The sequence below is a fragment of the Labilibaculum sp. K2S genome (assembly GCF_030372765.1).
Taxonomy (GTDB): Bacteria; Bacteroidota; Bacteroidia; order Bacteroidales; family Marinifilaceae; genus Labilibaculum.
In genome coordinates this window covers 49,747-107,417 of the sequence record NZ_JAUCMW010000008.1, presented here as the reverse complement: position 1 = coordinate 107,417, position 57,671 = coordinate 49,747, and the positions used below count along the sequence as shown (strand labels likewise).

At 34.8% G+C, this 57,671-nt stretch carries 46 protein-coding genes and 2 tRNA genes (1 of these 48 running past the window's edge); 10 read left to right on the top strand and 38 right to left on the bottom strand.

The window, feature by feature from the left end; translation table 11 throughout:
* Window positions 1-286: the 5' portion of an ArsR/SmtB family transcription factor gene (locus QUH73_RS11230; RefSeq protein WP_289530533.1), read on the bottom strand. It extends 14 nt beyond the left edge of the window; only the first 286 of its 300 coding nucleotides appear in the window; the start codon lies at window positions 284-286; its stop codon lies beyond the left edge, outside the window.
* Window positions 287-489: 203 nt separating this feature from the next.
* On the opposite strand from QUH73_RS11230, the gene QUH73_RS11225 reads away from it, so the two are divergent.
* The gene (locus QUH73_RS11225; protein ID WP_289530532.1) at window positions 490-1,476 is read left to right on the top strand and encodes a polyprenyl synthetase family protein; all 987 of its coding nucleotides are present in this window, start codon (window positions 490-492) and stop codon (window positions 1,474-1,476) included.
* On the opposite strand, the gene QUH73_RS11220 is transcribed toward QUH73_RS11225, so the two are convergent.
* The 7 genes from QUH73_RS11220 to dtd form a co-directional block, all read right to left on the bottom strand.
* Complete coding sequence (locus tag QUH73_RS11220; protein WP_289530531.1) at window positions 1,473-3,389, bottom strand: PAS domain-containing protein; 1,917 nt, start codon at window positions 3,387-3,389, stop codon at window positions 1,473-1,475. The two genes, QUH73_RS11225 and QUH73_RS11220, sit on opposite strands and share 4 nt — an antisense overlap.
* Before the next feature lie 99 nt (window positions 3,390-3,488).
* Window positions 3,489-4,388: a deoxyribose-phosphate aldolase gene (gene deoC, locus QUH73_RS11215; RefSeq protein ID WP_289530530.1), complete on the bottom strand. Its 900-nt coding sequence runs from the start codon at window positions 4,386-4,388 to the stop codon at window positions 3,489-3,491.
* Between the two features lie 234 nt (window positions 4,389-4,622).
* Entirely contained in the window at window positions 4,623-11,783 is a 7,161-nt protein-coding gene (locus QUH73_RS11210; protein ID WP_289530529.1) for a cadherin domain-containing protein, read from the bottom strand.
* Window positions 11,784-11,823: 40 nt separating this feature from the next.
* On the bottom strand, window positions 11,824-12,984 hold the full coding sequence (locus QUH73_RS11205; RefSeq protein WP_289530528.1) for an ABC transporter substrate-binding protein: 1,161 nt from the start codon (window positions 12,982-12,984) through the stop codon (window positions 11,824-11,826).
* 63 nt (window positions 12,985-13,047) lie between these two features.
* A complete protein-coding gene (locus QUH73_RS11200) occupies window positions 13,048-13,638 on the bottom strand; it encodes a phage tail protein (protein ID WP_289530527.1) in 591 nt (196 codons plus the stop codon).
* A gap of 225 nt (window positions 13,639-13,863) precedes the next feature.
* Window positions 13,864-14,196, bottom strand: a complete 333-nt coding sequence (locus QUH73_RS11195) for a nucleotide pyrophosphohydrolase (protein ID WP_289530526.1) — start codon at window positions 14,194-14,196, stop codon at window positions 13,864-13,866.
* A gap of 3 nt (window positions 14,197-14,199) precedes the next feature.
* Window positions 14,200-14,652, bottom strand: a complete 453-nt coding sequence (gene dtd / locus QUH73_RS11190) for a D-aminoacyl-tRNA deacylase (RefSeq protein ID WP_289530525.1) — start codon at window positions 14,650-14,652, stop codon at window positions 14,200-14,202.
* 183 nt (window positions 14,653-14,835) lie between these two features.
* Between dtd and QUH73_RS11185 the strand changes: the two genes are divergently transcribed.
* A complete protein-coding gene (locus QUH73_RS11185; RefSeq protein ID WP_289530524.1) occupies window positions 14,836-15,819 on the top strand; it encodes a lipoate--protein ligase in 984 nt (327 codons plus the stop codon).
* A gap of 69 nt (window positions 15,820-15,888) precedes the next feature.
* Here the strand turns inward: QUH73_RS11185 and uvrC are convergent, their stop codons facing one another.
* From uvrC to QUH73_RS11070, 23 genes are all read right to left on the bottom strand, one after another.
* Window positions 15,889-17,691: an excinuclease ABC subunit UvrC gene (gene uvrC / locus QUH73_RS11180; RefSeq protein ID WP_289530523.1), complete on the bottom strand. Its 1,803-nt coding sequence runs from the start codon at window positions 17,689-17,691 to the stop codon at window positions 15,889-15,891.
* 26 nt (window positions 17,692-17,717) lie between these two features.
* Window positions 17,718-19,361: an adenine deaminase gene (ade, locus tag QUH73_RS11175; protein WP_289530522.1), complete on the bottom strand. Its 1,644-nt coding sequence runs from the start codon at window positions 19,359-19,361 to the stop codon at window positions 17,718-17,720.
* Between the two features lie 167 nt (window positions 19,362-19,528).
* Window positions 19,529-21,406 carry a tRNA uridine-5-carboxymethylaminomethyl(34) synthesis enzyme MnmG gene (mnmG, locus tag QUH73_RS11170; RefSeq protein WP_289530521.1) on the bottom strand — a complete coding sequence of 626 codons (1,878 nt, stop codon included), beginning with the start codon at window positions 21,404-21,406 and terminating at the stop codon, window positions 19,529-19,531.
* 146 nt (window positions 21,407-21,552) lie between these two features.
* Complete coding sequence (ybeY, locus tag QUH73_RS11165) at window positions 21,553-21,978, bottom strand: rRNA maturation RNase YbeY (RefSeq protein ID WP_289530520.1); 426 nt, start codon at window positions 21,976-21,978, stop codon at window positions 21,553-21,555.
* Between the two features lie 3 nt (window positions 21,979-21,981).
* Window positions 21,982-22,389, bottom strand: a complete 408-nt coding sequence (locus tag QUH73_RS11160) for an ATP-binding protein (protein WP_289530519.1) — start codon at window positions 22,387-22,389, stop codon at window positions 21,982-21,984.
* Complete coding sequence (locus tag QUH73_RS11155) at window positions 22,382-25,468, bottom strand: DUF4175 family protein (RefSeq protein WP_289530518.1); 3,087 nt, start codon at window positions 25,466-25,468, stop codon at window positions 22,382-22,384. The genes QUH73_RS11160 and QUH73_RS11155 overlap by 8 nt, the downstream gene beginning before the upstream one ends.
* 228 nt (window positions 25,469-25,696) lie before the next feature.
* Complete coding sequence (locus QUH73_RS11150) at window positions 25,697-26,923, bottom strand: murein hydrolase activator EnvC family protein (protein ID WP_289530517.1); 1,227 nt, start codon at window positions 26,921-26,923, stop codon at window positions 25,697-25,699.
* A 7-nt stretch (window positions 26,924-26,930) separates the two neighbouring features.
* Window positions 26,931-27,794 (bottom strand): DUF4292 domain-containing protein, encoded by an 864-nt coding sequence (locus QUH73_RS11145; protein ID WP_289530516.1) that lies wholly within the window; start codon window positions 27,792-27,794, stop codon window positions 26,931-26,933.
* Window positions 27,784-29,562, bottom strand: coding sequence for a tetratricopeptide repeat protein (locus QUH73_RS11140; RefSeq protein WP_289530515.1), 1,779 nt, complete (start codon window positions 29,560-29,562; stop codon window positions 27,784-27,786). The genes QUH73_RS11145 and QUH73_RS11140 overlap by 11 nt, the downstream gene beginning before the upstream one ends.
* A gap of 6 nt (window positions 29,563-29,568) precedes the next feature.
* Window positions 29,569-30,573, bottom strand: a complete 1,005-nt coding sequence (locus tag QUH73_RS11135) for a sugar phosphate nucleotidyltransferase (RefSeq protein ID WP_289530514.1) — start codon at window positions 30,571-30,573, stop codon at window positions 29,569-29,571.
* A 103-nt stretch (window positions 30,574-30,676) separates the two neighbouring features.
* Window positions 30,677-31,111: a dUTP diphosphatase gene (dut, locus tag QUH73_RS11130; protein WP_289530513.1), complete on the bottom strand. Its 435-nt coding sequence runs from the start codon at window positions 31,109-31,111 to the stop codon at window positions 30,677-30,679.
* 185 nt (window positions 31,112-31,296) lie between these two features.
* Entirely contained in the window at window positions 31,297-32,790 is a 1,494-nt protein-coding gene (locus QUH73_RS11125; RefSeq protein ID WP_289530512.1) for a lipopolysaccharide biosynthesis protein, read from the bottom strand.
* 370 nt (window positions 32,791-33,160) lie between these two features.
* Window positions 33,161-33,529 (bottom strand): YccF domain-containing protein, encoded by a 369-nt coding sequence (locus QUH73_RS11120; RefSeq protein ID WP_289530511.1) that lies wholly within the window; start codon window positions 33,527-33,529, stop codon window positions 33,161-33,163.
* A 19-nt stretch (window positions 33,530-33,548) separates the two neighbouring features.
* Entirely contained in the window at window positions 33,549-34,538 is a 990-nt protein-coding gene (locus QUH73_RS11115; RefSeq protein ID WP_289530510.1) for a DUF3187 family protein, read from the bottom strand.
* Window positions 34,539-34,586: 48 nt separating this feature from the next.
* A complete protein-coding gene (locus QUH73_RS11110) occupies window positions 34,587-35,534 on the bottom strand; it encodes an ROK family protein (RefSeq protein ID WP_289530509.1) in 948 nt (315 codons plus the stop codon).
* 75 nt (window positions 35,535-35,609) lie between these two features.
* Window positions 35,610-36,908, bottom strand: coding sequence for an HlyD family secretion protein (locus QUH73_RS11105; protein WP_289530508.1), 1,299 nt, complete (start codon window positions 36,906-36,908; stop codon window positions 35,610-35,612).
* A gap of 121 nt (window positions 36,909-37,029) precedes the next feature.
* Complete coding sequence (locus tag QUH73_RS11100; RefSeq protein ID WP_289530507.1) at window positions 37,030-39,237, bottom strand: peptidase domain-containing ABC transporter; 2,208 nt, start codon at window positions 39,235-39,237, stop codon at window positions 37,030-37,032.
* An 83-nt stretch (window positions 39,238-39,320) separates the two neighbouring features.
* Entirely contained in the window at window positions 39,321-40,199 is an 879-nt protein-coding gene (locus QUH73_RS11095) for a thiopeptide-type bacteriocin biosynthesis protein (RefSeq protein ID WP_289530506.1), read from the bottom strand.
* Window positions 40,180-42,345 (bottom strand): lantibiotic dehydratase family protein, encoded by a 2,166-nt coding sequence (locus tag QUH73_RS11090; RefSeq protein ID WP_289530505.1) that lies wholly within the window; start codon window positions 42,343-42,345, stop codon window positions 40,180-40,182. Before QUH73_RS11090 ends, QUH73_RS11095 begins: the two co-directional genes overlap by 20 nt.
* Before the next feature lie 5 nt (window positions 42,346-42,350).
* The gene (locus QUH73_RS11085) at window positions 42,351-43,505 is read right to left on the bottom strand and encodes a lanthionine synthetase LanC family protein (RefSeq protein WP_289530504.1); all 1,155 of its coding nucleotides are present in this window, start codon (window positions 43,503-43,505) and stop codon (window positions 42,351-42,353) included.
* Between the two features lie 81 nt (window positions 43,506-43,586).
* The gene (locus QUH73_RS11080) at window positions 43,587-43,748 is read right to left on the bottom strand and encodes a TIGR04149 family rSAM-modified RiPP (RefSeq protein ID WP_289530503.1); all 162 of its coding nucleotides are present in this window, start codon (window positions 43,746-43,748) and stop codon (window positions 43,587-43,589) included.
* A gap of 271 nt (window positions 43,749-44,019) precedes the next feature.
* On the bottom strand, window positions 44,020-44,217 hold the full coding sequence (locus QUH73_RS11075) for a hypothetical protein (protein WP_289530502.1): 198 nt from the start codon (window positions 44,215-44,217) through the stop codon (window positions 44,020-44,022).
* A gap of 134 nt (window positions 44,218-44,351) precedes the next feature.
* Entirely contained in the window at window positions 44,352-45,698 is a 1,347-nt protein-coding gene (locus QUH73_RS11070) for a S41 family peptidase (RefSeq protein WP_289530501.1), read from the bottom strand.
* Window positions 45,699-45,714: 16 nt separating this feature from the next.
* Here QUH73_RS11070 and QUH73_RS11065 point away from each other — a divergent pair, with 16 nt between their 5' ends.
* The gene (locus tag QUH73_RS11065; RefSeq protein WP_289530500.1) at window positions 45,715-46,080 is read left to right on the top strand and encodes a hypothetical protein; all 366 of its coding nucleotides are present in this window, start codon (window positions 45,715-45,717) and stop codon (window positions 46,078-46,080) included.
* 251 nt (window positions 46,081-46,331) lie between these two features.
* On the opposite strand, the gene QUH73_RS11060 is transcribed toward QUH73_RS11065, so the two are convergent.
* Window positions 46,332-47,075 (bottom strand): hypothetical protein, encoded by a 744-nt coding sequence (locus tag QUH73_RS11060; protein ID WP_289530499.1) that lies wholly within the window; start codon window positions 47,073-47,075, stop codon window positions 46,332-46,334.
* A 242-nt stretch (window positions 47,076-47,317) separates the two neighbouring features.
* Entirely contained in the window at window positions 47,318-48,022 is a 705-nt protein-coding gene (locus tag QUH73_RS11055) for a Crp/Fnr family transcriptional regulator (protein WP_289530498.1), read from the bottom strand.
* Between the two features lie 300 nt (window positions 48,023-48,322).
* Between QUH73_RS11055 and QUH73_RS11050 the strand changes: the two genes are divergently transcribed.
* Entirely contained in the window at window positions 48,323-48,742 is a 420-nt protein-coding gene (locus tag QUH73_RS11050) for an OsmC family protein (protein WP_289530497.1), read from the top strand.
* Between the two features lie 225 nt (window positions 48,743-48,967).
* Here QUH73_RS11050 and pheS read toward each other — a convergent pair whose 3' ends face one another.
* The 4 genes from pheS to QUH73_RS11030 all read right to left on the bottom strand — a co-directional run bounded on the left by pheS (window position 48,968) and on the right by QUH73_RS11030 (window position 52,251).
* Window positions 48,968-49,990 (bottom strand): phenylalanine--tRNA ligase subunit alpha, encoded by a 1,023-nt coding sequence (gene pheS, locus QUH73_RS11045; protein ID WP_289530496.1) that lies wholly within the window; start codon window positions 49,988-49,990, stop codon window positions 48,968-48,970.
* Between the two features lie 120 nt (window positions 49,991-50,110).
* The gene (locus QUH73_RS11040) at window positions 50,111-50,935 is read right to left on the bottom strand and encodes a peptidylprolyl isomerase (protein WP_289530495.1); all 825 of its coding nucleotides are present in this window, start codon (window positions 50,933-50,935) and stop codon (window positions 50,111-50,113) included.
* A gap of 109 nt (window positions 50,936-51,044) precedes the next feature.
* Window positions 51,045-51,857: a peptidylprolyl isomerase gene (locus QUH73_RS11035; RefSeq protein WP_289530494.1), complete on the bottom strand. Its 813-nt coding sequence runs from the start codon at window positions 51,855-51,857 to the stop codon at window positions 51,045-51,047.
* Window positions 51,858-51,894: 37 nt separating this feature from the next.
* Window positions 51,895-52,251 carry a hypothetical protein gene (locus QUH73_RS11030; protein WP_289530493.1) on the bottom strand — a complete coding sequence of 119 codons (357 nt, stop codon included), beginning with the start codon at window positions 52,249-52,251 and terminating at the stop codon, window positions 51,895-51,897.
* A gap of 141 nt (window positions 52,252-52,392) precedes the next feature.
* Between QUH73_RS11030 and QUH73_RS11025 the strand changes: the two genes are divergently transcribed.
* From QUH73_RS11025 to QUH73_RS11010, 4 genes are all read left to right on the top strand, one after another.
* Window positions 52,393-52,467 (top strand) — tRNA-Val (locus QUH73_RS11025).
* 29 nt (window positions 52,468-52,496) lie between these two features.
* Window positions 52,497-52,571: transfer RNA gene (locus tag QUH73_RS11020), tRNA-Val, on the top strand.
* A 326-nt stretch (window positions 52,572-52,897) separates the two neighbouring features.
* Window positions 52,898-53,464 (top strand): RNA polymerase sigma factor, encoded by a 567-nt coding sequence (locus tag QUH73_RS11015; RefSeq protein ID WP_289530492.1) that lies wholly within the window; start codon window positions 52,898-52,900, stop codon window positions 53,462-53,464.
* Window positions 53,436-54,206 (top strand): hypothetical protein, encoded by a 771-nt coding sequence (locus QUH73_RS11010; protein ID WP_289530491.1) that lies wholly within the window; start codon window positions 53,436-53,438, stop codon window positions 54,204-54,206. The genes QUH73_RS11015 and QUH73_RS11010 overlap by 29 nt, the downstream gene beginning before the upstream one ends.
* Window positions 54,207-54,344: 138 nt before the next feature.
* On the opposite strand, the gene QUH73_RS11005 is transcribed toward QUH73_RS11010, so the two are convergent.
* Window positions 54,345-57,194 (bottom strand): CHAT domain-containing protein, encoded by a 2,850-nt coding sequence (locus tag QUH73_RS11005; protein ID WP_289530490.1) that lies wholly within the window; start codon window positions 57,192-57,194, stop codon window positions 54,345-54,347.
* Window positions 57,195-57,398: 204 nt separating this feature from the next.
* Between QUH73_RS11005 and QUH73_RS11000 the strand changes: the two genes are divergently transcribed.
* Both QUH73_RS11000 and QUH73_RS10995 read left to right on the top strand, forming a co-directional pair.
* Window positions 57,399-57,500, top strand: a complete 102-nt coding sequence (locus QUH73_RS11000) for a bacteriocin (RefSeq protein WP_289530489.1) — start codon at window positions 57,399-57,401, stop codon at window positions 57,498-57,500.
* A gap of 67 nt (window positions 57,501-57,567) precedes the next feature.
* Window positions 57,568-57,669 carry a bacteriocin gene (locus QUH73_RS10995; protein ID WP_289530489.1) on the top strand — a complete coding sequence of 34 codons (102 nt, stop codon included), beginning with the start codon at window positions 57,568-57,570 and terminating at the stop codon, window positions 57,667-57,669.
* Window positions 57,670-57,671: the final 2 nt, after the last annotated feature.

Sequence of the window (57,671 nt, the reverse complement as noted above, 5' to 3'; positions counted from 1 at the left end):
AATTGCTGATACAATCAACAATATTACTTAGACTACAGTGCTTAAGGTAATAATATGTATTCTTTCCTTCTCTGCTTGAAGAAAGAACTCCTTTATCTTTTAATATGCCCAAATGATGAGAAGTAGTTGACTGCTCAATTTTTAATAATTCATGAATCTCAGTCACTGTGAGCTTTTTTCCATCCTCCAGATATCCTAAAATTGCAATTCTCATTGGATGAGCAATTGCCTTAAGCATGTTCGCCGCTTGCTCCAGCTTTGCAGGTTCTAATTCTTTAATTTTCATACACAACTATTATTCACGTAAAGTATCAAATGCAAATATATGAATATATTCTCTAATAGGCTATATTATACATATTGAAATAGTTAAATTTCTTGTTTTGTATATAATTTAGTTAAAGTCTTAATAAATACTAGAGTTTTAAATCCGATTATTTGAATTAGGAACGGTTTTATGAGAAAGATAAATTATTAACTTTGGTTGCTATGAATTCGAGAAAAGCCAATATCAACGATATAAAAGCTCCCGTTAAGAACGAAATGGAGAAATTTGAATCCTTTTTTAAGGATTCAATGAAAACAAAAATTCGTTTGCTTGATATTATTAACAGATACATTATCAAACGAAAAGGCAAAGAAATCAGACCCATCCTTGTTTTTCTAAGTGCAAAACTTACCGGTGAAATTAACGATTCCACCTATACTGCCGCTGCACTTACTCAACTACTGCACACAGCCACATTAATACACGATGATGTTGTTGATGAAGCTTACGAAAGAAGAGGATTTTTCTCGATTAATGCTTTGTGGAAAACCAAAGCGGCCGTACTGGTTGGAGATTTTCTTCTGTCGAAAGGCCTTTTAATTGCTCTCGACAACAATGAATTTGGACAGCTGAAAGTTCTTTCGGAAGCTGTCAGAGAAATGAGCGAGGGGGAATTGCTTCAGTTGGAGAAATCAAGAAAATTAAACATTACAGAAGAGGTCTATTTTGATATTATCTATAAAAAAACGGCAAGTTTAATCGCTTCATGTACTCAATTGGGAGCAATTTCGGCCAAAGCAAATGATGCAGATCAGCAAAGGCTTAAAAAATTCGGAGAATACCTTGGAATTGCTTTTCAAATGAAAGATGATTTATTTGATTACGAAAAACAAGGAAGTATTGGAAAACCAACGGGTAATGATATTAAAGAAAAAAAGTTAACTCTTCCCTTGATCTATGTTTTAGGAGGAATTTCGGAAAAAGAACGTCGCTGGGCTCTGAAGATAATTCGCAAACACAATAAAAACTCTGAAAAAGTGAACGAACTAATCTCTTTCGTTAAAGAAAAGGGAGGCCTTGATTACACTCGTGACAAAATGATCGAATTCAGACAAAAATCCTTGGATATTTTAAATGAGTTTCCTTCATCGGAAGCGAGAGAAGCCTTAATCAACTTAGTAGATTACACAATTAACAGAAATGTTTAGGCTTGCTGGTTTATTGGCAATTGAACGGTAAAAACGCTTCCTTTTCCGGGTGTACTTTCAAGCGATATTGAACCATTATTCAGAGTAACAAACTCATGGCAAAGTATTAAACCTAAACCCGTTCCAGATTCTTCACAGGTTCCTACTCTAGTATAATTTGTATCAATGCGAAACAATCTTTTCTGATTCTCTTCACTAATTCCCAATCCGTCGTCTTCAATGGAAATTGTTGATTTAGAATCATTTTGTGCAATTCTTATTTGAATATTGCCGCCAGGTCTGGTAAATTTTATGGCATTCGAGTATAAATTTCGAATAACCGTATCAAGCATGTACTCATCGGCGAAAGCCATAGTTTGTTCTCCCTTAATTACCCTTACAAATATATTTTTCCGATCGGCTTTGGTTTGATGGAGTTGAATATTTGACTCTATCAATTTTGATAAATCAATTTGTTTGGGGGCGTGTTTTATTTTTCCCATCTGGGATCTGGCCCACTCGAGGAGATTATTCAATAAATTATACTCCAGATTAGCTGCAGAATGAATAATTGACGAAGCTTCAAATATTTGATCCTTTGACATTTCCCTGCAATTTTGATGCAGGTTTTTAGCTATTGGCAGTAAGGCATTAAATGGATTTTTTAAATCATGTGCGATAATTGAGAAAAATTTATCTTTCGCATTAATAGCTTCATTTAAAGCCTCTTCACCTCTTTTCCTCGCAGTTATATCACGAGCAATTGCCATTAATGTTTTGCACTCCCCTGTCCTATTAAATTCAGGTATTAATTGCCATTCAAAATGAAGAACCTTACCTTCAATAACAATACTAAAATCAACACAATGCTGCTTCTTTGTTTTAAATGCGATATCTATTTCCCGTTCCCAAAACTCACACTTATCTTTTGGAAATCCTATTTCCTGATGCGTTTTACCAATAAATTCCTCTGGTTTAATTTTTAATATTTGTAAAGAAGCCGAATTCACAAATATATGTTTGTGATTTATATCAAACCGCATGATCAAGTCGGAGGCATTCTCCACTAAAGTTCGGAAACGCTCCTCACTCTCCTGCAACTTATTTTCCGCAATTTTTCTTTTTTCGATATTTCTGATGGCTACAAAATAGATATTTGTATTCGAAAAACGGATGAGATTTGCACTCACTTCAACTGCAATTCTTTTGCCTGATTTACTGATCAAGCAAGTCTCAAATAACGCAAAACCACTTGCCTCCATCTCTTTAATACGAAGATCTAAATCCATCGAGCAACTGGCATCATCAATATTAGTGATATTTAATTGACTCAGTTCCTCTTCAGTATACTCCAATAAGTCATTTAAACGCGAGCTAAATTCAATTAAATTTCCTTTTCCATCATGAACTAGAAAAGCATCACCTGCGGATTCAAAGATGTTTTTGTAGAATTCTTCTCTCTGCCCTATTCGATCTACCAGATGATAGTAACTTGAAATGTCTTTGCTTTGAATAATAATTCTTTCAACATTTCTTTTTTTATTTAAAATCGGTGAAAGATATTTTTCTTCAAATCGAATCTTATTATTTTCCAAATTCGACTTTAGAAAACTATTTGGCTCTCGACTTTCCAGAATCTGCGGAACAACACATTCTTCACAAGGTTTATCTAACCCATAAAAAATATTATAACATTTCGTACCAATTAATTCAGATCGTTTTAAATCTGTTCCTTTTAAGAGTTTTTCATTCACCTCAATTAAAGTGAAATTTGTATCAATTACCGAAACTGCATCTTTACCATTGATTAAAGATTTAGAATGATCGTATTCCTCTGTAATGTATTCCTGAGGAATTAGCTCACGCAATCGTTCAATTTCATTTTCCAGCTCTTGAACTCTAATTTTCAAAGGATCATAGGATTCATTGTACATGTACAAATAAACATTTAAATGGTGATGTTAAATAAATTTATTGCAAATAAATAAAAAAAGTCGGAAATAATCCGACTTATAAGTTAATAAATAAGCATTTTAAAAATACTTTATTTCTTTTAGATCACCGGTTTCCAGTTTATGAATCTCTGTTAATAATGCGTTTGCCAAACTGGATGCTCCTATTCTTGACCATTTGTTATTCAACCATTCCTCTCCTAAATTATTCTTTGAAACCGCATAAAATTCAATGGCATCCTTAGCTGTAGATATTCCTCCTGCAGGTTTAAAACCAATCATCTTTCCTGTCCTGTTAAAATACTCTTTAATTGCCTGAGTCATGACATAAGCAGCTTCTAACGTTGCGTTAACAGGAACCTTCCCTGTAGACGTTTTAATGAAATCAGCTCCTGCTTCCATTGCTATAATAGATGCAGTACGAATATTTTCTGCCGTTTTAAGTTCTCCTGTTTCCAGAATAACTTTTAAATGTGCTTTACCGCAAGCCTCTTTCTGAATTGCAATTTCATCAAACACTGTTTGATAATGTCCTTCTAAAAAGGCTCCAATCGATATCACGATATCGATATCATCAGCTCCCTTTTCAACAGCCATTTTACATTCTAATGCTTTAACTTCTATAAATGATTGAGAAGATGGGAAAACACCTGCTACAGAAGCAATTCTAACGCCCTCAGCTTTTAAGTTTTCATTCAATGTTGACACCTGATACGGATATACGCAGATAGCTGCCACATTTGGCATGTCAAAATCATTCTGGAAGTTATTTACATTGTCAGCAAAACGTTTAGCCTTTGCGTGCGTGTCTGTAGAGTTCAGTGTTGTTAAATCTATAAAAGAAAAATTCTTCTTCAGATTTTCAATTGTATACAAAGTTTCATAGTCTCTGTCCAAAATTGATTTGACATTTGCTTTTACTTCTGCATCGCTAATCTTAAGATCGTATGATTTTAAGATTTCTAAAATGTCTTTCTCCATAATGTATGTAAATAATTAGTAACCAGTTGCGAATCTTTATTCGCTGATTTTTCCATCAATAATCTAAACTTCTAAAAGTCAGAATATTGTCTTTAAGGTTACGAAATTAAGATATTTTTCACTCATCCCCTATTTCTACTATGTTAATTTATTAGAACTTAGCCAGCCTAAAACAAAAAAACCAAAGTCATCATTGAGATGACTTTGGCTAACTACTTAAAAAAATGTACTTCTTTATTGCTTAACAATCTTGTAGCTTTTTCGGTATCCTTCCGATTCAATAACCAAAAAATAAGCGCCACTTCGTAATTGCTGAACTGATTTAATAATTCTAACTTCTCCACCAATATTTTTATACTCTTCCCTAAATATCAAGCTTCCTGTCATGCTGAACAATGAAATTGTAGTCTCATCATTTCTAAAATCAGATAGATCGATATGCAATTCATGAATAACAGGATTTGGATAGATATGAACGCTTAGTTTTCCTGTAATATCATCAATTCCTGTAACTGTTTCAACTGTAATTTCAAATTCTTGTTTTACCGAAAATTCATCATCTGAAGCTTCTAGTATTACATTAAAATTACCGATTTCAGTCGGTATTCCACTTAATGTAAAAGATCCATTTCCATGATCCTCCACACTTAACCAATCTGGTTTTTCAATAACTGATATACTACATCCATCCTCATCAACATCCTCATACTCCATATTATAAACATACATATCTCCCACTGTTGCTTGAACAACTGGCTCTGATAAAAATTCCGGAGTCTCGTTTTGATTCTCAATATGAATAGTAAACCTGTCGTCATAACTTAATCCACCTCGATCAGTAACTGTTACTTTTAATGAATAGCTAATATAATCTTCATAATTAAATATCTCTTTCGAAATAATCCTATCTCCATCCAGTTCGAAATACTCGTTCTCTGCCAAATTAAATGTGAATGTCTCATCAACATCAGCGTCGCTAGCTGTTAATATTCCCACTTCAGTTCCAATAGCAGAATTCTCGGCAATTGTAGTATTTGACAATTGGATAGCTGTTGGAGCATTTTCGTTACGATCATTGATATTAATTATTACTATTTCAACAGAACTGGTATGTATTCCATCGCTTACAGTAATTGTTAACGAGTAACTTGTTGTTGTCTCGTAATCCAAATTCGTATTATCTGTCACTGTAATCTCTCCTGTGGTTGAATTAACAGAAAATATGCCGTCTGCATTTCCGCCAGTAATTGTCCATGAGCTATATGTTGTTAATGATGCATCACCATCGGTTGCAAGTACTGTTCCTACTGAAGTTGTATTTGAAGCATCTTCATTTACGCTAAAACTCTGTGAAGCTGTAATAACAGGAATGACATCATTTATATCTGTGATATTAATGGTAATAATCTCTGCTGCGGAAGTATTGATTCCATCAGAAACAGTTACGGTGTATGAGTATGATGTTGTTGTTTCATAATCTATACCTGAGTTATCCGTTACGGTAATTGCACCAGTTGAAGCATTAATTTCAAAGATGGATGCGCCGGTTCCTCCTGTTTCTGTCCAGGATGAAAAAGATGTTCCTGCATCTCCATCAGTAGCCAGAACTGTTCCTACTATTCCTGAGTTTGCAATATCCTCTGCGATACTAAAACTCTGAGTAGATGTTACAACTGGAGTGTTATCATTTATATCTATGATATTAATGGTAATCGTCTCTGCTGCTGAATTATTGAGTCCATCAGAAACTGTTACGGTGTATGTGTATGATGTTGTTGTTTCATAATCTATACCTGAATTATCGGTTACGGTAATTGCACCGGTTGATGCATTGATCTCAAAAATAGATGCGCCGGTTCCTCCTGTTTCTGTCCAGGCTGAGAAAGATGTTCCTGCATCTCCATCAGTAGCCAGAACTGTTCCTACTGCTCCTGAGTTTGCGATATTTTCAGTAATATCAAAACTCTGAGAGGCCGTTACAATTGGATCGTTGTCGTTTATTGCGTTCACATCAACCGTTACAGCTTCTGTTGCTGAAGTGTTTATACCGTCTGAAACTGTGATGCTCAAACTGTAACTTGTGATTGATTCGTAATCCAATTCATTCGCATCATTAACTGTAATTTCACCCGTCGATGAGTTGATGGCAAATACGCTGTTTGTATTGCCTGCTGTGATTGTCCAACTGCTAAATGTTGTTGCGGTTACATCAGCATCGGTTGCCAAAACTGTTCCTACTGATGTTGCGTTTGAAGCATCTTCATCAATATTAAATGTTTGTGAAGCTGTCACTATCGGTACTGCATCATTAACATCTGTGATATTAATGGTAATCGTCTCTGCTGCTGAAGTATTGGTTCCATCAGAAACAGTTACGGTGTATGTGTAACTTGCTGTTGACTCTCGGTCTATTGTACTATTGTCAGTTACTGTAATTGCACCGCTTGATGCATTGATTTCAAAAATGGATGCGCCGGTTCCTCCTGTTTCTGTCCAATCTGAGAAAGATGTTCCTACATCTCCATCAGTAGCCAGAACTGTTCCTACTGCTCCTGAGTTTGCAATATTTTCAGCAATACTAAAACTCTGAGAGGCTGTAGTTACAGGAGCTATATCATTTATATCTGTGATATTAATCGTTATCGTCTCTGCTGCTGAAGTGTTGGTTCCGTCAGAAACTGTTATACTTAAGTTGTAACTTGTAGTTGTTTCATAATCTAAAGCTGTATTGTCTGTTACTATTATCTCTCCAGTTGAGGAATTTATAGCAAAAACTCCTGCACCATTTCCTGCTGTAATTGTCCAGTTGCTAAAAATTGTTGCAGTTACATCTCCATCGGTAGCCACAACTGTTCCTACTGAAGTTGTATTTGCAACATTTTCATCTACACTAAAACTCTGAGAGGCTGTAATAACAGGAGTAACATCATTGATATCGGTAATTGTAACTGTAATTGTTTGATCATCTGTTGCTCCACCATCTCCGGTAACTCTAACAATAACTTCATATGAATTGTTGCCACCTGCATCTTGTGCCGATTCGTAATCCGGTGCAGACACTAAAGTTAAAACTCCTGAAGTTGGGTGAATATTAAATTTGGCTTGATCAGCCCCTCCAACTAATGAGTACGCCGGAATATCAACACCCTCATTTACTGATATTACCGTAGCTATTGAAGTGTTGTTTTCTGGAATTGAAATGCCGGCTGTTGCTCCACCGCCATTTGAAGTAATAGTTATCCCTGTTACGTCATCAACCGAAACAGTGATCGTCTGAGTACTGGAATTTAATCCATCTGAAACAGATACTTGAACTATATAATCATTATCAGCATTTATATCTAATGGGGTTTCATAATCTGGAGCGGAGGTGAAAGCTAACGCTCCTGTTGATGAATTAACAGTAAATAGAGCTTGATCTGCTCCTCCAATTTTACTAAATGTAAACGTTGTTCCTGCATCACCATCTGTTGCAGTTAACGTAATAACATCTGTAGTATTCTCATCAATATTTATTGTAGATGCAGATGTAAATACTGGAGTTTCATCATTAATAGCTTCTAAATCTACAACTACAGTTTCTGCAGTAGAAGTGTTAATTCCATCTGAAACTGTGATGCTCAAGCTGTAACTTGTGATTGATTCGTAATCCAGTTCATTCGCATCATTAACTGTAATTTCACCCGTCGATGAATTGATGTCAAATACGCTGTTTGTGTTACCATCTGTAATTGTCCAGCTGCTAAAAGTTGTTGCTGTTACATCTCCATCGGTGGCTAGTACTGTTCCAACCGAAGTTGTATTTGAAGCATCTTCATCAATATTGAATGTTTGTGAAGCTGTCACTATCGGAACTACATCATTAACATCTGTGATATTAATGGTAATCGTCTCTGCTGCTGAAGTATTGGTTCCATCGGAAACTGTTACAGTGTATGTGTATGATGTTGTTGTTTCATAATCTATACCTGAGTTATCGGTTACGGTAATTGCACCGGTTGATGCATTGATTTCAAAAATGGATGCGCCGGTTCCTCCTGTTTCTGTCCAATCTGAGAAAGATGTTCCTGCATCTCCATCAGTAGCCAGAACTGTTCCTACCGCTCCTGAGTTTACAATATTTTCAGCAATACTAAAACTCTGAGAGGCTGTAATAACTGGAGTATTATCATCATCTGTTAAAGTACAGGTAACCTGCTGTGTACCCGATTCAGTGCCATTTGTTACAGACGAAATATCAATAATTACAGTTTCATTATCTTCATCCAAATCATCATTCACTCCGGTTATTGTAGCAGTACCTGTAGTATTTCCGGTAGTTATAGATATGGATGTAGAAGACAAGGAATAATCCGTCCCTGATGTAGTCCCTGATTTTAATAAATTTACACTTACAGTCTTATTAAATGTATTTGAAAGAGTGGCTTTAACAGAAGTACTTCCTGCATTCTCAGAAATTGAAGAAGAAGGATCCAAGCTTAATGTAACTGTTGGCTCTGGAGTAACTGTTAAAGTTGCTGTATATGTCGAAGCACTATAATCGGTTCCATCGTTTACATCAAAAGTAAAACTTGAAAAAGTGCCATTTGTATTCAAATATTGCAAGTTTCCGTTATCTAAATTAGCCTTGCTTACATAAGCTCCATCTGCGAGTTCCTCTCCTGCATCATAATCATCTCCATTGTCAGCATCGAGATATAAAATACCATTAGAAGGTGTCGAATTAACAGTGATCTTAACCATATCATCCCCATCTACATCCGTATAGCCAAAATTTCCGGCAGCAAATGCATAAGGTGTATTTTGATAAATGGATAGAGCCGTAAAATTGGACGCTGTTGGCTTATCGTTAACTGCAGAAATATCAACATTCACTGTTCCTAAAGAAACATCTGTTCCACCACCACTTCCGGTATGACCTCCATCATTAGCTGTTAGTGTTAAAGTTGCAGCATCGTTACCATTTACATTTGATGCTCCGGTATACTTAATATTCGATGCCGTATTTAAATAAGTATCAATATTAGCTACCGCTCCTGTTAGGCTTAATGTTCCTGTACCTGAACCGCCAATGGTGACTGAACCACCTGAACTGGCAGTAAGAGTTCCTGCTGATGCAGTAATAGTTAATACAATACTATTTGCTCCTGCATCAATATCACTTAAAGTGGCAGCAGAAAGATCAACATTGCTAGCAATATCTTCCGAAACAGTAATATCAGTTGGCAAACCTGAAATGCTTGGATCATCGTTAGCAGCTGTAATATCAACATTAACTGTTCCTAAAGACACATCTGTTCCACCACCTGTTCCGGTATAACCTCCATCATTAGCTGTTAGTGTTAAAGTTGCAGCATCGTTACCATTTACATTCGAAGCACTTGTATACTTAATATTCGATGCCGTATTTAAATAAGTATCAATATTAGCTACCGCTCCTGTTAGGCTTAATGTTCCTGTACCTGAACCGCCAATGGTGACTGAACCACCTGAACTGGCAGTAAGAGTTCCTGCTGACGCAGTAAGAGTTAATACAATACTGTTAGATCCTGCATCAACATCACTTAAAGTAGCAGCAGAAAGATCAACATTACTTGCAATATCTTCCGAAGCTGCAATATCCGTAGGTAAATTCGAAATACTCGGATCATCGTTAACTGCAGAAATATCAACATTCACTGTTCCCAAAGAAACATCTGTTCCTCCACCTGTTCCGGTATAACCTCCATCATTAGCTGTTAGTGTTAAAGTTGCAGCATCGTTACCATTTACATTTGATGCTCCGGTATACTTAATATTCGATGCCGTATTTAAATAAGTATCAATATTAGCTACCGCTCCTGTTAGGCTTAATGTTCCTGTACCTGAACCGCTAATGGTGACTGAACCACCTGAACTGGCAGTAAGAGTTCCTGCTGACGCAGTAAGAGTTAATACAATACTGTTTGATCCTGCATCAACATCACTTAAAGTAGCAACAGAAAGATCAACATTGCTAGCAATATCTTCCGAAACAGTAATATCAGTTGGCAAACCTGAAATGCTTGGATCATCGTTAGCAGCTGTAATATCAACATTAACTGTTCCTAAAGACACATCTGTTCCATCACCTGTTCCGGTATAACCTCCATCATTAGCTGTTAGAGTTAAAGTAGCGGCATCGTTACCATTTACATTTGATGCTCCGGTATACTTAATATTCGATGCCGTATTTAAATAAGTATCAATATTAGCTACCGCTCCTGTTAGGCTTAATGTTCCTGTACCTGAACCTCCAATGGTGACTGAACCACCTGAACTGGCAGTAAGAGTTCCTGCTGACACAGTAAGAGTTAATACAATACTGTTAGATCCTGCATCAACATCACTTAAAGTAGCAGCAGAAAGATCGACATTGCTAGCAATATCCTCCGAAACTGTTATATCAGTTGGTAAACCTGAAATACTTGGATCATCGTTAATAGCTGTGATATTAAAAGTAACTGATGCAGCACTTGATGCCACAGTCCCATCATGAGTTGTAAATGAAATAGTACCTGCATTCGTTCCACTTAGGTTAGGTGTGGGAGTAAAAGTTGCAGCATCTAAAGCAGTATTAATTGCTGCCAATGTACCCTCTGCTGTAAAACTTGCATTTCCATTTCCGCTGCCACCAAATGTAATGCCAGTAGTACCTATAGTAAGCGTTCCTCCGGTTATTGTAAAAGTAACTGTTTGATTATCTCCATCGGTATCTGCTACTTGAATATCATCTGACAATGCAACATTTGTATCATCTTCGCTTACAGTTGGTGCACTTGGTGCTGTAGCCGTTGGTGCAGCATTGGAAGAGCCTGCTACAATATCGGCCTCAAAATAAAAATCTAGACTAGGTTGCGCAATACCCTCATAATAGGCCTGCCCATTATAAGAACCAGCTTGATAATATATCAACATAACATTATTATCTGTTCCTTTAAAATAAAATGTATACACATTTCCGTTAATTACAGCAATATTAGCTGAAGAAACATCAATAATAGAAAAATCAGAAATACTGCTTGCTACATGTAAAACAACACTATTGATTGTACCTAAAACATCTCCTCCTAATCCTTCCCCATCGTATATAGTTAGAGTCTTTCCTGTATAAGCGCCACCTCCTAATACTCTAATTTCCGATAGTACCCCTGACGCACAAGCAGTAAAACTCTGTCCAACTGCTGCTAAACCAGACGTATAAGTATTTGTGAAAGTTGAGATTTCAGTACACAACTGAGCGTTAGCCTTATTACCTGAAACAAACAACAAGCTGGCAAGCAAAAAAAACATCATAATCAACTTGCTTAAACCTTTTCTAAACTCTGAAAAATGCATCAATTGTTGATGGAAAGTAAAAATGTAGATTTTTTTCATAATGCCACTTATTTAATATGTTACAGCAATTCAAATTTGATTAAACGCATAAATATGGATTTTGCCATCCACTGACATTCTCCTTGTGAATTTTTTCGTATGTTTTGTGATCGTATTTTAAGGCACTACCTTGTTCAATAACAATCTTGGTAACCTTGCTAGAATTAAACCCAATCGTTTCAATATCGATAATTGGGGTAGCATATTCTGAGTTAAGGAAAAATGAGCGTTTGCCCCTTGGTCCTTCAATAGTTTCTGTTTTGAGTCGTTTTCTAATTTCTGGCCAATCTCTTTTTTGGAATTCCGGAATTAATCTTTCGAAAACCAAGCCTGCCTCATACCCTAAAAGGGTATAAAAATCAGGTTTTTGACCTGCAAAATCGGCCACTCTTTTCTTAAATAACAGATTAACCTTTTCTTGTGAATTGTAATTCCACATCGAGGCCGAATAAAATTTCAAATCCAGATTACTCACTTGCTTTAATATTTCATCTGAAGCCATGTGAGCACTTACAATTAATGGTATTTCATTTTTTAAGCCCGATTTATAAAATTCGTCATAGAATTCTAATGCTTCGTTTCCACAAAAAAGTGCATGAATAAATGATGATTTTTGAGTTCTTATTTGCGAAAAAACTTCTTGTATTCTGCCTTTTACCTGAGAACCTTCGGGAAGATATTTGAGAACTTTAAAATCCATCTCACTTGCTCCTGCCATTTCAGCCCCTTGTCGAAAAGCCGATTGAAGATGATAGCCGCCATCGTAAATGGGCGTAAGCACTGTTCCCTTATCTCCAAACTGCTTATACGCCCAATATCCTAAAGCAAATTCCGACTGCCACATTTGAAAACTATTATTAAAAACAGATTCAGAAATATGGTGATTATAAGGAATATACTCTCCAACATCAAAGAGCAAAGCCATTTTATGTCGATTTTCGATATTAGGAATAATCGACGGTAAAACTTTATAACTGACAAAACCAGAAACAATATCTACTCTGTTGAAATTTAGCAACTTATTAACCGCCTCTGTAATGGCTTTATCCCCACCTTGTCCGACATACTCGGGAATAAATTGAAAAAGATTATGATATTTCTCTGGAATAGCCGAATAAAATCCAGAGATGAGACTAGGTGTCATTTCTGGGTAAATAGAAGAATACGGCGTAAGGAAACCGATTTTAATAGTTTTGTTCATCAAAAAAATAGGGTTTGATAATAAGTAAAATTGGGCCAGCAAATATTGCCAGCCCATTATCTTTCAATTTTGTCGTGGAGGATAAATACCATTCATACAAATGATATAATTCACAACCAACGACGGCTGAATATTGGTATGGTAATGGTCTCCTCCTGCTGCTTGAATATCAATATCACCACCACTAGAGGCCACCCCTGTCAATTCAACTGTTGGTGTTTCAGTATTGTACATCGGTTCTCCTCCTCCCATAGTACCTTTTGACGCAGCTAAAGTTCTGGCATTATTTGTTCCTGGCGCGCTTTCTGTTCCAGGAAGTGCACTAGCCATAAATTTAACATCAACAGACGAAAGAGTGGCTGTATGTGTATGTGTAGGTATCTGAGATGAAACCAGTTTTACTTTTTCTACACCAGCCATCAATCCCATTTGATTAGGAGAAAGACCTATGCCACTTCCATAACCCAGAGGAACTCTGCCTCTAAAATCGGGCAACATAAAACTAACTCTACCATCACCACCGTAAGTGGTACCAATCAAAGTAAAAAGAGCTGTGTTGTCGTTAATTGAAAGTGTTTGCCCCCAGCAAAGAGACCAATAATTAGGAGCCCAACTTAATGGCCACAACCCAATAAAAGATAAAAATGCATCCATAATTAAAATTTTAAATTTAAGTGCTAATAATATTAATTTGACAAAACATAGATAAACAATAATGAATATACGAAAATTACTGATTAAGGTTAAAATAATTATTGTGAAATCTGTCACGTAATTCATTATGTTTTTAATAATCAACAGAATACTTCTTCAAATTATAAAAGTCGTTTTTCTGTTAACCTATTTATGAATACAAATTATTATACTATTCCGTAAACGCTAGAGTTTCTCATTATTTTTATGTCGATCTTTATCCCGCTCCGTTTTCTTTTCCAGATTCTTCTGAAAAGCTTCGTTTAAATCGACTCCCGTTTGGTTTGCCAAACACATCAGAACCCATAGAACATCAGCCATTTCATCAGCCAAATCAACCGTTTTATCACTTTCCTTAAAGGATTGTTCACCATATTTTCGCGAGATAATTCGAGCCACCTCTCCTACTTCTTCAGTAAGAATTGCCAAATTTGTCAATTCATTAAAATAACGAACACCATATTTTTTGATCCACCAGTCAACTTTCTCCTGAGCTTCCTTAATTCCTATCTGATTCATCACCTATTCCTTGTTTTTAGTATCCATTACAATGGTAACCGGACCATCGTTAATCAATGAGACCTGCATCTCGGCACCAAATTTACCTGTTTCAACTTTCTTTCCGGATTCCTTTATTAAAGAAGCAACAAAATTCTCGTACAAAGGAACTGAAATTTCAGGTTTTGCTGCCGTAATATAAGATGGTCTGTTCCCCTTTTTAGTTTTTGCATGCAAGGTAAACTGACTGATTACCAAAATGTTTCCATCCTCTTCAAGTAAAGATTTATTCATTATGCCATCTTCATCATCAAAAATTCGAAGGTTGCATATTTTTTTACTTAACCATTCCGAATCCTCTTCAGTATCAGCATTCTCTATTCCTACCAACACCAGCAATCCTTTCGATATCTGCCCGATTATTTCACAATCTACACGCACTGAAGCTTGAGTAACCCGCTGAACCACAACTCGCATATCAATATATTTATTAAATGTTACAATTAATTGTTCCTCTCAAATATAACACATCATCTTCATGTAACAAAAATATTGCTAAAGCCGTTTTTCCAGACCAGTACTCTATTAAAATTGATTCTAAATTAAGATATTTCCCAATTAATAATGATATTTGTAATTCGTTACAAAAAAAAGTAAAGCATGTTGTATTTCATCAGTTCATCTACCAATCCCGTTTTTAACATTGCCTGCGAAGAGTATTTGCTAAAAAACCATGAAGATGATTTTTTCTTCCTGTATACCAATACTCCGGCATTAATTGTAGGAAAACATCAAAATACCCTGGCTGAAATTAATCTCGACAAAGCTGAACAGGAAAATATACCAGTTGTTAGAAGAATGTCAGGTGGAGGAACCGTTTTTCACGATGAAGGGAATCTAAATTATTGCTTTATCAAGAGTGGCGAAAAAGGCAAATTGGTTGATTTTCAAAAATACAGTCAGCCAATTATCAATACTCTTCAAAAGCTACAAGTAAACGCTAAATTTGAAGGGAAAAGTGATTTAACGATCGATGGAAAGAAATTTTCAGGGAATGCTTCACATATTTTTAAGAACAAGGTTATGCAACATGGCACAATGCTGTTTTCAAGCGATTTAAAACGCTTAAATCAGCTACTGAAAGTAAATCCACTTAAGTTTAAGGATCGAGGCATAAGATCCATTAGAAGTAAGGTTACGAACATCTCTGAATATCTTTCTCATTCCATAAGTATCGATAACTTTGCTCAATTAATCTTAACGGATTTGACAACGAAATTTCCAGATGCCAAGGAATTTGAACTATCGCCAATTGATATTGAAAAAATAGAAGAGTTGATGGAAGAAAAATACAATAACTGGGAATGGAATTATGGCTACTCTCCTAACTACATCTTTGAAAAACTCAGTAATTTTTCGGGGGGAATCATATTAGAGGTTAGCATGACGGTTGAGAAAGGAATTATTAAAAACCTTAATTTATTGGGTAATTGCCTGGTGGAAAACCACATTTTAGACTTTAAAAGCTTAATGATCGGTCAATATCACGATAAAAATACTGTATCTAAACACCTTAACAATCTTAAAATAAACCTATACTTTAAAGATATCACACAAAAAGAGATTTTGTCGGCATTTTTTTAGCTATTTGAATTATTTTAGAATTAAAATTATTCAGAACAATTTTTTCAAGTAACTACTCAAACAAAACCTCTAATTGAAATATTTCCAGACTATTAAAGCTTTTGAATTTCCTAATTCAGATTCCAAGTCTAAAAGTGTGGCATTCTTTACATTTTCGACAGACTTAAACTTTTGAATTAACTTTTGAACTGATTTTTGTCCAATTCCTTCAATCTTATCCAATTCTGAAGATATAAATGCCTTTGATCGTTTCTGCCTATGAAAGGTTATTGCAAAGCGATGCGATTCATTTCGCAAGTGTTGAATAGTTTTAAGAGTTTCTGAATTCTTATCCAGATACAATGGATAAGGATCTCCGGGAAAATAGATTTCTTCCAGTTTTTTAGCGATTCCGATTACAGAAATCTTTCCACGCAATTCTAATTTATCCAAACTATTTAAGGCCGCACCCAGTTGTCCTTTTCCCCCATCTATTAAAATCAATTGTGGTAAACTCTTTCCCTCATCCAGCAATCTTTTGTAACGCCGATAAATTATTTCTTCCATAGAAGCAAAATCATTTGCTCCAACTACTGTTTTTATATTAAAATGCCGATAATCTTTTTTAAAAGGTCTTGCATTTCTAAACACAACACAAGAAGCAACGGGATTAGTTCCTTGTATGTTCGAATTGTCAAAACATTCAATGTGAACCGGTGCATCTTTTAATCTTAAATCGGTACGCATGGTTTCTACAATACGTTCGGAATGCGATTGCTTTAGAGACTTATCCCCTTTCTTTAACTTTTCGAGACGGTAATATTTAACATTGCGTTCAGATAAATCCAGTATTTTTTTCTTGTCGCCACGTTGAGGGACAACAAACCGAACATTTTGAATGGATAATTCCAATTCAAAAGGAATCAAAATTTCTTTTGCCGTACTAAAAATCTTCTGACGAATCTCTGTGATAGCAAGCAAAAGCAAATCCTCTTTACTTTCGTGAATTTTCTTTTTCATCTCAATGGTGTGTGCCTGAATAATAGCGCCATTTACTACTTTTAAAAAATTCACATACGCTGAATCTTCATCATCAACTATAGAATACACATCAATGTTATTAATGGAAGGATTCACAATTGTAGACTTACTTTGATACTTTGCAAGTAAATCTAACTTCTCTTTAATAAGGTGTGCTTCTTCAAATTTGAAATCTTTGGCCAGTTCCTGAATTTTTTCTTTCAAATGAGAAGTTACTGACCCAATATTTCCTTTCAATATATTTCGAATATCCTGTATTGTCTGTTCATACTCATCTTTACTTTCCTTCCCCACACAAGGTGCTTTGCAATTCCCAATATGATACTCCAAACAAACTTTGAATTTCTGATCTCTAATTCCCTCCTCCGACAGACTTAAATTACATGTTCGCAGTTGGTACAAAGACCGCATCATGTCCATTAAAATCCGAACCATTTTCACACTTGTATAGGGCCCAAAATATTCGGAACCATCTTTAATCAAATTACGGGTGACTTGCACTCTGGGGAAGTTTTCGCTTTTAATACAAATCCAGGGAAAAGATTTATCGTCTTTCAAAAGAACATTGTATCGTGGTTGATGCTTTTTTATTAAGTTATTCTCCAATAACAGGGCATCCTCTTCCGATTCAACAACAATGTGCCTAATATCCACAATTTTGCGAACCATTATATTGGTTTTTGCGGAATCGTGAACTTTGTTAAAATAGGAAGCAACCCTTCGTTTGAGTCGCTTTGCTTTTCCTACATATATAATTGTATTGTTCTCATCAAAGAACTGATAAACTCCTGGCTCTTCCGGTAAGGCGGAAACCAAAAATTTTAAATGATCTATATTTTTGTTTTTTATCACTTATTCTAATTTTCCACTAATATAGCTTACTCTTCTTTAAAAAGATCTATTACTCTAAATTCTTTAACATCAAAAAGACCTTTATCCGATAATTTTAATTTTGGAATTACCAGTAAAGACATAAATGCGAGAGTCATAAACGGCGATTGAAAATTTGACCCCAAATCAGAAGCAAAATCACTCATTTTTGCATACTCCCTTACCAAATCCTCTCCTGTCTTGTTCGACATTAATCCCGCAACTTCCAATTCAACTGACTCACTTTCTCCGTTGTTAACAGCAACAATACCACCTTTCATTTCAATTAGAGTATTAATTGCATGAAGCAAATCTTCATCACTTGTTCCTACCGCAATAATATTGTGACTATCGTGAGCGATACTTTCAGCAATAGCTCCTTTTTTAAAACCAAATCCTTTGGCAAATCCCATTACAGGTTTTCCGTTATCGTATCTACTCATCACAACCATTTTCAATAAATCATTATCAACGTCAGATACAACATTTGAATCAATCACTTTTGGTGTACACAAAATTGAATCAGTTATCAGATCACCATCCTTAACAACCATTGCCAGCAATGAACCATTTTGAGGTTTAACAACCAAATCTGCTAATTGAATTGGTTTTCGACTAAAATTATTCAAGATGATTTCATTACTTACATTAAACAAAACCTCCTTATTTTTATAAATACAAACACCATTTCGAAATGCTTGCTCTACAACAAATGATTCCGGATGATCAATTACTATAAAATCTGCAAAATCGCCAACCTGCAACAATCCCAAATTTAATCCATAATGATGAATTGGATTGTAACTGGCAGCACGAAGCAATGAAAATAAATTAAGTCCCTTTTCCAATCCTCGTTTAATCAGAAAATTTATATGCCCTTTTTCAATTAAATCATCGGGATGCAAATCATCTGTACACAACATGATTCTATCGGGGTGTGTTTCCAACAAAGAATACAGCGCATCAAAATCTTTTGCAGCACTACCCTCCCGTATTTGAATCATCATTCCTAAAGAAATCTTTTCGAGGGCTTCTTCCAAAGTTGAACATTCGTGGTCTGCTGAAATTCCAGATGCCACATATTTTTTCAAATCCCTTCCTTTTAAACCCGGAGCATGACCGTCAATTTTTTTTCCGAGATTCTTACACGCGACTATCTTTTTGAGTACTTCAAGATCGTCTTCAATCACACCAACAAAATCCATTACTTCAGCAAGACAAACAATCTCTTCTCTTTTTAGTAAGCTTTCAACAATATTACTATCCAAAACGAAACCTGAAGTTTCGTGTTTTGTTGCCGGCACACATGAAGGAACTCCAAAGCGAATTTCCAAAGGAACTTTTCTGGCATCATTAATCATGAAATCAACACCAATCTCACCTAGCACATTTGCTATTTCGTGCGGATCTGTAACCAAACCTAATGTACCAAACTGTACAACTAAACTTGCAAATCGACTTGGTATTAATAAGGTACTTTCAATGTGCATGTGTGCATCAACAAGTCCCGGCAAAATATATTGATCAGAAACTGAATCTCTCTTTGTGATGGAAGTGATTCGTCCCTCCTCAACACATACTTCTGCATTAATTATTTCTCGCGAAACAATATCTACTACTTTACCTGATATTGAAAAACTATTACTTGTCATATCTGATCTATTATCATTTGAAATGATATTCTCTGAATTTATTTCTAAAATAGCTCAATATTACCTTCAAAAATGCCCGAAATTAACTTTTCGACATGCAAAAAGGCAATTTCGGGCGTTTTAAGGAGTAAACTATTTAAAAATACTCCTTAGTTCCACGTGGAACATTATCGTCCCATGAGTACCAAAAGAACGTTAATGTCGCTAGGAGAAACACCTGATATACGTGATGCCTGACCAATAGTTTGAGGCTGAATTCTATCCAATTTCTGTCTTGCCTCAGTAGAAATAGATTGCAAACTTGTATACTCAAATCTGCCTTTTATATTAATATTCTCTAAGCGTGTTAATTTTTCTGCGATCAATTTTTCTCTATTGATATAACCCGAATATTTTATTAAAACCTCAGCGGCTTCAATAATTTCTTCCCTCCTGTTTGGTATTGAATCCACCACTTCCTTTAAAGGGATAATATCTTCCAGTAAATCATTAATCTGAACCTGTGGACGAAGAATAATATCGTATAATTTAACGCCCTGTTTTAATGGCGCCGTTCCTAATTTCTCCAGTACCGGATTTAAAAATTTTGGTTTGCAACTAAACTCTTTACAAAAGGTAACTAATTTATCTCTAAACTCAATTTTCTCCTCCAGTAAGTCAATTCGCTTTTGTCCCACTAATCCTAATTTAAAAGCCTTAGGACTTAAGCGTAAATCTGCATCATCCTGTCTTAATAAAATTCGGTATTCGGCTCTCGAAGTAAACATTCGGTAAGGCTCATCAACACCTTTAGTTACCAAATCGTCAATTAAAACACCAATATAAGCTTCATCTCTATTCAGTGTGAAAGCCTCTTTTCCTTGTACCAATAAACCAGCATTTATTCCTGCCATCATCCCTTGTGCCCCGGCTTCTTCATATCCGGTTGTACCATTAATCTGGCCTGCAAAAAATAAATTTGAAACCAGTTTCGTTTCCAAAGTATGATGAAGTTGAGTTGGATCAAAATAGTCATATTCGATTGCATATCCCGGACGGTACATTTTCACATTTTCCAATCCAGGAACTTTTTGAAGCGCTTTTAGCTGAACATCCCAAGGAAGACTTGATGAAAATCCATTGATATAATACTCGTGAGTGTGCTCCCCTTCCGGCTCTAAAAAAAGCAAATGTTCCTGCTTCTCAGCAAAAGTTGACAACTTGGATTCTATACTCGGACAATATCTCGGACCAGTACTCTGAATTGTTCCATTGTACATTGGAGATTCTTCAAACCCTTCTCTAAGACTATCGTGAACTTCCGGATTTGTATATGTAATATAACATGGTCTCTGAGTAAGAATACGATCTACATGATCTGTCAGATACGAAAATTGATAAAAGCCTTCTTCTCCATCCTGTCTTTTCATCACGGAAAAATCGATACTTCTGCCATCTAAACGTGCAGGTGTTCCGGTTTTCATTCTCCCAACTTCAAACCCGATACTTTTTAATTGTTCACTAATTCCTACAGATGCTGGTTCTGCTGTTCGCCCCCCCTTTTCCTGCTTGCTCCCAATGTGCATTAATCCGTTAAGGAAGGTTCCATTGGTTAATATTACCGATTTTGCAGTAATGTCAATTCCCAATTTGGTAGTCACACCAACGGCTTTCCCATTCTCTATAATTACTTGTACAACGGCATCCTGCCACATGTCCAAATTATTTGTATTTTCAACAATCTTTCTCCATTCCGAAGAGAAAATCATTCTATCGCATTGTGATCTTGGACTCCACATAGCAGGTCCTTTAGAACGATTAAGCATGCGGAATTGAATGGATGAACGGTCGGTAACTATTCCTGTAAAACCGCCCAAAGCATCTAATTCACGAACAATTTGCCCCTTTGCAATTCCTCCAATAGCTGGATTACATGACATTTGAGCAATTTTATTCATATCCATAGTAACCAAAAGAACCGAAGATCCAAGGTTTGCCGCAGCTGTTGCCGCCTCACATCCGGCATGACCGGCACCCACTACTATAACATCATACTTTGGCAACATACAATAAAAGATATTTATATTCGTTATTCTTATTCGTGCAAAGGTAATTATTATATCTATATAACTGAAAACCAATTAACTATAATGGGATCACCCATGTTAATCATCTGGAATTCAGATCAATAAACTAAAAAAATTTCACAAATTTAATCAATATCGGAAAGTAATGCTAATGATTCGTCTTCCTTTTGGGTCATTATTTCCTGATCCTCATCAGTTTTATCATCAATTCCCATTAAATGAAGGACTCCATGAATCATTACACGATGCAATTCCTGAAGATATTCGCATCCGTACTCTTTAGCATTATCAAGAACAGTATCAACACTTATAAATAAATCTCCTGATATAATGTCAGCAACAGTATAATCAAAAGTAATGATATCCGTAAAGTAATCGTGATTTAAGTGTTCCCGATTCATTTCAAGCAGGTAATTATCAGAGCAGAAATAGTAATTTATCTCTCCTATTTCGAAACTATTATTAACAACAACGCGATTGATCCATTCGCTTAAACGCTTCTGATCAATCGCGGGAATACTAGCTTCACACGTATCGTAAGTAATCAACATTTTTTATCCAAAAATAAATTTCATTTCTACTATAGCACCATTCTCTCCAAATTCAATATCATCAGCCAGGTGATTCATTAGAAAAATTCCCCGTCCATGTGTCTTCTCTAAATTTTCAGGAAGTGTAGGATCAGGAATATTAGAAAAATCGAATCCTTTACCTTCATCCCAAACAATGAAACTAATCGATTCGTTATCAATATTGTATTCAACTTTCACCTTTTTAGTTACGTCTAGTTGGTTGCCATGCAAGATCGCATTATTGACAGCTTCAATGAGGGCAACTGAAATTTTCCCGTAAATTTCAGAACTAAGGTTATGAGATGAAGAAATTTCATCTATGAGTTTTTCAACTCTGCTTATATTCTCTAATTCGGATGGAAAGATTAGCAATTTTTCTGATTTAGTCATTATTTATTTTGATCATGTAATCCAAATATAATTTATTATAGTAGTCAAGCATTTTTACATAAGAGTCATCGAAAACACCTTCAAAATCTGTTCGTATTCTTTTATACTCAAATATTTCTTTAGGGTTACTCAATTTAATAATATTTCCAGAATTACTCTCTCTTTTTTCATCAAAATCTTTCTCTCTATGAGCGTTTTCTGCTTCCAACAAACGAGAAATTATTCTGTTTTGCCTATTAATTGTATTCGAATTTATGGAAAAATTAGATATGTCCGATTGCGTTTGGTCAATCATTTTCATTATTTCACGTAATATATTCTCTGTCTCATCTCCAACACCACCTTCCTGAAGAATTTCACTCAAATTTTGTTGAAACATTTCCTGTCTTTGTAAAAACTCACCTAATTTTTCTTTAGAATTATTTTTACCATTTCCTGATTTCATTTCCTGAATCATCTCCTCCAACATCTTTTTTAAGGATTGCTGCTCGGATTGCATACCGGCAAATGATGGCTTTCCTCCTTTTTGATCGCCAATTTGATCGCCTGGCATAGCATTCGCCATTTGTTCCATGAGTTGCTTTAATGCTTCCGAAAGAAACAGTGATAACTCATTAACTTCCGTCAGGACTTTTTGTTGTGTAATATTGGCTTGAATTTTTCTTCTATTGTTAGCTTCATCAAGAACCTGATCGAGATAATTACTAATATCGAAAATTCTATTTCCCAGTAAAGCCGCAACCTGAGGCGAATGTGATGAAAGAGAAAGCAAGGAATCCCGAATTAATAAATACTCTTCTTTTAATCCCCCCTGCTCTTCAATCATTTTAACAAATAAAGGATTTCGATAATCCACAGCTTTGTAATCGGTCAATACGGCTTCCTGCTGAAATGAAAACTCCATAAGGTTATTCATCAGGTGAATTAAATTATCGATATCAACGGTAAGTTGGGCACTTACACTTTTTGAAAGATTATGATTCAACTTCTGAGCAAGTGCTTTTTGTTTTTTAGAAGTTGCTTTCATATTTTTTGAAGCCTTGGAATTTTTACCTTCTTCTAAAAAGTTTTTTGATTCTTTCATCATCTCAGAAATCGACTGAAGATCTTCGGAAGGATTTTGAAATTGATAAGGATCACTAATGCCTGAATTTTTTTCGAGAAGATTTTCGAGATCTTTTTTCAAATCATCCCATTTTTGACTTTCCTCAACTTGCTGAGAATTCATTTTTTCCTCCTGCTTGTGCCCTAGGTCACTAATTTCCTCCTGACTATCGGCAATTTTATCGATTCTGTCGATAATTTTATTCATACGAGCCTCAATATCATATCGTTCCAGTAAACTCAGGTTACGATCCATTTGTTTCTGAAAATCATCAAACGACATATTTAATTGGTTCCCAAGCTTATTTAAATCTTCCGATTTGAAATCTTCAGCCAATTTGTTAAATTCTTCAAACAATTTTTGTAACTCATCATCCATTACATTTTCAAGAAGCTTTTCAATTTGCTTTTGCTTTTCGATTAGTAAAGAATCTTTTTGGCCCAAAGAATTTGACAATTGATTTTTTTTCGCATTCTCTTGCTTGATATTATTTAACAACTCATCCAATTGTTTCTTTTTAGAATCGATTTGCTGAAACATTTGCTGCTGTTGCCATTTGTCTCCGGTGCCATCCAACATATTTTTCTGCATACGCTTTATATCTTCCTGTATGGATTGACTCAGATCAATTCCTTTTTCGATTCGATTCGAGATACTATCCTGCATACTTGTATTTAAATCGTACAACTGCTTCGAATCAGGAACTAATAAAGAAAATTGCCGGGAACGAGACATTTTTGGCTTATTAATTCCATCATTATCGAAAACTTCAAAATAATATTGTACATGACTTCCTTCGCTTACATCAACATTTGCAAAATCGAAGGCATAATAAAACTCCTGAGAACTAAGATTCCAATTCATGTTTAGAGGAATGTAAACGGGTTCCTGATCATTAATTAAATAACAAAACCGTAATTTCGAAAACCCATAATCATCCTTTAAAATACCTTTAAAATAGTAGGCTGCAGCCAATAAAGTATCTTGTATGGCTGACACCTGAATCTGCGGATAAAGATCTGGTATTATATCAATAGTATAATTGGCAAAAAGCTGTTTTTTAAAATGCTCATTACCAACATAAATTTGGTAGTTATTTTTCTGAAAGATCGTTTTAGAAAAAAAGAAGGTATTGTCTTTCGTTTTTGAATTGGTCTGATTTAGAGAATCAGTAAAAACAAGTTGAACTGAATCGGCGTCTTCCCCCTCAATCGTCCATTCTAATAAAGATCCTTCAGGCACACTAATATCACCTAAATTTTGCTCTTTTCTTTCTGGTATCTTTGTGTAAGATGGTGACTTTACGGAAAGCTCAAAAGACTTAATTCCCGGTTTTAACAACATCTCAAGCTGATAGGTTAATGATGTTATTTTTCCGGCCTTTAAAAAGAAGCTTACTTCTCTATTTACATTCCTGAAAAGATAGCTGAAACTATTGCTTCCTTTCTTTTTTAAAAGGAACTGATTCCCTTCAGAAACCAGATAGACATCAACTGGCACATATTTACCTTCTGTTTGCACTTCCAGATAGAAATCCGAGCCTCGAACCACTTTCATGGCATCTTGATTTACCATAAATTTAAAGTCGGCTGGAGCGATATATTCCTTCCTAAAATGAACCAGACGATTCGCACTGCTCGAGTACATATCCGGCAAGACAATGTAAGTTCCAACAATCGCAATAAATACGATTACAAGGTATTTTAGATAGCTAAGATTTGATTTAAATGATATCGCTTTTCTAAAAGGAATCAATCGAATGGATTCCATTCTTTGGTTGATACTGGCCATTAAAAGAGAGTCGCCGAAAGAATTACTTTTAACTGAAAGCTCGCTAAGTTCCAATGTATTAATCAACTTATCCTGCAAATCTGGAAAATATTGAGTAATGATACTAATAGCTTGCCTGTAGCTTATTCTTTTCCCAATCTGGAGCAAACCAATTATCGGTAAAATAATTAGTTTCACGATCATTAACGAAAAAAACAGTACAGAAAAAATGGCGAGAAATGTTCGAACCGAAACTGAAAAATACAGTAAGTATTCTGTATACGAGACAATCAAGAAATAGGACAAAATCAGAACAATACTCAAAATCAAACCTCTTAGCAGTTGATTTTGGTAGTATTTTCGAATAAATCGATCTAATTTTTTGATAAAAATTTCCTGACTAGAACCCATACCAACTACTACGTAAAAGAGTTAATTCCGATACAACCACAAAGACGGATCCAATTTCGTACTCCCTTTCCATAGTTGGAATTTAAGAACAGTTTGGCTTTGAGCCTGATCGGTATATACTACACCTATTTTCTCTTTAGAAGTAACCATATCACCTTTCTTTACAGTAACTGAAGAAAGGTTTGAATAAACTGAGAAAAACTCACCATGACGAATAATGATCACATTATTAAGACCAGGCATGGAAAGAATATGTGTAACTTCCCCTTTAAAAATAGAGCGACATTCTGCATTGTTGTCAGTCGTAATATTTATACCATCGTTTCGAACATTAACATGCTTAAGTACTGCATGTTTGTGTTCTCCAAATTTTTCAGATATAAAACCTGTTTTTGTTGGCCAGGGAAGCTTTCCCTTATTTTGATCAAATGATTCTGAAAGTATCTTTTCCTCTGGAGTTAAGCCGAATTTTCCCCCTCCATTGTTTTTCTTAGCTGCTAGTTTAGCCTGACTTTCAATAATTTTCTGAATTTCTTTCTCAAGTTTTTCAGTATACCGCTGTTGTTTTCTTAAATCATCCCTAAGCTGTTTCTCACGTTGCTGTAATTTCGAGACAAGTGCCGATTGTTGAGATTTCTCTTGAGATAAGCTCTGGTTTTCCTTTGTTCTATCGGATAACAAAACAACTTTTTCGCTCTTTGCCTTTTTTAAACGCAGCAAATTTGCGTTCAGTGAATCTTTTTTGGAGCCAATCTGTTTGCCTTGTTCTTTGCTGTATTCCGAAAATTGCTGAAGATACTTATATCGTTTATAAGCTTGGTTAAAATCTTTCGATGACAATAAAAACATCAGTTTTTCATGTGAATTTCTTTGTTTGTATGCGTATTGAATCACCTTTGCGTACTGTTGCTTCAGTTTATTCAACTCATCTTCCAACCCCTTTACATCAGCATTAATTTCACCAATCTGAGAATTAATATAAGAAATTTCATTTTCAATGGACAGAATCAAAGCTTGTCTGGCCTTTATTCTTTGATTCAGAAGGTTCAATTGTCCCAATGTTACATTCTTATTCTTCAACGTGTTGGTGAGAAGATTGTTGGTATATGCTATGTCTTTAGCATTCTGCTCCTTTCTTTTCTTAAGAGTAGAAATATCGTGCTGAGAAAAAGCATCAACTGATGTTAAAAACAGAAGAGCAATTACTAAAATAAATAATTTATTAAACGTTAATTTGCTAATTCCCATAGTGGTTTTATGGATAAATTTGATCGTATTTGTCCGGTATTGTAAACGAAAACCGAAGATCTTCACTAAATGTTACCTTATTAAATTTAATGTTACAAGATAATAAATGTTTTGGATCCTTTACTTCAAAAACCAATCGTTTAGGGAACATCCTGTTTTCAAAAACTGTGAAATCCCGATACTTAATAGTTATGTCTCTCGCGACATCAAATTCTTTTACTAATACATCTGTAATTCTCATTAGAGAAGGATCAATATCCACTCTTTGATAGTTAAACCTACTTAATCTTTCCAGCTTATCCTTCTTTAATTTCCGATCAATCTTTCTTGCTTTATCTGATATAAAGACGTACTTATTGTCGATTATTTTTCCATTAAAAGATCGGATAAAAGCCTTTTCTTTCTCTTCATTATCTGCTTTAAAAATTGAATTGGTAAGGATGCTTTGGAAAGAATAAAAATCCAAATCCATATTTAGTTTATCCAAGAAGAATCCAAAGTCATCAATAAAATAAGTTTTCTTAATCCGGTCGATCATTTTTACAGAATCAGGTGTAATGAGCAGTCGAGCTACCGGTATTCCAACCGAGGCAGTAATATCGATCCAAATAATACTATCTTTTTCTATTTTAATAGAACCTTTAAAACTTTTGCTTATTCCATCAACCGAAAAGCTTGCCGAAAAGCGTTTCACGTATATACTTTTATAGCTTAAACTACTATCTATTAGTGAATTATATAGTCTATTGTCGGATATTGGCTTTGCCTTCTCAACTCCTAATTCATAAAATGATTTACAGGAAAACTGAAAAAGGGCAATGATAACGATCAGAGCCCTTACAACAGTTTTTGAATATTTTCTATTGCTCATTTTGTTGCTTCTCTTCTTCTTCAGGAATACTACCTGTCTTTATTTTTTCGGCCAAATACTCTGACCCTTCACCTATTTCAATTGCTTTTTTCCATTCTGCAAGAGCTTTTTCATTATCCCCTAAACGAAAAAGAACATCACCATAATGCTCCACAATTACAGCCGATTCTCCTCCTCCGAATTCCAAAGCTTTTTCCAAAGCATTTTTAGCATCCTTAAATTCACCCATTCGATATAAAACCCATCCATGAGTATCCAGATAAGTAGAGTTTTCTGCTTCGAGTTTGATGCAAAGAGAACTCATTTTTTTTGCTTTTTCAAGTTCTTGCCCTTTAACTGACAGATAATAGCTGTAATTGTTTAACACAATTACATTTTGCGGATCGAACAGCAATACCTCATCATAGGCTTTAAATGCTTTTTTTGCATCGCCCATTTGATAGTAAGCATCCCCTAAATAAGATTGAAACTGAACCCGTAATTTTACATTTTCCCCAATGTAAGAAAAACCCTCTTCCAATGTTTCAATTGCTGCTTTGTACTCTTGTTTTTGAGCTGCCGCAACGCCTTTGAAAATGTATAAAAGAGGTTGACTCGGGAAATATTTTAAAGCCTCAGAACTTTCATTAAACATACTTTCAAAATCCAACATTTCATTGTCTATCAAAAGCAGTTCTTCCCAAACTACATAATTTGTTTTTTCCTCTTCAAGTACTTTCCTTAAGTGATACCGTGCACCTTCATTATCTTTTCTTTTTCTAAGAAAATCAGCATAAAGTGCATGTACTCTTACTTGTCCCGGATGAACTTCGACCAATATGTCCAACAATTCTTTCAAATACTCATCAGACATGCCTTCTTTATTTCCATTCATCAGAATGGAGATCAAAAATTGAATTTTTTGATCCGCTTCAATTTCTGGATTGCTGAAAGCTTTTGTAAGAGAGGCGTTACTTTTTTCAATTTCGCCTTTTCTTCGATAGAAATCCGCTAAATAAAAATGAACCAAACCATTTTCCGGATCAATTTTCAAGATCTTTTCGTACTGTTCAAAAGCTTTAGCTTCGTCATTATCCTCCGTATACAGATCAGCTAACATTCCATAGAAATCAGCCCGATAAGGATTCTTTTTAATCAGTTTCTGAATTTCGGAATAGGCCATTTTTCTGTTCCCTGCAGCAAGATACAAACGCTCTTTTTCTAACGAAATTCCTTCCTGTATTCCCTCTTTTTTCTCTAAACGATTATAGACTTCTATGGCTTCGTCAAATTTTTCTACTGAGGCAAATATCGCAGCTTGTAAATAATAAAAGTCGTTTCGTTCCGGATGCAATTTTACCAAATCATCGTACACAGCACAAGCCTGATCCATCATCCCCTTTTTTTGGTAAATATTTGCAAGCTGAATTTGGTACCAGATATTTAATGGCTGCAATGAAACAGCCGCTCTGGAAAGCTCCAATGCGTTGCCAAAATCTTCCTGACTCATATAAATATTTGCCAATTCGTAACGAACAACAGCGCTCGACGGATCAATTTTAAGGCAAGTTGCATACAAAGAAAGTCCTTTATCCAACTCCTGCAGCAAAACAGCCTTCGTTGCCTCTGCAAAAGCAAAATCAAACTCTAATTTTTGCGCCTCTGTTAACTTTACTTCTTTCTGTACTATCTCTTTTTTAGGCATTGGCGCAATTCCTCCTGCTAACACAGAGCCTGACACCAAACAACCGATAAGAATTGCCATCCAAAATTTACATCCCACCTTCATCTGTCTTTATTTTGAGAAGGTCGCAAAATCTCCAACATTCCATTCCGAAACTTCCCCCTGAACATCAACATAATTACCTATCATAGAATTTTCAAGGTTTAAGTTTTCAAGATTTGAGTTGCGCTGAATGATTGAATTGCGAACCAAAGTATTACTTACTGTCGTATTTGCACCTACCGAAACATGAGGCCCAATTACCGAATTCTTAATTTTTACATTTTCTCCAATGTAACATGGAGGAATAATAATGGAATTTTCAGATGAAGACGAAGGACAAACCAAATCATCATTCCTGTGGTATTCCAATATTCTTTGATTTGTATGAACGGTTGCATCCTTATTTCCACAATCCATCCATTCTATAACTTGTCCTGGTTTAAAAGAAAGTCCTTTGTTCTTCATATTTTCCAAGGCATTTGTAAGTTGATATTCACCATTTACAAGCACCTTATTTTTCATCAGGTATTCCAATTCATCCCGCAGATTATCACCATCTTTAAAATAGTAAATTCCAATGATTGCTAAATCAGATACGAAATCTTTTGGCTTCTCAATAAAATCCGTAATGTTGTTCTTATCATCAATTTTAACAACCCCAAAAGCAGATGGATCCTCAACTTTTTGTACCCATATCACACTGTCTGCCTCGGCATCCAAAATAAAATCTGCTTTAAACAAAGTATCTGCGAAAGCAACAACAACCTTATCGGATAAAGAAGGTGCAGCACAATAAATAGCATGAGCTGTTCCCAGTGCTTCTTCCTGATAATAAATGCTGGCTTTAGCGCCAATATTTTTAGCAATACCGCATAATCTTTCTTCAACTTCCTTGCCAAAATCACCAATGATGAATGCTATTTCATCAATTGCCTCGTCGGAAACTTTTGCAATTTCCTCAACAAGACGCTGAACAATAGGCTTGCCTGCAATTGGAATTAAAGGTTTTGGAACCGTTAAAGTATGAGGACGCATGCGTTTCCCCATTCCTGCCATTGGAACAATTATTTTCATCTGTTAAAATATCTAGTAGTAGTGAATTGTAAAATAACTAAAAAACGGATCAAATGTACCTTTTTACAATTTGTTTTGATCCAAATTAATAATTTTTAACGCATTAGGATTTTCCTGTATGCCCGAATCCTCCGGCACCTCTTTCTGATGTCTCCAGGTCTTCAACTGGTTCCCAACTTACTGTTTCATGTGTAGCAACAACCATTTGGCAAATTCGATCACCATCTTTTATCTCCACAACACGATTGGAAAGATTTGCAAGAATTACACCTATTTCACCTCGGTAATCAGCATCAATAGTTCCTGGTGTATTTAATACGGTAATCCCTTCCTTTAGAGCCATACCTGAACGCGGACGAATTTGAGCTTCGTATCCGGCGGGTAATTCAATAAACAATCCTGTTTTTATTAATTTACGCTCCAATGATTCCAATAATATAGGTTCGTCCAGATTTGCTCTAAGATCCATACCTGCAGATAATTCTGTGCTGTATTTAGGCAAGTCGTGCTTCGATTTGTTAACGATTTTTACTTTCATCTGTTTATTATTTTATGGTCAGATTGAACTTACCATGCTGAAATAATCATTTTCCCGTGGGGCAAAATCACTTTGGCATGGGTGTTTCATATGAATGACAATTGCTTGAAGAATATTTCATTTTTTTTCGAATGGCTAAGATACATTTTTCAAAACTCTTATGAAAGGTTGATAATAGATCTTGATTATTTCCTTTTTCTGTTTATACCAACCATCTTTCCTAAAGAACTCCACAATCGCTCTTTTTGAACAAATACAATCATAAAAAGCAATAACAATGGCGTTTTTTCGGCCATTTTCAGCCATTGGTTTTCTGGATTTAAATAAGTACTGATTGCAAAAATTGTTGTTGCAAGCAACATATAAAAAAGAATTCCCTTTAAATCGTAAGGAACCGGATAGTATTTTTGACCTGCTATGTAGGATATTACAGTTATTACCAAAAAGCAGGCAAGAACTGAATAGGCAGCACCCATATACCCGAATATCGGCACAAGAATAACATTTAAAACCACAGTGATTATCACCCCAATAATAGCAATATAGGCGCCAAACCGGGTTCTGTCGGTTAGCTTGTACCACAAAGATAAAGAGAAGAATATACCAAAAAATAAATTCGCCAAGAGTACATAAGGTACAATTCCCAATCCTTCATGATAACGGGAATCAATTAAGATCTTTACAATATCCAGGTAGAACATCACCCCAAGAAAAATAATAAGTCCAAGTATTACGAAATATTTCAATACATCAGCATACACCTGCTTTGAGCTCTGCTCTTTTGCCTGTGAGAAGAAAAATGGCTCAAACGAATACCGAAAAGCCTGAATGAATAGAGTCATGATTACAGCAAGCTTGTAATTCGCGCCATAAATTCCTGTTTGGTACAAAGGGTTTTGTGATTCAGGAATCAACTCCGGCATAATCATTTTATCCAAATTGATATTGAGTGTTCCACATATACTTACCACTAAGATGGGTGAAGAATAGGTAAGTATTTTAAGGAGTAATTTCTTATCTAACTTTAGTTGAACCTTTAAAATATCCGGAAACAGTAGTAGTAAATTTATGAAGCTGGAAACAAATATGGCCAGAAAAATATAGCCTATTCCAAATTCAGGATTCCATATTATTGTGATTGGTATTTCGGGAAAGTTATTGTGAATCCAAGGACATAATAGTAAAAAGAAGAGGTTTATTCCCAAGTTGACACCAATGTTGATCAGCTTTAGTCCGGCATAACGAACCGCTCTGTTTTCCTTGCGCAATTTTGCAAATGGCAAAGCTGTTATGGCATCAAACCCCAATGTGAGTGCAAGAAATATAATAAAACTCTTGTTTTCAGGAATTTCGAAAAAAACAGATAACGGATTTAAAAAACCTGCAATAATAATCCAGAACAAAATGCTTGTTGCAATTAAAGAAATAAAACCTGTTGAAAAGATAATGTTACCCTCCTTTTCTTGACTTGCAAACCGAAAATAACCCGTTTCCATGCCATAAGTTAAAACAACCAGCAATATGGCAACATATGACATGAGATTCGTAACAATCCCATAATCTTCAGGAATAAATAAACTCGTATACAGTGGCACCAACAACCAATTAAGTAATCGTCCCAATATGGAACTGACTCCATAAATTACTGTTTCTCCGGCAAGCTTTTTAAGAGGATTCAAATCAAGTAAATTAGTGTATTAGAATTGGCAAATATATGACAATTTTATTTTTCATTTTCTTAAAGTATCTGAAAATGAATTCATAGATGTTCCACGTGGAGCAATTTCTTTTTTTAGGGCGGAAAAGACCTTTCGATATTTATATTAAAAATAAATAAGAGATACACAAACGATTTCGATGGAAATATTTGATAATTTGAGTCTTATAGCTCACAAAACACTTTTTTATCCCAATTATTTTTTTCACTTTTGTTGACATACGCGTTAAGGAACGTTTATGTTAGTGTTTGTTGTTTAAGTATTTTGTGAAAATCCTGACCTCTCGGTCAGGATTCTTCTTTTTTATAGATGTTTGTATTTTTAACAGACACTAACGAATACTTTTTCCAAATGGAGTTAATGCAAAACCTGCTAACTTAACATGCTGAACTGCAAAGGGAATTCCAATTATTGTGATGGTAAATATCAGTGCAAATAACAAATGAGTTACAGCAATCCACAATCCTCCAATAAAAATCCAGATTACATTTAAAAGAATACTTAAGCATCCCCCGGCGTGTTCGTTGTACTCAACTCTTTGTCCGAAAGGAGCGAGCCCCAGCACTGACAACTGAATAATTTTCAATCCGAAAGGAATACCAACGATAGTTAAACACATTAAAAAACCACAGATAATATATTCTAAGAAAATGAATATTCCTCCGAAAATTATCCAAATAATATTGCCAATTAAACTCATAATATTTGCTTTATAAATATTAAAACTGATATGATATTCCCACCTGAAGAACAAAATCAGGTGCTGTATTAACAATGATATCCTCAACAAAGGCGATCGAAACAGCTAAATCATTTGCAACAAAATAATCCAGTCCAAGAACTAATTGTGCAGATGCTTTTCCTAATTGTTTAGTATATGATTTTTCGTACAAACTCGTATGGAAATCGAGTTGAGACTTTAAATACCAATTATCATTCGCATTAAAGGCCAGACCAAAACTTCCAAAACCAACATTGCTGGTTACTTTATTTTCCAGTAATGCTCCTTTGCCAATTCGTACATAACCTCCCGAATAGTAAAAGGAAAACTCTTTCCTTTCAGGAGTTGAATTAAGCATCCCTGTTATCTGGAATCCTAAATCACTGGTTCCACTACCCACCAAATTTGTTTTATTTCCAATTGGCAACTTCACAAAAGTGCGAAATGAGAGATCGTGGTTTGGATTTTGTATAATGGGTGTGCCCAAAGAAACACTAATATCACCAAAACTAAGTTTACTTTCATTCATTTCGAAAACGATCTCCTCTTCTTCCATGAAAAAGTAATTTAAACTGTATGCAGGCATAACTTTCCTCGATTTCCCTGGTAAGTTAAACGCATCGTGCCAATCACTAATAAAAGAATCCATAACCCCACTTGAATGCTTAACTATTGGAATGACGACACCAACGTCCAATTTAGAAAGCAAACCATAACTTAGAAATAGTTCATTTCTATACATCTCTCCATCCAGGTAAATGGCTTCTTCATTTATTTGAGCACTTGTAGCGTTATTGGCTATATTGAAGTAGTTACCGAACCAAAATGTATTTTTCTCGAGAATGGAGCCTCCTAGGTTGGTCGGAATCCCAAAAAAATGAACCAAAGGGCTTTGGTTATGAGTTTGAAATGGTTTTACCAATTTCTGACCAAAAGCAAAATTAGTAAATAAAACAATTGTAAAAAAAACTACTGCTAAACTCCTCATGAATATCTGTGGCCTGATTAAATTGATCAACAAGGTCAAATCTACAAATTATTCAACAACTTTCCATACAAGTGCAGCCGATCCCTTTACTCCCGAATTTCCTTCAACAGAGGACAGTTTTAACTGTGTTTTTCCCTGAAAAACAGATAGTAAATTCTGTTCCATATGGTATTGTGTTGGTTTCAAAATTAAATGGCCTGCTTGTGATAAACCACCAGACAAAAATATAGCTTCCGGATTGTTCAAAGCAATCACATTCGCTAAAGCAATTCCTAGAATTTTACCGGTAAACTCGAAGGCTTCAATTGCAATTTGATCTCCTGCATTAGCTTCCAAAGCTAATCTTCTGGCACTTATTCGATTAAAAGGGATATTTCTCAATTCACTTGAATAAGAAAATTTTGCAAATAATTTACTCACTGTTCTCTTAATTCCTGTTGCAGATACATAAGTCTCCAGACACCCCAATCTTCCGCATCCACAATGTCTGCCTTCAGGACGAACGATCATATGTCCCATCTCTCCGGCAAAACCTGAATGACCGTGCACCAATTCCCCATTAACAACAATACCCGATCCTAATCCTGTTCCTAATGTTAAAACCATAAAGTTTTTCATTCCAACAGCCCCTCCAAACAACATCTCAGCCATGGCAGATGCATTGGCATCATTTGTAACGGAAACAGGAACTCTAATTTTTTGGCTCAAAAGCTTACCCAATTCAAACTTCCCTTTCCATGGCAGGTTCGAGGCATCCTGAATGCATTGATCCAAATAATTTGCATTTGGAGCCCCTACTCCAATTCCAACCAATTCACAATTCAATTTCTCAGCAAGAGATTGAATTCTATCACATAATTCATCTATAAATGCTTGAAATACCAAATACTTCTTTGTGAAAATAAAATCCTCAGCAAGAATATTTCCCTTTTTATCGACCAAACCAAAAACCGTATTTGTTCCGCCAATATCTATCCCAACAGCCAGCTTTTTCATATCAATTGTTTTAGTATCAAAATTTATGAAAGGGAAAGAAAACAATCTGTGCCGGATTAATTTTCAATAATGAAGTTACAAACGGTCTTTAATTAATGATCGAATCGGATTAAAAATACGTTGTAATAGGCGAAGATCTTCTGTAATTATCTCAGCCTGACCTTCAATTTGCTGTGCAAAATCCAACTCAATTCCATAATTGGTAACTAAGCCTTTCGGGAAATCAACATCCAAACTGTATTTCTGATCCTCCGGCACTTTTGATATGGACCGAATGGTACCTTCCAACATCCCATATTCAAGATAAGGATAATTATCAAGTTTTATATTCACTCGTTGCCCTATTTTAACCTTGCCCGCTCCCTGCACTCCCAATTCAACTCTGGCAATAATTTTAGTGGAATCTGACGGCAAAACGGTGAAAACCCTTTCTCCAGTCTTTACATTTTGATTGGAGCTGTAAAAACGATTAAAACTAACCCTTCCATCAATAGGCGTAATCAATACATACTTTTGTTCCCAAATGTTGATTTGAGCCTTTAGATTATCGAAGGATTGAATGAGCAGATTCTGCAATTCCTTTCGCTCTCTTTCTTTATTTAATTCTAAATCGATAATTTGCTGATCCACTTCAGAAATACTAATCTGTGTAGAGGCAAGTGAGGAACGCGTGCCCTGAAAAGCATAGCTCTGTTCCAGATATTTTTTACGTGCATTTTGGAAATCGGACTGCGAAATCACACCCCGAATAAATAAAGATGAATCGCGAAGAAATTGCTTTTTTGATATCGCTAATTCACTTTCGGAAATCACTTTTTGCTGGTACTGCCGCTCGTAATATAAATTGTATTTACTGATTTTATCCTTGTAAGATTCTATTTTTCGATCGTAATAATCCAAATCGAAAAAACGCTGATAATCAACATATGATTTTAAAAACCCATTGTAGTACGATTGAATTTCACCCAAACGAAAATTACCCTCCAACAAATTGGATTTAATGCCATCCACACCTGTAAGATGTTCATGAAATTTGTTCATTTTTGTTTTTAAAACGAACACATCATCATTAACCGCGGGATTTTCGATAATGGCCAAAAGTTCTCCCTTTTTCACTTCCTGATTATCTGCAACATACAGATTTTGAATCTGTCCGGATGATCGGGCAACCAATTCGGCAGGCGGATTTAAGGTGGTAAGCACCAATTTGGACTGTATAATATCCGGATACCGAAAGAACCAACTTCCAATCAGCAGAGCAAAAATAACCACAAAGAAAAGAGTTGTTCCGCTTCGAATGATCCAATTGGGCATTCGCTGCAAAATCTCTTTAACTTCATCTGACCGTAATTCTATGTTTGTATCCTTATCCATGCTTTTACGCTGATTAAATTTTTGATATCCCTCGCTGATTTACCCCCAAATCCCCTAAAGGGGACATTTTATTGAAGCCCCTTTAGGGGTTTGGGGTACAAATAGATAGGGTGAATAATATTTAATTTCCTAGCTCCAATTGGTTCTTAACCAACTGATAATAAGCTCCCTTCAATTTTGTTAAATCAGCATGAGTTCCTTCCTCAACAATCTTTCCTTTATCCAGAACTATTATTTTATCGGCACTACGAACAGTACTTAAGCGATGAGCCACAACAACCACAGTTCTTCCCTTATTAAATTCCTCCAAATTGTTCATAATTGCCTTTTCGTTGTTCGCGTCCAAGGCATTTGTCGCCTCATCGAAGAACAAAAATTTAGGATTTTTATAAACTGCCCTGGCAATTAAAATACGCTGCTTTTGTCCTTGACTTAAGCCATGACCATTGGCACCAATCCGTGTATTGTAGCGCAATGGTAAACTTTCAATAAACATGTCAATACAGGCAACCTGAACCGCATACAACAATCTCTTTTTATCGATGAACTCATCACCAACGGCAATATTTTTGGCGATGGTATCCGAAAAGATAAATCCATCCTGCATCACCACCCCGCAATTTTGCCGCCACATCGATGAACTGTAATTTTCGAGAGTAACTCCACCCAATGAAATTCGTCCTTTTGTAGTGGGATAAAATCCCAGCATCAGCTTAATTAATGTCGTTTTTCCGCTACCCGATGCACCAACAATTGCAGTGGTTTTTCCATCTTCTATCTTCAAATTAACATTATCGAGAACCATTTCGGAATGCGGCCCTTCATATTGGAAAAATACTCTCTCAATATCAATGGCTTTTTGTTCGGGAATTTCGGTTAAGCGATCCTCATTTGGCATTTCTTCCTCTTTCATCTCATGAATTTCACCCAATCGCTCGAGCGATATTTTAGCATCCTGCCACGAATGAATGAACTGAACCAGGTTGTCGAGCGGGGAATTCAATTGACCTATAATGTAAGACACTGCCAACATCATACCCAAGGTCATGCCTCCATCCAATACCGATTTTGCAGCCAAAAAGGTGATGATGATATTTTTTGTTTCGTTGAAGAAAATAGAACCGGATACCTGATACTGATTCAAAGCCAAACCTTTGGTTCTTACCTTAAACAATTCGGCTTGTATTTGCTCCCACTCCCAACGTTTCTGCTTCTCACAATTGTTCAGCTTAATTTCCTGCATTCCGGTAATTAACTGAACCAATGAATTCTGATTGTTCGATAGTTGAGCAAATCGTTTCCCATCCAATTCTCTGCGCTTTCGCAGGAAAAGATTTACCCATATAAGATACAAAACCGATCCTACTGCAAAAACAAAAAAGATTTGCATGTCGTAAATAGCCAAAACAATTCCAAAAATCACCAGGTTAACCATCGAAAACAGAATACTTAAGGTGGATGATGTCAGGAAATTTTCAATTCGGGTATGATCCTGTATCCGCTGCAATAAATCACCGATCATTTTAATATCGAAAAAGCCAATGGGCAACTTCATTAACTTGATTAAAAAGTCGGATATTAATGAGATGTTGATTCGTGTTGAGATGTGCAGTAGAATCCAGCTTCGTATGAATTCCACCGACATTCGGGAGATAAATAATACCAATTGGGCAATCAGTACCAAATAGATAAAACCCAGGTTTTGCGTATTGATACCTACATCGACTATGGATTGGGTAAGGAATGGAAAAATCAGCTGCAACATACTCCCAAACAACATTCCCAATGCCAATTGCACCAAAAACTTACGGTACGGCCTTAAGTATTTTAACAGGAAACCAATGCTCTTTTTATTGGAAATATCCTCGTCGCCCTGAGCGTAAAAATCAGGTGTAGTTTCCACCAACAAACACAAGCCTTTCAGTTCCCCCTGACTTTGTGTACTGGCCCACGACTTAATAAATTCCTCTTTGGTAAATTTTAGCAATCCGGATGCCGGATCGGCAACATGAACCGTCGTTGCCTTCTTTTTTACCTCGATTTTGTGTACTACCACAAAATGATTTTGCCCCCAATGGCAAATAGCCGGAAGCGTAGCATCATCCTGTAACTGCTCGTAGCTAATGCGTACGCCCATGGTTCGCAGGCCAATACTTTCCGCCGCATCGGCAATGCCCAACATCGAAACTCCCTCGCGGGTAATGTGCGATTTATCGCGTAAAGACTGAAGGCTGAAGTTCTTGCCAAAATGAGCGGCTATCATACGCAGGCAAGTCGGGCCACAATCCATGGCATCCAATTGGCGGAAATGGGGGAATTTTTTCTTCAAGGCAGAATGGTAGTTAGTCAATTTATTATAGTCAAGCTAAAAATAGGGAAAATTTAGCTTAAATCGTACCGTTAAATATTGAACTATCTATCGTTGTCCGCATTCATACATTTTAATCTAGCGATTTTAGATTTATAAGATCGGATCATAAAATCATATACAATCAGTTCAAAAAGCCGTTGATTACCTCTAAAAGCTCTATTAACAAGCATATGGATATGGCTTTGAATTATATAATGCAAATACTCAATATTAACCGAAGGCGTTTCCTTTATTGCATTTAAATTATATTCCATGGCAGAACTGTATTCTTGAATTAATTTTGAAATAATTGTATCCTCTTGAGAAAATAAATACTTATCTATTTGGGTTCTTTTTACCCTATATTTAGCTTCAAGATTTCGTTTGAAAAAACTATCAACAGAAAATTCCTTACTGTAATAACACTTCATTTTCTCTGCAAATTGCTTTTTACCTTCAATACTTAAATTTACTTTCGTAAGATAAAAATCGACCAACGAAATCACAAAATACAACCTATCATCATACTGCTTTTCGTGTAATAAGTATTCCAATAACATCTTACTCTCCAGGCAAAATATCTTTTCTGAATTTTGTATTGAGTCAATGTTATATCTTTCTAATTCTCTTTTATAACTATCAATTTGCAATCCTCCAATCAAATTTTCCTGAATGAAAGGTTTAAAGTGATAGTTAACTCGAGATACAATTTCATATAAATGTTCCATAGAGGTTATAAGTAACCTCAATCGTAAATGTGGTTTGGGATCACAATACCTAATAAAAAAAAAACTTTTTATTGATTTACTTTCAATTAATTCCTTACATAAGAAATGAACATTACTAACCAGTATTTCATCTGCTATTTTTATTCCACAATATATTTTATAATACAACCATGTATCACAAGGCAGGTAACTATCAATAATCTTTTTTGACATTTGAAGAGTATTTATTATTATAGAATGTTACAATAAACTCGCTTTGATAGTAACCTTCCGGTCCCTTTACAATACCATCATCCTCGAAAAACTCAGTAAGCTTAACAAAGCTACCTTTTTGTAATGCATCTAGAAAAATCTTTCTACAGAGTTCGTTATCAAAATCTAAAAGAAGCTTTTGATCACCTTCCTCCATTATAACCTTTGATGGTAGTTTAAAGAAATTGACAATATGTTCAAAGTATTTATCATCACTATCCCATTTAGCATTAGTAGTCTCGTCTTGAGTAACAATCCACATAGCAGGTGAGAATATTAAATTGTCATAACAAACTCTTGGCAAATAAGAAACTAAATTCTCAATATTTCCCCAATTAAAACTCAAATTCGGTTTTACATTTTGGTGTTGTAGATCACACAAAAATTGGTACACATGAAGTGTTTTGTAATTATAATTATGAGCGCAACTAAGCCTTGGAATTATCTCTTTTTTTAGCTTTTGTGAATATAATACTATATTACCATTTTTAACTTTTAGTATCAAATCACTGACAAAAATTTGATGATCTAAATCCTGGCTTGAATTGGCCATAAAAGGGATTTCAAATTTCCGTAAACCAGGTCTAAACAATACATTCCCCACTCTTGAGTCAGGTATAAAAACGATTTCAGCAATTAATTTATTCTGACCAATAAGCTTTGATTCTTTTATACAGATCTCTTCAATAAAATCCTTTATCTCCTCATTTGTTGATCCAAATCGACCAATAAAATTTGAAGCGCTAGAGCCACCTACATACGAAATATGTATTTTGGGGTCATGATTATTTTGCTGTGTTAATTCAATGAATGCAGAAAAAGTAATTGGAATATTTACTTCGGATTTATTCAAATCCAAAAAATCTATATCTGTTAATTCGATTGCATTTTCTCCTTGTAAAAAGGCCTTATTCAACCTTTTTAATAAAAATAGTTCTCGTGCCGTTAAGACACAATTATTGATCTCTTCATATTCAACAACCAAACCTTCAATCAATTCGGAGTCATCAAATTGACTATTTATAAATTGATTATATCCTATGCCACAATCAACATCCAAGGCGTGCATTAAGGGTATTTCTTTATCGCCAAATCGACTTATAAATTCTGACTTAAATTGCTCTAAGCGACTAATTCGTTCATCCTTAAAAGAATTCATCCAGTTTAGAACCTCAATTCCTTTTTTAACACTCTCTAATATTTCCGTAGACATAATACAATTATCTGTGGGTTTATAGAGATCAACCTGTAAAAAATTCTTCAATTCCTTTCGAGGTAATAGATAAGCTAATTCCTGTCGAATTAATTTATACAGATCCATATTAGTCTCATAATGATTATCATCAAGTGACTGAATTGATTTCTTAATTATTTGCAACGAATTAATTATTGATGTTTCACAATTAATAGGTTTTAATATTTCTATTAATCTATCTAAAGGATCAGCACCTGTTATTTGCAAATCAATCTCGCTAACTAATATTTGAGAATTAATTAATTCATTTATGAAGTTTTTAGAAATTTCATTTGAATAATTATTGGCTACAAGATATTCCACTAAAGCATCATACTTTATACCTTTTGTAGCAAAATTCAATATTTCTTTAAGATGGGTTGAATAATCTACAGATACCAGTTCATAAGTTCTAACAAGATTACTATTTATCAAATACTCAATGTATCTAAATTTATCATGTAACTCATACAAACTAGTATTTGCATAATATTTTGTGCTTTGATAAATATCTGGTAATGATTTCACGTATTCACAAATCATTCCAAGACACCCCATATCCAATCTTGATTTTCTTATGTATTCATTTCTTCTTTTCAAAAAAAAAATATTCTTTTCCCCAAATTTTCCGATAGAACATCCAGCAAATAAACCAAAAGGAGTACATCTAAAACAAGATCTTCTCCAAAACTTCTCTAAAACAAGTGATTGTCTCTCTGAAATATCAGCTTCCTTACTGTATATTTCATAAAAATCCTGAGACGAAAGGAATAAACCTTCTTTAAAGAGATCTGAATAGTCCCGTTTATCAATATTTTTAACCGGAAAAATAGGAGTTCTTACAATAAATTTATTAAAAGCACTTATATCCATAAATATTATATTAAAAAAGCATCATCCCAAACACTTAAATTCTCATCCAAATATGACAACATAGCTAAACCTATTCCCGAAATTCCTGTTAAAAATGAAGTATCGCACTCCATTCCAAAACCATTCCAAGTTTTAAAACCAGCAATTCCATCTACAAATTTTGCCTCGCTTATCATTTTCTGCAACCAATAATCTCTAGCTTTAATAAATCTTATATCACCATATTTTTTGAACAAACGGTAAGATATTTGCATATTACCAGCCGTTCCATGGCATAAACTAGCATCAATAATTCCATGTTTTTTTGAATCTCTAACATCAGAAAATATATTTGCTAATCGTTGAATTACATCTTTATTTTCGTTTCCGGTTATTAACGTTTGTGATAATGCATATAAAATTCCCACAGAACCATTACACCAAATATATCGACTACCATAAATATTCTTCTCATTATTTATACCAATTGGGATATCATCCAACAAACTTTTATGCCCCAGATCACTCATTATCAAAGTTGTTATGTCTGAAATTAAACTCTGTAAACAATCATGATATTTTAAGTTACCAGCAAGTCTGTTACAAATAAGTAGTAAACCACAAATACCATGAGCAACTCCAAAATCGAAGAAATCTCTATTGTAATCTTGCCAATGCATTTTTCCTCCATAAGAATAAACTTTCGTTTTAAGTGCTTGAATTATTCCATTTATAAATTTTTCATTTTCTGGATTATTCTCCAAATCATAAGATAAATAATAAATATTTCCTAAAGCTCCATGCAATAAATCCAATTTATTCAAATCAATAAAATCAAGAGTTAAATTATAAATTTCATCCTCAATACCTTTATACACATTTTTATATTCAGTGGATAAGAAATTAGTTCTAATAAGGTGTTTTATTGACCATAACACACCTGTCAAGCCTTCAGAAAAACCAAGATTCATAGGTTCCTCTTGCAAATGCTGAATTACATCCTTCACAATATTTAATCCTAGAACTTCGATACGCTTATCCTTCAAATATCGACTCGCATACAATAAAAATAAAGCATTCCCAATTCTCCCTCCGTGTAAAGAATTATCTGCTGGTTCATGATTTAATAGTACGAGATGTTCACATATTAATTCAATTTTACAGGAAATAATATGTTTCATTAGTTGCTTAATTTTTCCATTTTTTTAGAAAATTAAAGGCAGATAATATATATCTGCCCCCATAAATAGTAACAAAATTATTTAATTTTGTTGCAAAACAGTATGTTCATCACATTTTACTGTCAAGCTCATGGCAGTACAAATGTGTCTCATGGTGGCACCACCTTTTACACCTTTCATCTCTGGCTTACTTAAGTTTGCAATAGATTTTTTTCCTAATTCTAATTTTTTCGCTTTTTTCATAACAATAATTAATAATTAGCTTAACTCCATTCCCTGCACAACCGCCAATTGCACAGGTCATCTCGTTTAGGTAGTTTTGCTCTTGCAAAATGTAGCCTAGCTACCAAAGTCGTTCCGGGTGAGAACGGATATTTGTTTACTTATTCCGGAGCGGCTTAATTAATAATGCGCATTATTAATTTAAACAGCACCAAATTAAAAAAGCTCCCTGCCAAAAATGGCAGGGAGCTCCTAATATTTACATTTTTCGGAAAATACTGTTAATTTATAATTATTCTAAAATATAGCTTTGAAGCGTTCTAGAATACGAAATGGCAATACCCGAATCCTTTATACAATCTAAAATCCGATACAGGTTCCGTTGAGAAACACCCAGTTTATCAGATAGTACAGATGGGCTTCCAGTTGATTTATTCTCCGAAAGTTCTATAACTCGTTCAATTAATTCCGTATTTTGGGTAATATTCATTTTGGCTGCAATTTGGTTAATTACTACACTACTTAATTCCGCAAAAAGAGAAAAGGTAACCCTTATAAATGTTAAAATATGTGAAATAAACTAGATCCATTTATAACAGATCTTGTTAAACAATCCATTATATCTTATTTCGGATTATTTTTAATATACTCTATGCACTTCTCTAAAACAGGATCTCCGCCTTTCATATACTCGCTCGCAACAAAAGGAATCGAAATATCCGGATTTAAAATTCCCTCTTCAGCCTTTGTATACTCAAAATTCTCTACTGTTGAAATTGTGAAAAAGGAATTATCTCTCTCTGCTGTAATTGTCTCCCCATAATTTAAGGCATTATGGGCAAGAGGTTCTCCAACCAGCAAGCCAATTTTATTATACTGTATCACATTAGCGAAAGTAGCTGCCATCAATGCTGTCTGCTGACTTATAAGAACGTAATAATTAAAATCCCCTTTATACATTGAACTATCCAGTGGGCACTCCTTCACAATAAGAGAATCCGGCAAGTCAACGAATCTTCCAAAATCATCTTCCGTGTAAGAATAATCTTTATATGTAGCTTTAGATACTTTTAATTTAACGCCTGACTGATAAGGAATCTTTTTATTATTCGATAGTAATGAAAACAATTCATCAAAGTGATCACCACTTCCTCCGGGATTTCTTCTAATATCAATAATAACATTTTTGCACCCCTTTTTTTTCACCTTATCAAGGTAACGCCCTAAGCATTTTACCAAATACTTGTTGTAATCAAAATTGTTGATACTAAAATATCCCGTCTTGTTTTCGTCAATTATTTTTTCCTCAATATCTCCATACATTTTTTGGAAAAATCCTTTGTCTATCGGCATTCCTTGAATAATTATTTCTTTCTGCTGATTGTTCCTAACTAATTTGATAATATAATCAGAAGTAAAACTGAAATGATGAAAAGCCTGCAAGGCGTAACCGGACATATATCGATCGCGATACGAACTTTCCAAATAAGTAACTGCATCAACATTATTAATACTTAATATTCGATCTCCAGAAAGAATATTTTCATCAAAGCTCTTGTCAACAAGCAATGTGTCGGAAATGTTTATCAAAGTAAAAGGCAAAGCTTTTATCTTCTTCATTTTCACCTTTAAAGTACCCGTTTTCCCAAGTACCGGAATAAACCGTAAATGAGGATCTTCAAAAGTAACTCTATCCAAAAGCTTTCTTCTAATCAGTGTTTTTTCCGTTTCCCGGATCGGTTCTAAAGGCAATTCTTTTGCAACTACATCTATTATAGAATCCCATTCCCTCTCAGGAAAAGAGTTAAAAGGATTTGGGTGATAATTTTTTAGAGCCTCTTTATCTTTAATCAGTTGCTCTTTGGTTAATAATGATTTCGGATTTGGGATTACTAAGGAGTAGTCGGTTTGTGAAATTCCTTTGCTGATAATTGCTATCAATACGAAAGCAAGTAGTAGTATTTTTTTCATTTTATTATTTTTTTAGATGGAGCCGTTTCATGCAACGTCAGCACGGAATGGATTATCGGTATTAAAAGAGTATGCAACATCTCTTCGTGATTTGCACGATTGCAATTTTGATAGTACTATGCACATGATTGGGCATCACCACAAAGGCGTGCAATTTTACAAATGGGAAATGATTGGGAATCCCGCACCAAAATTGATGGGCGATCTTTCCAATTTCAGACAATTCCATTTTCTGATCAGTAACAGAACCAAAAAACCACTGCCTTTTATGGTTGCAGATGGTCACAAAATAGTTGCCTTCATTGGAATAATTCCACCACACAGCACGCGACGAGGAGATGCGGTATTTGTTTTGGAATGTTTTCATGATCTCTATTTTTGATTCCTAATTCTGTCGGCAGCAACTTATAAAAAGACCCATTCTATTGGTCCTTCTGTTCTGGGAGTCGTCCTTCGCATAAAGAAGGCCTTCCTTCGCACCTGGGAGGCCTCCTTCGTAATAATTATCCAAATCTTCGCACTTGTGACCTGTCCTTCGCAAAAGTGACCTGTCCTTCGCAAAAGTGCCCCTCCCTTCTACTCTGTGACCCTCCCTTCGCAAAAGTAAGCGCTCTTCCCGGGGCTTTCAGAAGCTTATGCCTCCTCTTCCACCTTCTTTTCTCTGGCTTCTCTTAGTTTTCGGAAGTAGGCACTGGTATATTGCTCCGCCCTCTGTTCATCTTTCCAGAAAACAAAACGCCCTGCTTCGCGAATGGCATCAACAGCTTGTTTTACATGGGTGAATGCCCGGTCGCGCATTTCTTTAGCCGGCTTGTCGTTATCTACTCTGGCACCGTTCACCTTAGCCAACAGCGCTCCGCATAAATCCGATAACTCAGAGGCTCTTTCGAGTTTTTCCATTGGGTAATGAACTCCCTCCAAAGGCTCTGGATTGTTTGTTCCCAGCATGGCCAAATCCGAAAGATCCTGAAACATATCAGCATTGCCGTATCCTTCGGCAATCCGGTTAATAACATCCATCAGTTTAGGATTCTTACGATAAGCATTCCTGCTAAAATGCAAAAGCTCATCGCGCACTTCAAAAGCCTCAACCGAGAGGCTCTTCCATTGCTCCTCTGCATCCGACTTATCGGTCTGAACCTGTACCCATACTGTTTGTGCATAACGCAAGCCTCCGGCCCGAATTGGCAGATCGTCGATTAAACTCACATCCAAATCCGAAGTTGCCAACAACTCCCGATCCTTGTCTGCTATTACCGATAAATCCATAGCTTCATCAATGGCAATATCCACAGGTTGATTGAGCTCTTTAATTTCATTTTTAGCATACGCTTGATACATTGGTAACAGGGCATCAAAATTCTCTTTGTTACTCATTTTAAAAGGATTTTAGGGTTTAAAAAATTCAAAAAATATTTCTGAAAGTAAACATCCTATCGAAATAACCCAAATAAAAAATGCAAATTAATGTTAATTGAACATCCTGTTATAGTTTAACAGTGGCAGAAAAATCAGTATTAATCATATTTCCAGATACCAATTACTTCCCTAAAAAAATAATGTTAAAAAACCCCATCCGGACGAACCAGATGGGGTTGAAATATTATTGCAGGCAGACCTTACAAAATTCCGCCGACTTTTTTAAGTGCTTTGGTATTTAGTATTTTAATTTTTCGGCCATTTAGTTCAATTAGTTTGTCTGATTTAAACTCCGATAACAAACGAATTACCGATTCGGTTGCTGTTCCTACCATATTTGCCAACTCTTCACGCGTTAGTGCAATTTTAAGCGTACCATCCTCGGTCAATCCAAAAGCTGTTTCCAATTGAATTAAAATCTCGGCTAAACGTTCCCGTACCGTTTTTTGAGCAATATCAGTAATGTAATCATTTGCCTCATCCAATTCTTTGCATGTAAGCTGAATTAATTCCATTGCAAAATTAGAGTTTTCCTGAATCAGTTTGGTTAAAACATTACCTGGGATGAAACAAACGGTAGCATCTTCAATCACTTTAGCAGAAGTGCATGCCCGCTCCTGACTCAACACAGAACGAAAACCAATTAAATCGCCGGGCTTTGCAAAACGAATGATTTGCTCTTTCCCTTCCATACCTGTTTTAAATACTTTTAAAACACCCGAAAAAAGAAAGTAGCATCCTTTCGCGGAATCACCCTCAGAATAAATAATACTGCCTCTTTTATAGAAATGAACATCTTCACCCCAAAATAAAAGATTCATATCTTCTACCTTCAAATTTTGAAATCGTTCACCGAACTTCTCGGCTAACTGATTGCAATTTGGGAGAATTGGATTCTGCTTCATTAAATTCAAATTAAAACTGAAATCAATACTACTAATTCAATAACAATTCCTTTTATCGAACTTTAACCACATTTAAGTGTCTGAAAAATTATTTGGTTCGAAGGCTTTTCCTTACTTTTATTACAAATCGCTTTCAATTTGTAATCAGGTCAAATATACAAATTTAAGTTTTACTTATCCAAAAGGTAAAAAGACTAAAAATACAGCAATTATGAAACGTCCATGCACAAAATTTTTCTTACACAGGGAAATAATTTTATGGTAAGTTCCATATGGCAAATGAAAACAAATTATAATCATATGAAACACAAAGTAGAACTATCGTGGCTGGGAAACCTTGCCTACGAAACCAATATGGATGGTCATAAAATGATTACCGATGCCGGCACCGAAGTTGGTGGAGACGACAAAGGATTCCGCCCAAAGAAGCTAATGCTGACCGCTTTGGCGGGATGTACGGGCATTGATACGGCGCTAATTGTAAAAAAAATGAGGCTCGACATCCGGGATATTAAAGTATCAGTAGAAGGAGAGCTAACCGAAACTCAGCCCACTTACTATAAAAATATGCACATTACTTACGAATTCTTTGGCAAGGATCTTCCTCATAAAAAATTGGAGCGGGCCGTTAAAATATCCGAAGAATCGCAATGTGGGGTGAGTGCTTTGTACAAACAAGTGATTCCTGTTACTTCCGAGATTATTTATCATGAAGAGTAAAAAAGTCTTGAAAAGTAGAAGAGTCCAATAGTCGAAAGGTCAAACAGTCAATTTACTATTGGAAATGTGGACATGCTGCATTTGTTGGCACTATGGTTACGCCCAGTAATTATTGAAAAAAAAAATCTTCAATAGTCCACAAAATAAAAAAGTGCCTCCCGTAAGGATAGGCACTTTTTGTTTTTATCGTGTAGACTAACACATCTAAAATGTCATATTTTTTTTCTAGAATCCTGCTGCCGAAAATTGCTCCAGAAAGCGAATGTCGTTCTCGAAGAACAAGCGAAGATCTTTAATACCGTATTTCAGCATCGTGATTCTTTCGATTCCCATTCCTAAGGCAAAGCCTGTATATTTTTTATTGTCGATTCCGTTTAATTCCAAAACATTCGGATCAACCATACCACAACCTAAAATCTCTAACCAACCAGTTCCTTTGCATACATTACAGCCTTTTCCTCCGCAAAGTGAACAAGTAACATCAACCTCGACCGATGGCTCTGTAAACGGGAAGTAGGATGGTCGTAATCTAATTTCGGTTTTCTCTCCAAAAAATTCTTTCGCGAAATAAGTCAGTGTTTGTTTTAAATCTGCGAACGAAACATTCTCATCGATATACAAACATTCAATTTGGTGAAAAATACAATGAGCACGCGCCGAAATAGCTTCGTTACGAAAAACCCGGCCTGGCGTTAAACAACGAATCGGCAATTCCATTTCAGACATATCGTGCGCCTGAACCGAAGAGGTATGAGTACGCAAAATTACATCCGGATTTTTCTCGATAAAGAAAGTATCCTGCATATCACGGGCAGGATGTTCTTCAGGGAAATTTAAAGCTGAAAAGTTATGCCAGTCATCTTCAATCTCCGGACCTTCAGAAATGGTAAATCCCAAACGGGAGAAGATCTCTGTGATTTCATTTTTCACCAAAGAAAGCGGATGGCGCGAACCTAACTTAACCGGATCACCCGATAAAGTCAAATCCAAACCTGATTTTCCAAAATCAAGATTGGTGAAACTATCTTTAAGAGAATTCACTTTATCCAAAGCAGTTGTCTTTAGCTCATTAAGAGCTTGTCCTACAGCTTTTTTCTGATCATTTGGAACATCCTTAAAATCTGCAAACAAAACAGCAATACTACCTTTTTTACTAAGGTGTTTGATTCTAAATTGTTCAACTTCCTCTAATGTAGTTGCCGAAAATCCACTTAGCTCCTCCAATAAATTCTTTATTTTGTCTAACATATTTTTAATCTTTTGAAATCCGATAGTCGGCAAAGTTACAAAAAGTTTTTTCTCCTTGTTACTGAGGATTCTATTTTAGCCGGAAGATTCAATAATTATTTAAACAAATCTCTTTTTTCTTTAATATTTGAGAATTTTCACCTTCATTTTTACATCCTGATAAGGTCGGTCATTTGCATCCGTTTTAAGATTCACAATCTTATCCAAAACATCCAATCCTTCTATCACTTCCCCAAAAACTGTGTAATTACCATCAAGATGCGGAACCCCGCCCACCGTTGTGTAGGCTTTACGGCGAGCCTCAGAGTATTCCAGTCGCTCTTTGGAACTATTGTATTCGAATTCTATCGACTCTTTAATTATTTTCGCAATGGCTCTAAACTCTTCCACCTTACCGGCTTTTTTTAAGGAATCCAAAACAGCTCTTTTACTTGCAGTTAAAAACCTTTTTACGATTCGCTTTCTTAAAGGAACATTCACTTCTTTTTCCATCAAAGTCAATTCCTCATCCGTAAACACTCTTCCATGAGCAATATAAAACTGAGAAATATCCGATTCCTTAAAAATATTTACATTATCCGGCTTTCTTGGTGCAGCAATTGCACCCTTTTTATGAAAGTATTTAGGATTAAATTCTGATTCGATGGTTCTGTTCGAACTGCCGTAACCTATCATTTTTCCTGCCGGCGCATTTCTGGAATCCTGCGAGCCGCCCTGAGCCACAAAACCCTTTATCACCCTATAAAATAATGTTCCATTAAAATGACCGTTTTCTATTAACTGCAGAAAATTTTGTCTGTGTTTTGGAGTTTCCTTGTACAACATCAATTTAATATTGCCCATATTGGTCTCTATTAAAATAATTGAGTTGGTGGTTTGTCCAAATGACAGGTTCGTTATTAGCAAAATTGCAATTCCAAATAGGACTTTCTTACTAAATTTCATTCAACGATATCTTTTTAAATTTGGACTAAGATAAATAGCTAGAGTTTGAAAGCCAAAAAAAAGCTTCGCAATATATTACGAAGCTTCCATTTCCAACATGTAATGTTGTCTATTTTAAGATTTTTATTTTCATTGATATGTCCTTTAGCGGACGATCAAAATTGTCTTTTTCAACACAAGCAATCGAATCGATTAAATCCATTCCCTCGATAACTTCACCAAAAACTGTATAATTTCCATCCAAATGTGGAATTCCACCAACAGTAGTATACGCTTCAATTTGCTCTTTGCTTAATACAATCTTCTCAATATTAAATATTGAGTCTACTTCCAATTTAATGTGATCAATTTCCTCCGTCAACTTATCCAATTCACCTTCCATTTGATATTTTGAAAGAAGTTCAGCTTTTTGCATTTGCACTTTATTGAAAATGGAACTTTTTAATTTTCCATTCATTTTTATTTGCAGAGTATCCAATTCTCCAACTGTATAAACCTTGCCTTGCGCAAGATAAAATTGAGAACCTGCAGATTTCTTTTCAGGATTCACATCGTCTCCTTCCCTTGCAGCAGCAATAACTCCACGTTTGTGAAATAAACCTGCTTTAATTTCTGCAGGAATTTGATATCCAGGTCCCCCTTCGCCCAATCGCTGTCCCAACTTTGCATCTTTTGAATCAGGATCACCACCTTGAATCATGAATCCATCTATCACCCGATGAAATAAAGTGCCATCAAAATATTTTTCGTACGCCAATTTCACAAAATTATCCCGGTGAGCCGGTGTCTCATCATACAAACGGATTTTTAAATTTCCATACTCTGTTTCAATCTGAACAATTCTATCCTTTTTTCCCAACTCTAATTTTTCCTGACAGGATATAAATAGAAAAACAATGGCAATACAAATAAGATTTTTCATAGGTGCTTATAGAATTTTTAAATTTCGAATTTATCTTTTAGTTCTCAATTTCTAAATAATCATTGTCTTTAAAATATTCTACTATCGAAGATTTTAACAATAATTCTTCTTTTTCCTTAGAAAAAGGAGGAACCATTTTATTTTTCTTAAAAACCGGCCAATCATTTTCATCATACCCATCAATTTGATAGTAATTCCATTTCATCAACAGAGTACATGTTGCCAAATTGATGTGATCCATTTTTTCGTCCTTTTCATACTTCTCCTGAAAACCTTTTCCTCTTTCCTGAATCCCAATTAGTAGTAATGTTCCGTTTAAATCGGCATCTACATTAAAATCTTCAGAAATTTTATATAAAAGTTTATTCCAGTCTCTTTCTAAATTATTATCCATAGTATCAATTTTTTATGACTGATAAAAGTAAAGTTTTCTGTCTGTATTTCGACCTCACTATAAATATTTTTTCACTTTTTTAATTATTCCCCTTGCAGATACAATATTTCCATCTTATATTTGCATCGCTTTTAAGGGCAAGGGCGATTAGCTCAGTTGGTTCAGAGCACTTGGTTTACACCCAAGGGGTCATAGGTTCGAATCCTATATCGCCCACTATAAAAAGCACATATTCCCAATAATTCGGGCGATTAGCTCAGTTGGTTCAGAGCACTTGGTTTACACCCAAGGGGTCATAGGTTCGAATCCTATATCGCCCACGGAAAGATCAGATTTTCATTTGAAAGTCTGATCTTTTTTTTTGCAATAAATTATGCATTCATAAATCTTTTTATGACATCTACCGTATATTTAAATAATATGGTCAAAAAAAATAACTTTCAGGAACGTCCAAATTTGAGAGAATATTGTATATTGGATCGGTTTATGTTAAAATATCATTTTTAAAATAAAAAAACATCAATTAAATTTCAAACTTATTAGACACTTAATCAATTACTTAGATGATAAAGTGCACTTTTTTTTACTTTTTTTTACTTTTTGTGGGTTACCTTTTGGCCATTAGAGGAATAAAGGGATAGGAAATATGGATTACACTACGGAAGCGATACTTGAGGGGATCAGCATGAGCAATAATGATGTATTAAATTACATCTACAGCAAATTCTTCCCAAGTATTCGGAATTTTATAGAAAACAATAACGGAAACGAAGAAGATGCAAGAGATCTTTTTCAAGAAGCCATTATTGTAATCTACCGTAAAATGAAAAAAGAACCTTTGGTTCTGAATTGTAATTTTAAGACCTATATCTATTCAATTTGTAGGCTTTTATGGTTGAAACAACTTGAGAAAAGAAAAAATAGCAACGAAATTAATTCAGAAGCTATTTTAGACAATAGACTAGATGAAGCAACGCAGACCTACTATCAAACCGAAAGGTACAGGCTGTATCAAAAACACTTCAAACTTCTAGGCTCAGATTGTAAGAAGGTGCTTCAGCTAACTCTTGAAAAGGTTTCCTTAAAGGAAATATCCGAAATTATGGGATACAAGAGTGAGAAATACGCAAAAAAGAAAAAGTATCAGTGCAAACAAGCATTAATGGAAAGTATTAAAAGTGATAATGAATTTAAAGAAGTATATGATGAATGAAATGAATTTTGACCGTATCGAGGATTTTCTTGACGGTGATCTAACAGAAAGCCAATTGAAGGAATTCGAGAAGGAATTACTCGAAGATTCAGATCTTCAAATGGAACTTGACCTTCATATGGAGGTTAATGAGGCCATAATGGAACAAGACGTTATGGATCTTAGAAACAAATTAGAGGCTATTGAAATACCTTCTAATCCTACTCAAAAGCGAAAGCTGAAATTTTTGACTAAGTGGAATATTGCCGCGGCGTCCCTTGCATTTGTAATTGGTTTAGGGAGTTTAATGTACATCATGAACAATCAGTCCACTTATTCAAACGATAAAGTTTTTAGCAACTACTATAAACCATACAACGTTGTTATCAATACTCGTTCGTCGGACATCATGATCGATAATTTATTAGTAACGGCTTTAAAAAGCTATGAAACTAAAGATTATCGAACCGCTTTGACTTTATTCAAAAAAATATTGGATAAAGACAGCACGAACATCACAGGTAATTTTTATTCGGGTATTTCGAATATCGAAATTAATGAGTACTCAAAAGCAAATAAAAATTTCACTAGAGTACTAAAGCATAAGAATAACCTGTTTATAGAGCAATCTGAATGGTATCTTGGTTTTTGTTACCTCATGACAAATGAGAAAGAGAAAGCTCTTAAGCAATTTTATGTAATCGCCCAGGGAAACAGTTTCTATAAGACAAAAGCTTTAGAAATCATCAACAGGCTGGAATAGATCACTTCATCATTCATCAAAAATAAAGAAAGCCATCCAATAAAATTGGGTGGCTTTCTTATGTTTTTAATTTTACAGTAAACTCTTTTTCAAAAGCTAATAAAACCTTATTTGGGAGCGATGATAGTACTAATGAAATTAAGCAGCTTTACTTTTGAATTTTTTTCGAAAAAATAAGAGTAGAATTATTCCAACAGAACCAAAAACAAAGTACATCAATTTATGAATAAGACCATCATCATACAAAGGATCAACATCTCCTAAAGTAACATATCCAGACCAAAAATAAGGATGAGATTTTAATGCATCAGCTGTTTTTAAATACTCCAATTTAGCCTGACGAAGAGCATCATCTTTCTTCAATCCATGAGATAAAAAGGTATAGAAATTACTCATTAGATTTGATCCGGTTTTATCTTCTACTGTCCATAAGGTCATAATTACACTTGGACAACCTGCATAGAAGAAACCCCGGGCTAAACTCATTACTCCTTCTCCCTTCAATAACTTACCATCACCAGTGTTACAAGCACTTAAAACAACCATTCTTGCATTAAAATTCATGTTGTAAATTTCATGCGTATTTAGAAGGCCATCTTGTAAAGAATCAGAATTTTGTGTGAAAACCAGTTTTGAATACATCGGATTTTCATCATCAATGATAGTGTGCATTGCCAAATGGAGCACATCGTAATCACCCGAATTCGCCTTAAAATTAGCTTCCGTGGCCCTATCATCAAGAAACAAATCGCCAGGAATCACTTTTGATATGTTAATAACTTCCTCCTTTACTCCAGGCAAAGGATATAATTTATCCCGGTAAGCTCTTTCAGTAAATAATATTGAATCATTTACATCATTATAAGACGGTGCAAAAGCTAAAATCGATTTGGTTGAAGAAAATCCATAGTTGCTCGAATGATTTTTGAAACCAAGAGTCGCTGAATTGTGGTAAGTAATTGAATTATATTTTATTAAATATTCCAGATTTCTATAATTCATCGTTGTAGTATCCGCTTCCTTTTTCAAAAGCACACCAAATGGAATGTAAGCCATTTTATCATCAGGAATTATTAGAAGATTTTTACCAATAAGCAAACTATCCTTTCCATTCAATAAATGCTGATATAAATGATAAGCTGATTTTGTATATCTTTTATAATAATCAGCACTATTATTCGCAAAATCATTCGTCTTCAAACAATTACGAACCTCCTCCAAATGGTAATCAAAACTATCTTTTACAATCTTCTCCCGCTCAACTTCAAAACTTGATTTTGTGATTACAAAAGAAAAAAGTGATGAATCAGAAATTGAATATTCAATCAATAAATCATTATCATTTAATCTGCTTTGTAATTCTTCAATATCGATGGTTTTGGTATCGTATTTCAGTGCGTAATACTCCGGATAATCCTCCTCAAAACGAAGAACCATTTGATTGTATTCCTCATTCAAATTGAAAAGTACATTTTGCCATCCGCTAATTGAATCACGATCTGGTGTTTGTTTTCTTCTTTCGTCATGAACCAATTCACGATACTTAGCAATATTCAACTTCAAATTTGTTTCCTTCTCCTGCAATTCTGTTGAAATACCTCCGAAATTTTTTGCATTCACATCGTTTAATGAAGACAGCAAACTAGCCGATTTTGAACGCTCAGAATATATAAAAGCTTTCTCTTTGTATTTTACATCTTTGGTAAATTGATACAATTTTACCGCTATCTCAATTGCTTGATTATAGGTTTCTTTTTCATTTTTTGAAAGAGCAAATTTACTTTCTTCATCTTGATAGGCAATTCTAATTTTATCAATAATATCCAGACAAAGATCATAGGTTTGTAAACTGAAATCCAAATCTGAAATACTATTGGTTTTATCGTATAAATATCGAAGAGTAACAGCCTTAGGTTTTAAAATTTCTAAAATGGAAAGCTGTGGATCAAGTTCATCCATAGTAGGGTTGATGTAAACCGTACTGTTATTGAAATTATCCAATTCAGAAATTAAAGCTTTTTGATAATATTGTAATGCATTTAAATGATCTTTTTTCTTAAAATAGTAATCACCAAAATTCTTTAAACAATGAGCTGTACCGGGATGTTTATTATCAAAGTTTTTATTATATATATTAAGAGCTAAATTTAAATAAGGTAAAACATTTATATCATTATTAATCTCATCTTGGAAAACAGCATAATTTAAGTAATAATCTCCCAGCAAATAATAATCATCACCATTTATCTCTTTTACTTCAGATATACTTTTCTGATAGTATTTATCAGCTTCCACATAATTACCTAGCTTTTTATAACAGTTACCAATTGTATTTCTTGTAATGGAAGTATTTCCAACATTTTCTTTTATTTTAAAATCTAGTGTTTTTAAGAAATAAGAAAGAGCTTCAGAGTAATTATTTCTTTTATAAAAGATAATCCCTAAATTTTGATAGGTTTGAGACAACCATCTTGATTCTTTCTGGTGATCCATTAAAGATAAAGCTTTTTCATAATAATTTTGAGCTTTAACCAAATCACCATAATTATTAAAAATAATTCCTTTATTTACATAAATTGGAATCAATTTATTTGAATTAACTCCAAACTTAGTGATGGTAAACCTCTCAGCAAAATCATAATACCTTAAGGACTTTTTCCAATCTCCTACTCTTCCTAATAAAACACCAAAATTCACATAAGTCCTGTAAATCATAACATTATCGGACAAACCACCTTGATTAATAGTACCAATAGCATTTTCAAAAGACTGAATTGAATACTCAAACTCGCCTTTTCTTAAAAATCCAACTGCTCTATCAAATTGCTCCTGTAGTAACGAATCAGATTTACCTATTACAGAATTATTCTGCTTTTCTAAATCTGAATTAGTGCTAAAATTAGTACTTCCACTAAAAATGAAGAGAAGAAAAAGAAGAAAAAGAAGAAAAAGAGGAAAGATAAGAATCTTTTTTTGAAAATTTTTCACGCTCAAGTTGAGTTTTATAATATTCTTACTAACAATGAATTAAACCAAATAATAAGGCTAATAAAAATCTAAATATAGGGCTATTTTTTTATTTTTTTTAAAAAAAAGTCTGTTTCGAGGGTTACCTTTTTCAAAAAAAGGGAATAAAGGGGTGTAATCGATAAAAAAGGTAAACAATTAGAATCTATACAAAAACATGTAACAATGAAAAATTTTGAAATAGTATCTCAGGAAGAATTACAGAACATCAAGGGTGGTATCAACGAAATGACTGATGTAAGTACTTGTGAAGATTGCATCGTGTAAATACTTAATTGACCAAATTCCATTTTCCTATAGTAAACCTAGTATTGACCAATAAAACAAAACAGCAATGAAAAATTTTGAAATAGTATCTCAGGAAGAATTACAGAACATCAAGGGTGGTATCAACGAAATGACTGATGTAAGTACTTGTGAAGATTGCATCGTGTAAAT

Excerpts from the sequence above, each read along its gene's own strand:
- QUH73_RS11225 (WP_289530532.1), top strand. The coding sequence starts at position 490 with ATGAATTCGAGAAAAGCCAATATCAACGATATAAAAGCTCCCGTTAAG.
- QUH73_RS11220 (WP_289530531.1), bottom strand. The coding sequence starts at position 3,389 with ATGTACAATGAATCCTATGATCCTTTGAAAATTAGAGTTCAAGAGCTG.
- deoC (WP_289530530.1), bottom strand. The coding sequence starts at position 4,388 with ATGGAGAAAGACATTTTAGAAATCTTAAAATCATACGATCTTAAGATT.
- QUH73_RS11210 (WP_289530529.1), bottom strand. The coding sequence starts at position 11,783 with ATGAAAAAAATCTACATTTTTACTTTCCATCAACAATTGATGCATTTT.
- QUH73_RS11205 (WP_289530528.1), bottom strand. The coding sequence starts at position 12,984 with ATGAACAAAACTATTAAAATCGGTTTCCTTACGCCGTATTCTTCTATT.
- QUH73_RS11200 (WP_289530527.1), bottom strand. The coding sequence starts at position 13,638 with ATGGATGCATTTTTATCTTTTATTGGGTTGTGGCCATTAAGTTGGGCT.
- QUH73_RS11195 (WP_289530526.1), bottom strand. The coding sequence starts at position 14,196 with ATGAATCAGATAGGAATTAAGGAAGCTCAGGAGAAAGTTGACTGGTGG.
- dtd (WP_289530525.1), bottom strand. The coding sequence starts at position 14,652 with ATGCGAGTTGTGGTTCAGCGGGTTACTCAAGCTTCAGTGCGTGTAGAT.
- QUH73_RS11185 (WP_289530524.1), top strand. The coding sequence starts at position 14,836 with ATGTTGTATTTCATCAGTTCATCTACCAATCCCGTTTTTAACATTGCC.
- ade (WP_289530522.1), bottom strand. The coding sequence starts at position 19,361 with ATGACAAGTAATAGTTTTTCAATATCAGGTAAAGTAGTAGATATTGTT.
- mnmG (WP_289530521.1), bottom strand. The coding sequence starts at position 21,406 with ATGTTGCCAAAGTATGATGTTATAGTAGTGGGTGCCGGTCATGCCGGA.
- ybeY (WP_289530520.1), bottom strand. The coding sequence starts at position 21,978 with ATGTTGATTACTTACGATACGTGTGAAGCTAGTATTCCCGCGATTGAT.
- QUH73_RS11160 (WP_289530519.1), bottom strand. The coding sequence starts at position 22,389 with ATGACTAAATCAGAAAAATTGCTAATCTTTCCATCCGAATTAGAGAAT.
- QUH73_RS11155 (WP_289530518.1), bottom strand. The coding sequence starts at position 25,468 with ATGATCGTGAAACTAATTATTTTACCGATAATTGGTTTGCTCCAGATT.
- QUH73_RS11150 (WP_289530517.1), bottom strand. The coding sequence starts at position 26,923 with ATGGGAATTAGCAAATTAACGTTTAATAAATTATTTATTTTAGTAATT.
- QUH73_RS11145 (WP_289530516.1), bottom strand. The coding sequence starts at position 27,794 with ATGAGCAATAGAAAATATTCAAAAACTGTTGTAAGGGCTCTGATCGTT.
- QUH73_RS11140 (WP_289530515.1), bottom strand. The coding sequence starts at position 29,562 with ATGAAGGTGGGATGTAAATTTTGGATGGCAATTCTTATCGGTTGTTTG.
- QUH73_RS11135 (WP_289530514.1), bottom strand. The coding sequence starts at position 30,573 with ATGAAAATAATTGTTCCAATGGCAGGAATGGGGAAACGCATGCGTCCT.
- dut (WP_289530513.1), bottom strand. The coding sequence starts at position 31,111 with ATGAAAGTAAAAATCGTTAACAAATCGAAGCACGACTTGCCTAAATAC.
- QUH73_RS11120 (WP_289530511.1), bottom strand. The coding sequence starts at position 33,529 with ATGAGTTTAATTGGCAATATTATTTGGATAATTTTCGGAGGAATATTC.
- QUH73_RS11115 (WP_289530510.1), bottom strand. The coding sequence starts at position 34,538 with ATGAGGAGTTTAGCAGTAGTTTTTTTTACAATTGTTTTATTTACTAAT.
- QUH73_RS11110 (WP_289530509.1), bottom strand. The coding sequence starts at position 35,534 with ATGAAAAAGCTGGCTGTTGGGATAGATATTGGCGGAACAAATACGGTT.
- QUH73_RS11105 (WP_289530508.1), bottom strand. The coding sequence starts at position 36,908 with ATGGATAAGGATACAAACATAGAATTACGGTCAGATGAAGTTAAAGAG.
- QUH73_RS11095 (WP_289530506.1), bottom strand. The coding sequence starts at position 40,199 with ATGTCAAAAAAGATTATTGATAGTTACCTGCCTTGTGATACATGGTTG.
- QUH73_RS11090 (WP_289530505.1), bottom strand. The coding sequence starts at position 42,345 with ATGGATATAAGTGCTTTTAATAAATTTATTGTAAGAACTCCTATTTTT.
- QUH73_RS11085 (WP_289530504.1), bottom strand. The coding sequence starts at position 43,505 with ATGAAACATATTATTTCCTGTAAAATTGAATTAATATGTGAACATCTC.
- QUH73_RS11080 (WP_289530503.1), bottom strand. The coding sequence starts at position 43,748 with ATGAAAAAAGCGAAAAAATTAGAATTAGGAAAAAAATCTATTGCAAAC.
- QUH73_RS11075 (WP_289530502.1), bottom strand. The coding sequence starts at position 44,217 with ATGAATATTACCCAAAATACGGAATTAATTGAACGAGTTATAGAACTT.
- QUH73_RS11070 (WP_289530501.1), bottom strand. The coding sequence starts at position 45,698 with ATGAAAAAAATACTACTACTTGCTTTCGTATTGATAGCAATTATCAGC.
- QUH73_RS11065 (WP_289530500.1), top strand. The coding sequence starts at position 45,715 with ATGGAGCCGTTTCATGCAACGTCAGCACGGAATGGATTATCGGTATTA.
- QUH73_RS11060 (WP_289530499.1), bottom strand. The coding sequence starts at position 47,075 with ATGAGTAACAAAGAGAATTTTGATGCCCTGTTACCAATGTATCAAGCG.
- QUH73_RS11055 (WP_289530498.1), bottom strand. The coding sequence starts at position 48,022 with ATGAAGCAGAATCCAATTCTCCCAAATTGCAATCAGTTAGCCGAGAAG.
- QUH73_RS11050 (WP_289530497.1), top strand. The coding sequence starts at position 48,323 with ATGAAACACAAAGTAGAACTATCGTGGCTGGGAAACCTTGCCTACGAA.
- pheS (WP_289530496.1), bottom strand. The coding sequence starts at position 49,990 with ATGTTAGACAAAATAAAGAATTTATTGGAGGAGCTAAGTGGATTTTCG.
- QUH73_RS11040 (WP_289530495.1), bottom strand. The coding sequence starts at position 50,935 with ATGAAATTTAGTAAGAAAGTCCTATTTGGAATTGCAATTTTGCTAATA.
- QUH73_RS11035 (WP_289530494.1), bottom strand. The coding sequence starts at position 51,857 with ATGAAAAATCTTATTTGTATTGCCATTGTTTTTCTATTTATATCCTGT.
- QUH73_RS11030 (WP_289530493.1), bottom strand. The coding sequence starts at position 52,251 with ATGGATAATAATTTAGAAAGAGACTGGAATAAACTTTTATATAAAATT.
- QUH73_RS11015 (WP_289530492.1), top strand. The coding sequence starts at position 52,898 with ATGGATTACACTACGGAAGCGATACTTGAGGGGATCAGCATGAGCAAT.
- QUH73_RS11010 (WP_289530491.1), top strand. The coding sequence starts at position 53,436 with ATGAATTTAAAGAAGTATATGATGAATGAAATGAATTTTGACCGTATC.
- QUH73_RS11000 (WP_289530489.1), top strand. The coding sequence starts at position 57,399 with ATGAAAAATTTTGAAATAGTATCTCAGGAAGAATTACAGAACATCAAG.
- QUH73_RS10995 (WP_289530489.1), top strand. The coding sequence starts at position 57,568 with ATGAAAAATTTTGAAATAGTATCTCAGGAAGAATTACAGAACATCAAG.